Source organism: Flavobacterium salilacus subsp. salilacus, assembly GCF_004634195.1.
In the GTDB taxonomy this organism is placed as follows: domain Bacteria; phylum Bacteroidota; class Bacteroidia; order Flavobacteriales; family Flavobacteriaceae; genus Flavobacterium; species Flavobacterium salilacus.
In genome coordinates, this window is sequence record NZ_SKBP01000003.1 from 229,364 (window position 1) to 287,034 (window position 57,671).

56 protein-coding genes (1 of these 56 cut by a window edge) are annotated in these 57,671 nt (G+C 37.7%); 20 read left to right on the top strand and 36 right to left on the bottom strand.

The features are described 5' to 3' along the window. The first annotated feature begins 61 nt into the window (after positions 1 to 61). Positions 62 to 2,701, top strand: a complete 2,640-nt coding sequence (locus tag E0W68_RS05775) for a DNA gyrase/topoisomerase IV subunit A (RefSeq protein ID WP_135218463.1) — start codon at positions 62 to 64, stop codon at positions 2,699 to 2,701. Positions 2,702 to 2,844: 143 nt separating this feature from the next. Here the strand turns inward: E0W68_RS05775 and E0W68_RS05780 are convergent, their stop codons facing one another. The 11 genes from E0W68_RS05780 to E0W68_RS05830 form a co-directional block, all read right to left on the bottom strand. Beyond that, on the bottom strand, positions 2,845 to 4,527 hold the full coding sequence (locus tag E0W68_RS05780; RefSeq protein ID WP_162845805.1) for a T9SS type A sorting domain-containing protein: 1,683 nt from the start codon (positions 4,525 to 4,527) through the stop codon (positions 2,845 to 2,847). Between the two features lie 245 nt (positions 4,528 to 4,772). Continuing rightward, complete coding sequence (locus tag E0W68_RS05785; protein ID WP_135218465.1) at positions 4,773 to 5,543, bottom strand: TerC family protein; 771 nt, start codon at positions 5,541 to 5,543, stop codon at positions 4,773 to 4,775. Positions 5,544 to 5,551: 8 nt separating this feature from the next. After that, the gene (locus tag E0W68_RS05790; protein ID WP_135218466.1) at positions 5,552 to 5,932 is read right to left on the bottom strand and encodes a DNA topoisomerase IV; all 381 of its coding nucleotides are present in this window, start codon (positions 5,930 to 5,932) and stop codon (positions 5,552 to 5,554) included. Then, the gene (locus tag E0W68_RS05795) at positions 5,922 to 6,149 is read right to left on the bottom strand and encodes a DUF6095 family protein (protein ID WP_135218467.1); all 228 of its coding nucleotides are present in this window, start codon (positions 6,147 to 6,149) and stop codon (positions 5,922 to 5,924) included. Before E0W68_RS05795 ends, E0W68_RS05790 begins: the two co-directional genes overlap by 11 nt. Next, positions 6,136 to 6,951, bottom strand: a complete 816-nt coding sequence (gene murQ / locus E0W68_RS05800; protein ID WP_135218468.1) for an N-acetylmuramic acid 6-phosphate etherase — start codon at positions 6,949 to 6,951, stop codon at positions 6,136 to 6,138. Before murQ ends, E0W68_RS05795 begins: the two co-directional genes overlap by 14 nt. A 24-nt stretch (positions 6,952 to 6,975) precedes the next feature. Then, positions 6,976 to 7,698, bottom strand: coding sequence for a ZIP family metal transporter (locus E0W68_RS05805; RefSeq protein ID WP_135218522.1), 723 nt, complete (start codon positions 7,696 to 7,698; stop codon positions 6,976 to 6,978). 2 nt (positions 7,699 to 7,700) lie between these two features. Then, the gene (locus tag E0W68_RS05810) at positions 7,701 to 8,432 is read right to left on the bottom strand and encodes a class I SAM-dependent methyltransferase (RefSeq protein ID WP_135218469.1); all 732 of its coding nucleotides are present in this window, start codon (positions 8,430 to 8,432) and stop codon (positions 7,701 to 7,703) included. A 92-nt stretch (positions 8,433 to 8,524) separates the two neighbouring features. Continuing rightward, entirely contained in the window at positions 8,525 to 9,982 is a 1,458-nt protein-coding gene (gene nhaC / locus E0W68_RS05815; RefSeq protein ID WP_135218470.1) for a Na+/H+ antiporter NhaC, read from the bottom strand. 94 nt (positions 9,983 to 10,076) lie between these two features. Continuing rightward, positions 10,077 to 10,841, bottom strand: coding sequence for a TIGR02757 family protein (locus tag E0W68_RS05820; protein WP_162845811.1), 765 nt, complete (start codon positions 10,839 to 10,841; stop codon positions 10,077 to 10,079). 40 nt (positions 10,842 to 10,881) lie between these two features. Continuing rightward, positions 10,882 to 12,525 (bottom strand): LIC_10190 family membrane protein, encoded by a 1,644-nt coding sequence (locus tag E0W68_RS05825; protein ID WP_135218472.1) that lies wholly within the window; start codon positions 12,523 to 12,525, stop codon positions 10,882 to 10,884. Beyond that, complete coding sequence (locus E0W68_RS05830; protein ID WP_135218523.1) at positions 12,522 to 13,190, bottom strand: ABC transporter ATP-binding protein; 669 nt, start codon at positions 13,188 to 13,190, stop codon at positions 12,522 to 12,524. Before E0W68_RS05830 ends, E0W68_RS05825 begins: the two co-directional genes overlap by 4 nt. A 254-nt stretch (positions 13,191 to 13,444) precedes the next feature. On the opposite strand from E0W68_RS05830, the gene msrA reads away from it, so the two are divergent. Next, on the top strand, positions 13,445 to 13,990 hold the full coding sequence (gene msrA, locus E0W68_RS05835) for a peptide-methionine (S)-S-oxide reductase MsrA (RefSeq protein ID WP_135218524.1): 546 nt from the start codon (positions 13,445 to 13,447) through the stop codon (positions 13,988 to 13,990). Positions 13,991 to 14,020: 30 nt separating this feature from the next. Here the strand turns inward: msrA and E0W68_RS05840 are convergent, their stop codons facing one another. From E0W68_RS05840 to E0W68_RS05855, 4 genes are all read right to left on the bottom strand, one after another. Further along, complete coding sequence (locus E0W68_RS05840) at positions 14,021 to 14,326, bottom strand: DUF6787 family protein (RefSeq protein ID WP_135218473.1); 306 nt, start codon at positions 14,324 to 14,326, stop codon at positions 14,021 to 14,023. A gap of 30 nt (positions 14,327 to 14,356) precedes the next feature. Then, entirely contained in the window at positions 14,357 to 14,800 is a 444-nt protein-coding gene (locus E0W68_RS05845) for a DUF6146 family protein (protein WP_135218474.1), read from the bottom strand. Positions 14,801 to 14,886: 86 nt separating this feature from the next. Continuing rightward, complete coding sequence (locus tag E0W68_RS05850) at positions 14,887 to 15,132, bottom strand: hypothetical protein (protein ID WP_135218475.1); 246 nt, start codon at positions 15,130 to 15,132, stop codon at positions 14,887 to 14,889. A 276-nt stretch (positions 15,133 to 15,408) separates the two neighbouring features. Continuing rightward, positions 15,409 to 15,603, bottom strand: a complete 195-nt coding sequence (locus tag E0W68_RS05855) for a hypothetical protein (protein ID WP_135218476.1) — start codon at positions 15,601 to 15,603, stop codon at positions 15,409 to 15,411. A 104-nt stretch (positions 15,604 to 15,707) separates the two neighbouring features. Here E0W68_RS05855 and E0W68_RS05860 point away from each other — a divergent pair, with 104 nt between their 5' ends. Further along, positions 15,708 to 16,082 (top strand): helix-turn-helix domain-containing protein, encoded by a 375-nt coding sequence (locus E0W68_RS05860; RefSeq protein ID WP_135218477.1) that lies wholly within the window; start codon positions 15,708 to 15,710, stop codon positions 16,080 to 16,082. A gap of 258 nt (positions 16,083 to 16,340) precedes the next feature. Further along, a complete protein-coding gene (locus E0W68_RS13830; RefSeq protein ID WP_162845806.1) occupies positions 16,341 to 16,586 on the top strand; it encodes a hypothetical protein in 246 nt (81 codons plus the stop codon). Positions 16,587 to 16,623: 37 nt separating this feature from the next. On the opposite strand, the gene E0W68_RS05865 is transcribed toward E0W68_RS13830, so the two are convergent. The 5 genes from E0W68_RS05865 to E0W68_RS05885 all read right to left on the bottom strand — a co-directional run bounded on the left by E0W68_RS05865 (position 16,624) and on the right by E0W68_RS05885 (position 20,658). Next, the gene (locus tag E0W68_RS05865; protein WP_135218478.1) at positions 16,624 to 17,652 is read right to left on the bottom strand and encodes a M28 family metallopeptidase; all 1,029 of its coding nucleotides are present in this window, start codon (positions 17,650 to 17,652) and stop codon (positions 16,624 to 16,626) included. Positions 17,653 to 17,663: 11 nt separating this feature from the next. Next, the gene (locus tag E0W68_RS05870) at positions 17,664 to 18,620 is read right to left on the bottom strand and encodes a DUF3667 domain-containing protein (protein ID WP_135218479.1); all 957 of its coding nucleotides are present in this window, start codon (positions 18,618 to 18,620) and stop codon (positions 17,664 to 17,666) included. A 107-nt stretch (positions 18,621 to 18,727) separates the two neighbouring features. Then, complete coding sequence (locus E0W68_RS05875; protein ID WP_135218480.1) at positions 18,728 to 19,216, bottom strand: hypothetical protein; 489 nt, start codon at positions 19,214 to 19,216, stop codon at positions 18,728 to 18,730. 28 nt (positions 19,217 to 19,244) lie between these two features. After that, on the bottom strand, positions 19,245 to 20,018 hold the full coding sequence (locus E0W68_RS05880; RefSeq protein WP_205435318.1) for a dienelactone hydrolase family protein: 774 nt from the start codon (positions 20,016 to 20,018) through the stop codon (positions 19,245 to 19,247). Positions 20,019 to 20,109: 91 nt separating this feature from the next. Further along, positions 20,110 to 20,658: a type 1 glutamine amidotransferase domain-containing protein gene (locus tag E0W68_RS05885; protein WP_135218481.1), complete on the bottom strand. Its 549-nt coding sequence runs from the start codon at positions 20,656 to 20,658 to the stop codon at positions 20,110 to 20,112. A 362-nt stretch (positions 20,659 to 21,020) separates the two neighbouring features. Here E0W68_RS05885 and E0W68_RS05890 point away from each other — a divergent pair, with 362 nt between their 5' ends. Next, positions 21,021 to 21,506 carry a DUF421 domain-containing protein gene (locus E0W68_RS05890; protein ID WP_225990291.1) on the top strand — a complete coding sequence of 162 codons (486 nt, stop codon included), beginning with the start codon at positions 21,021 to 21,023 and terminating at the stop codon, positions 21,504 to 21,506. A 66-nt stretch (positions 21,507 to 21,572) separates the two neighbouring features. On the opposite strand, the gene E0W68_RS05895 is transcribed toward E0W68_RS05890, so the two are convergent. Next, the gene (locus tag E0W68_RS05895) at positions 21,573 to 22,727 is read right to left on the bottom strand and encodes a hypothetical protein (RefSeq protein ID WP_135218482.1); all 1,155 of its coding nucleotides are present in this window, start codon (positions 22,725 to 22,727) and stop codon (positions 21,573 to 21,575) included. 141 nt (positions 22,728 to 22,868) lie between these two features. On the opposite strand from E0W68_RS05895, the gene E0W68_RS05900 reads away from it, so the two are divergent. The 3 genes from E0W68_RS05900 to E0W68_RS05910 all read left to right on the top strand — a co-directional run bounded on the left by E0W68_RS05900 (position 22,869) and on the right by E0W68_RS05910 (position 26,354). Then, complete coding sequence (locus tag E0W68_RS05900; protein ID WP_135218483.1) at positions 22,869 to 23,363, top strand: GNAT family N-acetyltransferase; 495 nt, start codon at positions 22,869 to 22,871, stop codon at positions 23,361 to 23,363. Positions 23,364 to 23,390: 27 nt separating this feature from the next. Beyond that, a complete protein-coding gene (nudK, locus tag E0W68_RS05905; RefSeq protein WP_135218484.1) occupies positions 23,391 to 23,981 on the top strand; it encodes a GDP-mannose pyrophosphatase NudK in 591 nt (196 codons plus the stop codon). Between the two features lie 66 nt (positions 23,982 to 24,047). Then, positions 24,048 to 26,354 carry an acyl-CoA dehydrogenase family protein gene (locus E0W68_RS05910; protein ID WP_135218485.1) on the top strand — a complete coding sequence of 769 codons (2,307 nt, stop codon included), beginning with the start codon at positions 24,048 to 24,050 and terminating at the stop codon, positions 26,352 to 26,354. Positions 26,355 to 26,569: 215 nt separating this feature from the next. On the opposite strand, the gene E0W68_RS05915 is transcribed toward E0W68_RS05910, so the two are convergent. Beyond that, positions 26,570 to 28,126 carry a DEAD/DEAH box helicase gene (locus E0W68_RS05915; RefSeq protein WP_135218486.1) on the bottom strand — a complete coding sequence of 519 codons (1,557 nt, stop codon included), beginning with the start codon at positions 28,124 to 28,126 and terminating at the stop codon, positions 26,570 to 26,572. 193 nt (positions 28,127 to 28,319) lie between these two features. On the opposite strand from E0W68_RS05915, the gene aroC reads away from it, so the two are divergent. From aroC to E0W68_RS05930, 3 genes are all read left to right on the top strand, one after another. Continuing rightward, positions 28,320 to 29,384 carry a chorismate synthase gene (gene aroC / locus E0W68_RS05920; protein ID WP_135218487.1) on the top strand — a complete coding sequence of 355 codons (1,065 nt, stop codon included), beginning with the start codon at positions 28,320 to 28,322 and terminating at the stop codon, positions 29,382 to 29,384. A gap of 152 nt (positions 29,385 to 29,536) precedes the next feature. Continuing rightward, the gene (locus E0W68_RS05925; RefSeq protein ID WP_135218488.1) at positions 29,537 to 30,469 is read left to right on the top strand and encodes a T9SS type A sorting domain-containing protein; all 933 of its coding nucleotides are present in this window, start codon (positions 29,537 to 29,539) and stop codon (positions 30,467 to 30,469) included. A 123-nt stretch (positions 30,470 to 30,592) separates the two neighbouring features. Then, positions 30,593 to 32,122, top strand: a complete 1,530-nt coding sequence (locus E0W68_RS05930; RefSeq protein ID WP_135218489.1) for a T9SS-dependent choice-of-anchor J family protein — start codon at positions 30,593 to 30,595, stop codon at positions 32,120 to 32,122. 64 nt (positions 32,123 to 32,186) lie between these two features. Here the strand turns inward: E0W68_RS05930 and E0W68_RS05935 are convergent, their stop codons facing one another. Both E0W68_RS05935 and E0W68_RS05940 read right to left on the bottom strand, forming a co-directional pair. Then, entirely contained in the window at positions 32,187 to 32,606 is a 420-nt protein-coding gene (locus tag E0W68_RS05935) for a thiol-disulfide oxidoreductase DCC family protein (protein ID WP_135218490.1), read from the bottom strand. A 9-nt stretch (positions 32,607 to 32,615) separates the two neighbouring features. After that, a complete protein-coding gene (locus tag E0W68_RS05940; RefSeq protein ID WP_135218491.1) occupies positions 32,616 to 34,784 on the bottom strand; it encodes an endonuclease MutS2 in 2,169 nt (722 codons plus the stop codon). 133 nt (positions 34,785 to 34,917) lie between these two features. Here E0W68_RS05940 and ung point away from each other — a divergent pair, with 133 nt between their 5' ends. Beyond that, positions 34,918 to 35,583, top strand: coding sequence for a uracil-DNA glycosylase (gene ung / locus E0W68_RS05945; protein WP_135218526.1), 666 nt, complete (start codon positions 34,918 to 34,920; stop codon positions 35,581 to 35,583). Between the two features lie 71 nt (positions 35,584 to 35,654). On the opposite strand, the gene E0W68_RS05950 is transcribed toward ung, so the two are convergent. The 5 genes from E0W68_RS05950 to E0W68_RS05970 form a co-directional block, all read right to left on the bottom strand. Next, positions 35,655 to 36,587, bottom strand: a complete 933-nt coding sequence (locus tag E0W68_RS05950; protein WP_135218492.1) for a transglutaminase domain-containing protein — start codon at positions 36,585 to 36,587, stop codon at positions 35,655 to 35,657. A gap of 26 nt (positions 36,588 to 36,613) precedes the next feature. Beyond that, positions 36,614 to 37,459, bottom strand: a complete 846-nt coding sequence (locus E0W68_RS05955) for a substrate-binding domain-containing protein (protein ID WP_135218493.1) — start codon at positions 37,457 to 37,459, stop codon at positions 36,614 to 36,616. A 5-nt stretch (positions 37,460 to 37,464) separates the two neighbouring features. Beyond that, positions 37,465 to 38,337 (bottom strand): nucleoside phosphorylase, encoded by an 873-nt coding sequence (locus tag E0W68_RS05960; RefSeq protein ID WP_135218494.1) that lies wholly within the window; start codon positions 38,335 to 38,337, stop codon positions 37,465 to 37,467. A 25-nt stretch (positions 38,338 to 38,362) separates the two neighbouring features. Beyond that, positions 38,363 to 38,713 carry a translation initiation factor gene (locus E0W68_RS05965; protein WP_135218495.1) on the bottom strand — a complete coding sequence of 117 codons (351 nt, stop codon included), beginning with the start codon at positions 38,711 to 38,713 and terminating at the stop codon, positions 38,363 to 38,365. 201 nt (positions 38,714 to 38,914) lie between these two features. Next, positions 38,915 to 39,865, bottom strand: a complete 951-nt coding sequence (locus E0W68_RS05970) for an isopenicillin N synthase family dioxygenase (RefSeq protein ID WP_135218496.1) — start codon at positions 39,863 to 39,865, stop codon at positions 38,915 to 38,917. A 246-nt stretch (positions 39,866 to 40,111) separates the two neighbouring features. Between E0W68_RS05970 and E0W68_RS05975 the strand changes: the two genes are divergently transcribed. From E0W68_RS05975 to E0W68_RS05985, 3 genes are all read left to right on the top strand, one after another. Continuing rightward, positions 40,112 to 41,668, top strand: a complete 1,557-nt coding sequence (locus E0W68_RS05975; RefSeq protein WP_162845807.1) for a BspA family leucine-rich repeat surface protein — start codon at positions 40,112 to 40,114, stop codon at positions 41,666 to 41,668. A gap of 129 nt (positions 41,669 to 41,797) precedes the next feature. Continuing rightward, the gene (locus E0W68_RS05980) at positions 41,798 to 43,774 is read left to right on the top strand and encodes an alpha-ketoacid dehydrogenase subunit alpha/beta (RefSeq protein WP_135218498.1); all 1,977 of its coding nucleotides are present in this window, start codon (positions 41,798 to 41,800) and stop codon (positions 43,772 to 43,774) included. Between the two features lie 227 nt (positions 43,775 to 44,001). After that, positions 44,002 to 44,394 carry an acyl-CoA thioesterase gene (locus tag E0W68_RS05985; RefSeq protein ID WP_135218499.1) on the top strand — a complete coding sequence of 131 codons (393 nt, stop codon included), beginning with the start codon at positions 44,002 to 44,004 and terminating at the stop codon, positions 44,392 to 44,394. Here the strand turns inward: E0W68_RS05985 and E0W68_RS05990 are convergent. The 3 genes from E0W68_RS05990 to E0W68_RS06000 form a co-directional block, all read right to left on the bottom strand. Beyond that, positions 44,391 to 45,641 carry a mechanosensitive ion channel family protein gene (locus tag E0W68_RS05990; protein WP_135218500.1) on the bottom strand — a complete coding sequence of 417 codons (1,251 nt, stop codon included), beginning with the start codon at positions 45,639 to 45,641 and terminating at the stop codon, positions 44,391 to 44,393. The two genes, E0W68_RS05985 and E0W68_RS05990, sit on opposite strands and share 4 nt — an antisense overlap. Positions 45,642 to 45,650: 9 nt before the next feature. Further along, the gene (locus tag E0W68_RS05995) at positions 45,651 to 45,932 is read right to left on the bottom strand and encodes a DUF3817 domain-containing protein (RefSeq protein ID WP_135218501.1); all 282 of its coding nucleotides are present in this window, start codon (positions 45,930 to 45,932) and stop codon (positions 45,651 to 45,653) included. Positions 45,933 to 46,049: 117 nt separating this feature from the next. After that, the gene (locus E0W68_RS06000) at positions 46,050 to 46,427 is read right to left on the bottom strand and encodes a hypothetical protein (RefSeq protein ID WP_135218502.1); all 378 of its coding nucleotides are present in this window, start codon (positions 46,425 to 46,427) and stop codon (positions 46,050 to 46,052) included. A 133-nt stretch (positions 46,428 to 46,560) separates the two neighbouring features. Here E0W68_RS06000 and E0W68_RS06005 point away from each other — a divergent pair, with 133 nt between their 5' ends. Beyond that, positions 46,561 to 47,073: a DUF6155 family protein gene (locus E0W68_RS06005; protein ID WP_135218503.1), complete on the top strand. Its 513-nt coding sequence runs from the start codon at positions 46,561 to 46,563 to the stop codon at positions 47,071 to 47,073. Between the two features lie 2 nt (positions 47,074 to 47,075). Here E0W68_RS06005 and nfi read toward each other — a convergent pair whose 3' ends face one another. After that, complete coding sequence (nfi, locus tag E0W68_RS06010) at positions 47,076 to 47,783, bottom strand: deoxyribonuclease V (RefSeq protein ID WP_135218504.1); 708 nt, start codon at positions 47,781 to 47,783, stop codon at positions 47,076 to 47,078. Positions 47,784 to 48,057: 274 nt separating this feature from the next. Here nfi and E0W68_RS06015 point away from each other — a divergent pair, with 274 nt between their 5' ends. Further along, the gene (locus E0W68_RS06015; protein WP_135218505.1) at positions 48,058 to 49,347 is read left to right on the top strand and encodes an NAD(P)/FAD-dependent oxidoreductase; all 1,290 of its coding nucleotides are present in this window, start codon (positions 48,058 to 48,060) and stop codon (positions 49,345 to 49,347) included. 92 nt (positions 49,348 to 49,439) lie between these two features. Then, positions 49,440 to 51,443 carry a polyphosphate kinase 1 gene (gene ppk1 / locus E0W68_RS06020; protein ID WP_135218506.1) on the top strand — a complete coding sequence of 668 codons (2,004 nt, stop codon included), beginning with the start codon at positions 49,440 to 49,442 and terminating at the stop codon, positions 51,441 to 51,443. Between the two features lie 6 nt (positions 51,444 to 51,449). Here ppk1 and E0W68_RS06025 read toward each other — a convergent pair whose 3' ends face one another. Further along, positions 51,450 to 52,016 carry a pseudouridine synthase gene (locus tag E0W68_RS06025; RefSeq protein ID WP_135218507.1) on the bottom strand — a complete coding sequence of 189 codons (567 nt, stop codon included), beginning with the start codon at positions 52,014 to 52,016 and terminating at the stop codon, positions 51,450 to 51,452. Between the two features lie 107 nt (positions 52,017 to 52,123). Between E0W68_RS06025 and E0W68_RS06030 the strand changes: the two genes are divergently transcribed. Next, positions 52,124 to 52,432 (top strand): ArsR/SmtB family transcription factor, encoded by a 309-nt coding sequence (locus E0W68_RS06030; RefSeq protein WP_135218508.1) that lies wholly within the window; start codon positions 52,124 to 52,126, stop codon positions 52,430 to 52,432. Between the two features lie 22 nt (positions 52,433 to 52,454). Further along, complete coding sequence (locus E0W68_RS06035) at positions 52,455 to 52,895, top strand: SRPBCC family protein (RefSeq protein ID WP_135218509.1); 441 nt, start codon at positions 52,455 to 52,457, stop codon at positions 52,893 to 52,895. Between the two features lie 81 nt (positions 52,896 to 52,976). Here E0W68_RS06035 and E0W68_RS06040 read toward each other — a convergent pair whose 3' ends face one another. Then, a complete protein-coding gene (locus E0W68_RS06040; RefSeq protein WP_135218510.1) occupies positions 52,977 to 57,206 on the bottom strand; it encodes a lamin tail domain-containing protein in 4,230 nt (1,409 codons plus the stop codon). A 310-nt stretch (positions 57,207 to 57,516) separates the two neighbouring features. Next, a protein-coding gene (locus E0W68_RS06045) for a T9SS sorting signal type C domain-containing protein (RefSeq protein WP_162845808.1) crosses the window boundary here: on the bottom strand, positions 57,517 to 57,671 show its 3' portion. Its footprint extends 6,775 nt past the window's final position; the window shows 155 of its 6,930 coding nt (coding positions 6,776-6,930); its start codon lies beyond the right edge, outside the window; the stop codon is at positions 57,517 to 57,519.

The following is a 57,671-nucleotide window of genomic DNA, read 5'->3' on the forward strand; positions in this document are numbered from 1 at the left end:
AGGCAAAGTGAAGAATCTAAAAAAACATAGAATTTTCAAATTAAGAATTTGAAGGCAATACATGAGCGAAGATAATTTTGAACCTTTAGAAGGAGAACATTTTTACGACAAACAGGAAGATCCTGACCAGAAAGATACTATTACTAAGGTAACCGGTATGTATAAAGATTGGTTTCTGGATTATGCTTCCTATGTTATCTTAGAGCGTGCCGTGCCTGCCATTGAAGATGGTTTTAAGCCCGTGCAACGTCGTATAATGCACTCGCTCAAGGAGCTTGACGACGGTCGTTACAACAAAGTTGCCAACGTAGTAGGGCACACCATGCAGTACCACCCGCATGGCGATGCCAGTATTGGCGATGCAATGGTACAGATAGGGCAAAAAGAACTGCTTATAGACACACAGGGTAACTGGGGTAACATCCTTACGGGCGATGGGGCTGCGGCTTCCCGTTATATAGAGGCTCGATTATCTAAATTCGCTTTGGATGTATTGTACAGCCCTAAAATTACGCCTTGGCAATCGTCTTATGACGGCAGGCGTAACGAACCCATAAATCTTCCCGTAAAATTTCCGTTGCTGTTAGCACAAGGAGCAGAGGGTATTGCCGTAGGACTATCTACTAAGGTACTTCCGCATAACTTTAATGAGCTTATCGATGCTTCGATAAAAATATTAAAAAACAAACCTTTTACACTTTTTCCTGATTTCCCAACGGCAGGTATTGCCGATGTTTCAGCATATAACGAAGGTATGCGCGGTGGGCGTGTGCGTGTGCGTGCCAGAATATCTCAGGTAGATAAAAGTACACTTGCCATAACACAAATACCTTTCAGCACTAATACTACTACGCTTATAGACAGTATTTTAAAAGCTAACGAAAAAGGTAAAATCAAGATAAAGAAAATAGAAGATAACACTGCTGCTGAGGTAGAGATAGTAATACACCTGCCTCCTGGAGTTTCGCCTGATAAGTCGATAGATGCATTGTATGCTTTTACGGCTTGCGAAACCTCAGTTGCGCCACTGGGCTGTGTTATCGAAAACCATAAACCGCTGTTCATTGGGGTAAATGATATGCTTAAAATATCGACCCATCGTACGGTTGACCTTTTAAAACGCGAACTTGAAATTCAGCTTGATGAACTGGAAGAACAATGGCATTTCCAGTCGTTAGAGCGTATTTTTATTGAAAATAGGATATACCGCCTTATTGAGGAAGAAGAAACATGGGAAGGTGTTATTAAAGCTATTGATGAAGGGTTAAAACCGTTTACGCAACACCTGAAACGGGCGGTAACGGAAGAGGATATCGTGAGGCTGACAGAAATACGCATTAAGCGTATCTCTAAATTTGATATTGACAAAGCACAACAAAAAATTGAAGCGCTGGAAGGCGATATAGAAAAGGTAAAATATGATTTAGAGCATCTTACTGATTTTGCCATTGCTTATTTTCAGAACCTTAAAGACAAATACGGTAAAGGCAGGGAACGCAAAACGGAGTTGAGAAGTTTTGATAACATTGAGGCTACAAAAGTGGTACTGCGCAATACCAAGCTATATGTAAACCGAGAGGAAGGCTTTGTAGGTACCGGATTAAAGAAAGATGAATATGTAGCTGATTGCAGTGATATTGATGATGTTATTGTTTTCCTGCGTGATGGCAGTATGATGGTAACTAAAGTGGATGTTAAAACCTTTGTGGGAAAAGACATCATTCATGTGGCTATTTTTGATAAGAGCGATAAGCGTACTATATACAATATGATTTACCGCGATGGCAGGACAGGACCATCATTTGTAAAACGATTTAATGTTACAGGCGTAACCCGCGATAAACTGTACGATTTAACTATAGGCACAAAAGGCTCTCAGGTACTTTATTTTTCTGATAATCCTAACGGAGAAGCTGAGGTGGTAACCATATTGTTGCGCCAAGTGGGCAGTATTAAAAGATTGAAATTTGAAATTGACTTCGCTGCCATAGGTATAAAAGGTCGCGCCTCGCGCGGAAATACGGTTACAAAATATCCTATCAGGAAAATAGAATTGAAAGAAAAAGGTATATCTACACTCAAGCCAAGACGCATTTGGTTTGACGATACCGTGCAACGCCTGAATGTAGAAGGCAGAGGAGAATTGTTAGGCGAGTTCCGACCTAATGACAGGTTACTGATTATTAATCAGTCAGGTAAAGTAAAGACTATTATTCCTGAACTTACAACACATTTTGAGGATGGTATGATAGTACTGGAAAAATGGATTCCTAAAAAGCCTATATCGGCAATATATTATGATGGCGAAAAGGAGCGTTACTATGTGAAGCGTTTTCTTATCGAAAATGAGAATAAAGAAGAAATATTTATTACAGAGCATCCTAACTCACAACTCGAAATAGTTTCTACAGATTACCGACCTGTTGCCGAGATTGTATTCCCTAAAATAAAAGGTGTACAAAAAGATACCCTTACTGTAGATCTTGAAGATTTTATTGCTGTAAAAGGTATAAAAGCATTGGGTAATCAAATAACGACAGATAAGGTAAGGCAGGTAAATTTATTAGAACCATTACCGTTTGAAGCCCCTGAGGAAGAAATACCCGAAGAAATTGAGGTAAAAGATGAAGATACTATATCTGATACAGAGGATAAAAGCGCACCGGATGAAGACGGTCAGATAACATTAAGCCTGGACTAATTGTTATTATTACTTTAAAAATATAAAAGGGGAGCATAGCTCCCCTTTTATATTTCATAATTTCATAGCGATTATCAAAAAAAACTGTCCTGATTTTTTTTCAGGACAGTTCCAAAACACTCACACATTAAAAAAAACAATTATTATTTTTTAATCACAATTTTATGTTGTGATTGTATTCCGTTTGCATTCAGTTGCAGCATATACATTCCGTTTTGAAGACCGGATACATCTACATCATTTGTTGTAGAAGAAGTTATTATATTTCTGCCTGACACATCATAAATACTGTAATTTACAGTCGTAGCAAATGGAGTATTTATTGTTATTGTTGATGATGCCGGATTAGGGTAAATAACTAATTCATTACGTTCAAAATTTGTATTATTAAGCGTAGCAGCCGGCAGCTCTATAAGTTCTTCACCATCTCCTGTAACAACCCACAAACCAAATTCAGGCCCATCGCTGTTTGCACCGGGGTTAAGGAAACCACTTGCAAGTACAGTTAATGCTTCACCTTCCAGTTCTAACAGCTCCAGCGGTGCCTGGTAAGAAGCTACAACCGTATTACCATCGGCAGTTGTTACATCAAGCACATAGTCGTCTGTGGCAAGCTCAAGGTATCCGTTAAAATCACCATAAGCTATATTATCCACAATAGTACCTGCACCTTGCGCTACTACATCTACAGTTGGTGCATCGGTAGCACCATGAAATACAAGTATATCGGTATTGCCATCTTCATTGGCTTCTTCTCTGGCCATGGCATAAACATAAAGGTCGAACTCCTGATTAGGCTCATATCCTTCCTGGCTTATTATACCATTAGCTATCAATATATAGCTTTCATCAGCTTCTAGTGTTGTAGTAAGGTTATAGAGTGATTCACTTGCTGATTCACTATCGCCCGGAGCTATGTCTATTGATATTTCCTGTCCTGCAGGTGCATCAATAAATGGCGTAGCTGTCCTGAAAGCGAAATTATCTATAAGTATTTCACCGTTAAGGTAAACATCTACCTCCTGTGCAGCCAGGTCGGCAGCGTTATGTATTACTTTTACTCTTGCTGTCTGGTTAGCCAGTGGCAGCTCAATAAGTTCTTCGCCGTCTCCCGTAACAGCCCAAAGGCCAAATGCAGGCCCGTCACTGTTAGCTGCAGGGTTAAGAAAACCGCTTGCAAGCACTGTAAGAGCTTGCCCTTCAAGTTCTAATGATTGTAAAGGAGCTAAATATGAAGCTACTACAGTAGTACCAGAAGCGTCGGTAATATCAATTGTATAGTCTCCCGGAATCAGCTCTAAGTATTCATCTCCAAATTCAGGATATGAAATGTCGTTGATTATTGTACCAACAGGCACGCTTGTTTCAACAACATCTACTGTAGGCGCGTCAGGAGAACCATGCATAACCAGCATATCTACTGCATCTGTTTCAGAGGCATTTTCTCTTGCACCGCTAAATACGGTTAGCTCAAAAGGTTGTAGCGGAGAATAGCCGGTAGTACTAACAATGCCGTTTGCTACTATAATGTAAGTTTCATTAGCCGTAAGGGTTGTTGTTAGTGTGTATAAATCATCATCAGCAGAACTACTGGTACCGGGAGCTACTACAAGTGTTATGGGTGTTCCCGCAGGCGCATCTATAAATTGTGTAGCAGTCCTGAAAGCAAAATTATCAAGTAAAATACCTCCGTTAAGATAAACGTCAACTTCTTCTGCCGCAAGATCCGGCGAATTGTGAATCACTTTCACTCTTGCCGTTTGGGCATAAACTGGTAGTGTTAACGAGAATAAAAATAATAATAATGGTAAAGTAAGTTTTTTCATTGTACTGATTTTTTTGTTTAACATATATCAAAATTAATTAAACAAAATTGTTTCTATTTGCTTTAAGGGTAATTATAGTAAATAATTAACTCTTGTTTAAAATATAAAATATTTATTTCCTTTCTCTTTTTATATACTTTTATTAGCAATTATTAAGGTTTACGGTATTTTAACTATAAATAATATAATTAAACAAAAAGCAGCTAAATAAGCTGCTTTTTTATAATATTGTATCTTGACTGCTATTATTTCTTCTTTCTCATTTTCATATTTAAAAACTCTACCGCAAGCGAAAAGGCAATCGCAAAGTATAGGTAGCCTTTTGGTACTGCCCCAACATGCTGACCTCCAAGCTGTGCATCCGATAAGTGCATACTCTCTGTAATAAGCATAAAGCCAATAAGTATCAGAAAAGCGAGTCCGAGTATTTGTAACGATGGGTTGGCATTTACAAAGTTGCCGACAGGTACGGCAAAAAGCATCATAATACCTACTGATATTACTACGGCGGTAATCATAATATACAGTGCTCCGGGTAGTCCGTTAGTCATACCAACAGCCGTAAGGATAGAATCTACAGAAAAGATAAGGTCAATAAGCAGTATTTGCACAATAACATTACTAAATGATTTTTTGGCAGCACTGCCTAACGATTTTTCCTCTTCTCCTTTATGATCTACTTTTTCATGAATTTCTTTTGTGCTTTTGTATATTAGGAATATACCTCCTGAAAAGAGCACGACCGCTTGCCCGGTAAAACTGGCGCTGAACCACCCCCAGTCAACATTAAACCAAGGCTTTTTCATGGCTATAAGCAGGGTAATACCAAACAGCAGCCCTATACGCATAAACATAGCAAGGAATAAACCTATTTTAGTAGCACGTTTTCTGTTTTCTGGAGGGAGTTTTCCTGTTACAATAGAAATAAAAATGATATTGTCTATACCCAGTACAATTTCTAAAAAGGTTAATGTTAATAATGCTATCCATGTATCGGGGTTGCTTAAAAATTCCATAGTTATGTTTAGTTTATTTTGGTAACGGTTCCTTTTTGTTTATTGCTGTCGCCTACAATAGAGAATTCAAAAGTATAAGAATCATTGTTTGTGGTTAAAATTTTCATGTGTACGGCTTTCTGTTCCTGCATATTTTTAGGATGTATTTTTTCCAGTATGTACTCGCAGTCATTTATCCAGCGAATGGAAGCGGTATCAGTTTTACCCTCAAAAGTTTCAATCTCTATTTCTTCATTACGCTCAAAATACGTAACTTTTTTTTCGCCGTCAATTTCGTGCTCAAATTTAAATTTCCCCGTTTTAAAATCAGTACAATTGCGTTCCTGATTGTAACATGAGGCTAAAAGAAATATGCTGAAAAAAAGTATATAATTAAATTTATGATTCATTTTCAAAAAGGCTTTTCATTATTGTTTTTAACCCTATGGCAACCATAAAAATAGCCAACAGGCAAAATATGATACCCAACCCCAGTACAGGTATATATAGCGGATGCTCCTGGTTTTTGAAAGAACTGTGTATTACGGAAGGACCTATAAAGAATAACGGAAGTGCCCAGCCCATATATTTAAGTCCTTTTACCAATATTTTTTTATCTGTTGCCATACTGTTCTATTGCGGTTCTTACATTTTTATGTTCATTCAATAAGGCAGTAGCTTCCTCTTCAGAGATGTTCAATTCATCGATTAACATCCTGATACCACGATTTACCAACTTATGGTTACTAAGCTGCATATCTACCATTTTATTACCTTTAACGCGACCGAGTTGTATCATTGCTGTTGTAGATATCATATTCAGTACCAGTTTTTGCGCCGTTCCCGCCTTCATGCGCGAACTGCCTGTTACAAACTCCGCACCCGTTACTGCCTCTACAGGATATTGTGCTGCCTTTGCCAATGGGCTGCCGCTGTTACAGGTAATGCAACCTGTAGTAATGCCATTTTTGTTACACATTTCCAGTCCGCCTATAACATAAGGCGTTGTACCCGATGCAGCAATACCAATAACAATATCATTACTATTTATGTTATAACTGCTAAGATCTTTCCAAGCTTGTTCTCTATCATCTTCGGCAAACTCTACCGCTTTGCGTATCGCCGTATCGCCACCGGCAATAATACCAATAACAAGGTCGAAAGGTACGCCAAAAGTAGGAGGGCACTCCGAAGCATCTACAATACCCAAACGCCCGCTTGTGCCTGCGCCGATGTAAAAAAGCCTGCCACCCAGTTTTAATTGTGCAGTTACCTTTTCAGTCAGCTTTTCTATTTGCGGTAACGCCTTTTCTACGGCAAGCGGAACGGTTTTATCTTCGGTGTTAATGTTACGTAACAATTCGGCTACCGACATTTTTTCTAAATGTTCATATTTCGAGCTTTGTTCTGTAGTTCTTGTAAAAGCCATGAGTGAAATTACTTTAGCGTAAAATTATAGAAAATATGCCATAATAACCCCCAGTATGATAGCTAAAAGTTTTGCCATATTAAATTTATGCCCTTCGCTGCTCTCAAAAATGATTGTAGATGAAATATGGAATAATATGCCTACTACAATAGCCGAAATTTCGGTATAATAATTTCCTATAAATGCTAATTGTCCTGATAATAATGTTCCTAAAGGTGTCATTACTGCGAATGCCATCATAAACAGCAGTATAATAGTTTTATTTAGCCCTGAGTTTACAAAAAAGGCGGTAAGTATAATAGCGATAGGGAAGTGGTGTATGGCTATGCCCCATGCCAAATCATGATGATGGCTTACAGGCATACCCTCCAGTAACGCATGGGTACATAAACTGATGAACAGCAGCCAGGGCATACTGTTGCTATGCTCGTGCCCTTGCCCGTGCACATGCCCGTGTTCTGCACCTTTAGAAAAATATTCCAGTATAATTTGGAATATTATACCGGCCATAATGTACAGCCCTATAGGGTTATTACCATGTTCGTGCGCATGGTTATGCCCATGCTCCGCATGTCCCATCATTACACTTTTGTACACATCGGGCAACAGGTGCATTACCGTAAGCGACAGTAGAAAAGAGCCACTAAAGGCAAGCAGTAATTTAAGGTTTTGACGGTTAGTAGGTTTTAAAATCAGTGCTATTGCATAGCCCAAAACAACAGATAATAACGGGAGTATGTATATCATCATTATTTAAAAATCATAATTAAACGTTCTGACTCGTTTTTATAAAACTTATGCAGCTTATAATCGCCAAAAACATCAAGCAGGTCAATACCCGCTTTTTCCATCATAGCTTCAAAATCTTCAAGCGTTAATGCTTTTACACTTTCGGTATAATTGAAAGTTTTGCCTTGGTGTTCAAAACTTATTTCTTTAACGATATGGTCGTCTTTCAGGTATTTTTTTATATGAAATTCGATACCTTCTACTGTTTTTGTTTGTTCTGCGACAAGATTTTTCAATACATAATGCACATTCATAAAATCAATTACGGCAAAGCCATATTCGCTGAGGCTGTTGTGTATTGCTTTTAGGGTGGTAAAGTTATCTTCGTCATTTTCGAAGTAGCCAAAACTGGTAAACAGGTTAAATATGGCATCAAATTTTTCTTCAAATGGCTCACGCATATCGTGTACCTTAAAATGCAGTTTTTCATTACTGAATTTTGAAGCCGCTGCAATACTGTTTTCAGAGAGGTCGGCCCCTGTAACATCATACCCTAACTCATTCAGATATATGGAGTGCCTGCCTTTGCCACATGCCAAGTCGAGTATTTTAGCATTTTCAGGTAAGTTCAGGTAATTGGTAAGCGTGTCCATAAAGGCTCGCGCTTCGGTATAATCACGATCTTTATATAAAATATGGTAGTAAGGTGTATCGAACCACGATGCAAACCAGTTACATTTTTCTTCTTGCATGGAAATTATTTGTAACCGCAAATTTATTAATAATTATGGTATGTAAAGCATAATTATTTAAATAAATGCAATATTGTTGCAATAGTGTAATATTACTGTTTTATCAGCCTTCTTATTTTGATGCTAAAGGCAGCAAAAATAAGTGTCATTATCGGGCTGAGTATATTAAAGAAGGCATAAGGCAAGTAGGCAAATGTACTAACCCCTAATACGCCTGACTGGTAAGCCCCGCAGGTATTCCAAGGGACAAGTACAGAGGTTACTGTACCCGAATCTTCCAGTGTACGGCTCAGGTTTTCGGGAGCAAGCCCTTTTTCTCTGTAGGCATCGGCAAACATTTTTCCCGGTACTACAATAGCAAGGTACTGGTCGGATGCTGTAACGTTTAATACTACACAACTTGCTACAGTACTGGCAAAAAGTCCGAAGATACCTTTAGCCACTTTCAACAATGCATCACTAATGGTTCGCAATGCACCTATAGCCTCCATAACACCGCCAAATACCATAGCACAAAGTATAAGCCATATAGTACCCATCATTTTTTGCATTCCGCCCGATGTGAATAAGTCTTTCAACATTTCGTTATCGGTTGGTACGGTAGTTTCTACTGTTATGGCATTCATCACGCCTTTATAGCCCGAAGCAAAGTTTAATGTATCAGCACCGCCTATTTTTGCTACAAGTTCGGGCTGAAATATAAGGGCAAACAATCCGCCTAAAAGTGTACCCAGCATCAGGGCAATAAGCGGTTCGGTTTTCTTTACAATGAGTACTATAACAATAACCGGAACAAGAAACAGCCATCCGTTTATGTTAAAGCTTTCCTTTATCGCAAGCAATGTCTCCGGAGCATCGGCAGTACCCGATGTAGTTTGCGTAAGCCCCAGTATGATGAAAAGTATCAGTGTTATGGCATAGGTAGGCACGGTAGTGAGTGCCATATAGCGTATGTGCGTAAACAAATCAGTACCCGCCATAGCAGGGGCAAGGTTGGTAGTATCAGACAACGGTGACATTTTATCGCCAAAATAAGCTCCTGATATTACGGCACCGGCTACCATACCGGAATTCATGCCCATAGCATTGCCAATACCTATCAGGGCTATACCTACCGTAGCCGAAGTTGTCCATGAACTGCCTGTAGCGATAGATATGATAGAGCATATTACTACACAGGCGGGCAGGAAAACATCAGGGTTTAATATTTGCAGCCCATAATATATCATAGCAGGGATAATACCGCTTAACAGCCAAGTACCCGATAATGCACCTACGAGTAGTAATATTAATATAGCACCCGCAGTCGATTTTATATTTTTAGATACCTTTTCGAGCATCTTATGATAGGGCACTTTATTAGCAAAGCCCACTATGGCAGCAATAGCACCACCTATAAGCAGTACAAACTGGTTAGAGCCACTAAGGGCATCATCGCCGTAGATATATACATTATAGGCTAAAATGATAACAAGTAAAATAACGGGTATAAGTGCCTGAAAAAGGCTTATTGATTTTTTAGTATCGGTAGTACCGGAAGTATTGTCCATGTAAAATTTTCGGGTATTAAAGGATGCAATTTAGTAAAATTCTACGAATGCTAATTTAATATGCCGATTTAATAGTAAAAATGGAATATAGCTGTTAAAACTTCTCAAACACGCCCAACCCGAATAAAGCAAAGTCATACTTTACAGGGTCGGTGGCATCCATGAGGCGAAGTTGTGCGTCCAGCTCCGCTAAGGCTTTGGCATCGTTTTGCTTACGGGTAAGAATGCCCAGTTTTCGCGCTACGTTACCACTATGTATATCAAGCGGACAGGAGAGGGCAGCGGGCGGGATGCTTTTCCAAATTCCCAAATCTACACCCGTAGTATCGTTACGTACCATCCAGCGCAGGAACATATTAATACGTTTTGCTGCCGAACCATTCAACGGGTCAGATACGTGTTTTTGTGTACGAGGCTGGTGTACTATTTCAAAAAATACTTTTTTAAACTCGTGTATGCTTTTTTGCAGGCTGTTGTTTTCGATATTCTTAGCAAAAACAGCTTCCAGTCCGTTGTGTTGGGTGTAGATGTTTTGCAATGCTTTTATGAAAGTGGTAAAGTCTGCACCGTTAAACGTGCGGTGTACAAAGCCCTCAAGCGATTCCAAATGATGTTCTTTGTGGTTCATCACAAAGTCGTAGGGGCTGTTGCCCATCAGTTCCATCATTTTATGGGCGTTGTTAATAATCATTTTTCTATTACCCCAAGCGATGGTTGCAGCCAGAAAGCCCGCTATTTCTATATCCTTTTTTTGCGTAAATAAATGCGGTATTTGTATCGGGTCAGATTCTATAAAATCGGATTTATTGTATAGTAGTACTTTTTCGTTAAGAAAGTCTTTTAGCTCTGTTGCATTCAGCGTTATTTCCATAAAGGCAAAGATACTAAAGCCCTAAAAATTATTCTCTTAAAGTTTTTTCCGAAATAAAGCCATCTTCTAATGACTCTCCTCTTAATTGTGGAATGTATCCTGTTTTTCGCTCAAAATAATTAATCTGTGCTTCATTAATGCAGGGTAACGAACCATCGGCAGTACCAAAAATAAAGAAATTGGTTTCAGGAGAGTAATACTCAAGGTTTCCCATTTGTTTTTGAATGAATTTCATTTCAGGATAGCGGGTAACAGGCTCAGGGCGATAAAGCTGTGATAATTGAAATCCTGATCGCGACTGATGAAATTTATTTGGAGTAATGGAGATAAAACTGAAATTGAAAAACAGGACAAAAGCAGCCAATGCCCCGCCAAGCATAACTATTTTATTGAAAACCCTCGACTGTACATAGCTCATTATTTCATTGCCGATAAACAGCAGGAAGAATATCATTTCCGGCAGGAAAAATCGATACTGTGGCGAAGTAAATAATAAAATAACGAAATGTACTAAGAATACTATATATACAGCGCGATAGCTTTTATTACGGCGTATTATCCTGAAATTTGGTAGTAATAAAAATAAAATCACGATTAGTTTATTCAATATTCCTTTAATTCCCTCCATCTGTAACCAGCTTGCTATCTTTTGTATAAAAGGGGCATCTGTGCCTACACCATATACATCTTTATGGGCTATTGCGCCCATGCTGTCTGTTATAGCTTGAGGTACAACCCAGTCGTTATCAGCAGCTATATTTGTAAAAGGATATAACGGATAGCCCGAAACGATAGTATTCTTTACCATCCATATTACTGCGAAAACAACTGCTGTTTTTATAAAGAAGAATCGTTTTTTTTGAGTAGATAGTTTAAACAGGAATAGCAGCGCCAACGGTGCAATGGTAACTTTTATAAAAGCTATAAATGCGAGCAGCAGCAAGCTGACCTTAAAATCATCCTCAGATTTTTTTTCGGTGTACAAATAGAGTATAACAGGGATAATTATCAAAACAGGCAGGTCAGGCGAGGGGGCGTCGAGGAAGAGGAAGTACACTGTTGAAAATACAGGCAGCAGACTGAACCAACCGTCTTTGTTTTTACTCTCTGTAATGCAGTATAGCATACAGATGATGAATAGGAATCCGTTGAGGTCGTTAAACGTAATGCCTAAAAAATTCAGGTTTAAACCTGCATGCAGTATATGCCAGGGCGATGTTTGTGCCAGGTAAATATGGAGGTTGCCCAAGCCCTTTACCAGTCCGTATTGGTTTATCCATTTTATGGTTTGGATGTAGTAGCTTTCGTTATCAATAACAAAAGGGAGTTGTGCGCTTTTTAAAGCTGCACCCAAAAGCAGTAAAATGATTATTGACTTATGAAACAGTGTAAGGCTTTGTAAGTCTTTATAAAATGTGCTTAGTATTTCGTTTAACTCTTTTCGGTAAAAGAAATAGAGCAAAACACTCAAAAAAATATAACATAAAAAACTATTAGCCCCAAGCGGAACAAAAAGAGCAGTTATCGTAAAACTTACTGTGAGAAACAGCAGCCCCAATAGTACTGTAATACAAGCACGCGTTGTTTTTAGCTTAATTCCCTTTTGCAGTACTACGCCAAAAGGCAGTATCAGGAAAAACAAAAACAGCCAATATGCCAGTATCAGTATCATACATGCTGTACTATTTGCCCGTCGCTCATTATCAGTTTTCGGTCAGCCATATTAGCAAGTTCTTCGTTATGGGTAACAATAACAAAAGTTTGCCCCATTTCGTCGCGCAGTTTAAAAAACAGTTTGTGCAGGTTTTCGGCAGAAGCCGTATCGAGGTTACCCGAAGGTTCATCGGCAAAAATTACGGCAGGGTTATTAATTAAGGCTCTTGCTACCGCCACCCGTTGCTGTTCGCCCCCCGAAAGTTCTCCCGGTTTGTGGTCTATGCGGTGCGATAACCCTAAATAGTCCAATAACCTTTTAGCTTCGGCTTCCACTTCTTTTTTAGGTCTGTCGGCAATAAAGCCGGGAATACAAACATTTTCAAGCGCCGAAAATTCAGGTAATAACTGGTGAAACTGAAATATAAAACCCAGTTGCAGGTTGCGAAAGCGAGACAATGCTTTGTCCTTCATGTTTAGTATGTCCTCGTTGTTTATTACTAACGAGGTGCCATTTTCTTTAGTAGGCTTGTCAAGTGTGCCCAGTAATTGCAGCAGGGTAGTTTTACCTGCTCCCGAAGCTCCTACTATCGAAACTATTTCACTTTTTTTAATATGCAGGCTTACTCCTTTTAACACATGGAGGTCGCCATAGTATTTGTGTATATTTTGTGCCTGTATCATTCGTGCAGTTTTCACAAAGAAACAAACATTTTAAAAAAGAATACATCTTTTTTGGCACAATATTTCGTATATGATATTTGTAAAGTTTCGTTAAGTATACTTTGCACAGCGTACTAATCATTAATTTTGGAAAACTTATGAATAAGGCAATAGCAATAGTATTGGCTATGGTTTCATTTTCGTGCCAGTCGAAGGGAAAAAGCCCAATGACAAGCAATGAGAATGTAACCGAAGCAAAAGAAAAAACAAATAACATGGATAACACAAAAACAGAAACAGCCATTTTTGCAGGAGGGTGCTTTTGGTGCACCGAAGCTTTTTTTATAGATTTGAAAGGGGTAGAGAAAGTAGTATCGGGTTACATAGGCGGAAAAACCGAGAACCCGACTTATAAAGAGGTTTGCAGTGGTTATACCGGTCATGCCGAAGCCATTAAAATAACCTTTAATCCGGATGAGGTGGCGTATGAGGATTTACTGGAAATATTTTTTGCTACGCACGACCCAACTACGCTGAACAGGCAGGGTGCAGATGTGGGCACACAGTACAGGAGTGAAATATTTTATACTACTGAAGCCCAGAAAACGACTGCCGAAAACTTTATTAAACTGCTTACCGGGCAAAATATATTTGATAAAAAAATAGTGACTAAGGTATCTAAGGCTACAACTTTTTATCCTGCCGAAGATTATCATCAGGACTATTATGCACAAAATGAAAATCAGCCTTATTGCCAAGCGGTAATAACACCCAAACTGGAAAAGCTGAAAAAGAATTATAAATCGAAACTTAAAGAATAATAATTGAAAGCCCTGCCAAGCGGGGCTTTTTTATTTTTTGAAGAGAAAGCCGAGCCCTACCATTTTCAGCATTCGTTTTTCGAAAGTCCAAAAGAAACGGAACTGCCCCGAAATAAAGCCAAAAAATACAAGTAATACCTGATATATAGGGAAGATGAGTATTAAATACAGCGGGATGTAAAAGTATAGTGGCAGGGTTTCTTTAGTAACGCCCATCCATGTTAGTACGGGTTTAGACAAATAGGCGGATGTTGACCCTGTAACAGCAAACACTATAAAGATTACTACAAGCTGAAAATTGCTTGTTATGCCCCAACGTTTTTTTAATTTTTCCATAATAAAAGCCTGACGGCAAATATACCTGTTTTAATATTGCGGTACAACACCTCCCAGCTTTTGCCCGTTGGTTTGCTGAAAATATACAAGGTAATTGTAAAGTAGGAAGTTTACTTCGTAGCCATAATCAATTTGCGGTCTGTAGTCTATTTGCATTAAGTAAAGATTCCCATATTGCTGCGGATTCATAGCTCTTGTATTCCATTGGGCAACCCATTGCTGGTTTTTTACTTCCAGATATGCCTGGCTGTAATACCCTCTTTGGCGTGCCCTTGTTGCCAGCCATCCTGTAAAGCCCGGATCTATTATTATAACTTCATATTCCAATTCTTCATTGGCTATACGCACCGTGTCGCCTGCTATTGCTGCATTTTCAGATTTTACAATTTCCTTTGTATTATCGGGTTTACTTTGCGATTTGCAGCTAAAAATGAGCAGTGAGGCGATTGCTGTTATGTATAAATATTTTTTCATGCTTCCGTATTTTGTATAAAGTTAAAAAAAAGAAGCCTTTTCTTTAAAGAAAAGGCTTCTTAAAATAGCATCTTTTTTACGGTCTATTAAGCTTGCGCATCAATAGCTTTTTGGGTTTTATTGGCTATATCGTCACCTTTTTGTGCTACTTCATCAAACTTGTTTTTAGCGGATTCTTTTATGTTTTTAAAACGATCCTTAAGACTATGGGTTAAATCATCTACTTTTTCCGACAGTCCGTCAAGATGTCCCTTTCTTTTTAACAGTATTCCTACTATTGCTAAGGCTGCAACTCCGGCTGCAACGCCTACTATTACTTTTGTATTGCTCATAATGTTATTTGTTTAGATTATTAATAAAATGGGTTTGTGTAAACAGTTATTTTTTTATCACATTACTAAGTTAGCTATTGTGATAAGCTTACTGTATTAAGGTTATCTTAAAGTTTGTAAACACAAGTTTTATTTAACTTTTTGTTAGAGACTATTCTAAAAATAACAACCCATATGTTAAATTTTGCTCATAAAAAATAAAGCCCCGATATAAATCGAAGCCTTATCAATCCATCCAACTTATATTAAAAAACGATTTTGTATCCCTATAGGTATTTATTTTTTAGAAAATGGACTATTAGAATATTTCTTATTATATATAACCTGATCAATCGTAGATAAAGAAAGGTTATTAAACTCAGTACTGATAATTTTTTTAGCATCATTGCTTTTCATTTTTAGTTGTTTTAGTTGATGATAGCGCTCTAAAATTTTTTTGTTTCTCTCTTTTAATAAATCACTTACTGTCATAAATTATATTTTTGCAATAAATTTCTTTATATTTATAAAGATAAAGCTACGAAATTAAATTGTTAAAACAATTATTTATATACAAATATATTATTAATTTTGAGATGAAAAACTATATTGGATTAAATATCAAATATTTGTGCGAAAATAATTTTTTGTCACAAGACGAATTTGGCGCTAAGTTTGGGCTTAAAAAGAGCGTTGTAGGTACTTATATCAGGGGAATTTCGTACCCTAAAATAGAAATAATACAAAAAATATGCGATGAATTTAACCTTACTATTGACGAATTTATAAACGAAGATTTGTATATAAAATATAAAGGATATACAGGTGCAGGGGGTAACCCTGTTAAGGTAAACGAACCTGAAACCCCTGTATATGGAGCGGAAAAAGATGCTTTGCTGAAAACCATTGAAGCGCAACAGCAAACTATTGCAGCCATGAAAATTACTATTGATACCTTAAAACATAAATAAAAGCAGTAGAAAGCCCCGTATAATAGATACTTTAATAGCTTTTCCGTAAATTTAGCATATCAATGTCTAATAAAAAAACAGTTATTAACCGTTTTTATACTTAAATTTTTTTTACATTTGTTAAGTATGACTATGAGTGTGAAGTTACATTGCGAGGTAACTATGTAATAATAGGTGTGTATTTTAAAATAACAATTTTTAAACCTCCCCCTTTTGCTATAAAAAATGCTTATTGTTAACTAACAAAAGTAAAAGGCTATGAAACTATTTTCGCTACTATTATCCATATCAGTTTTTTTTGTATCACTCTATTTCTTTTTAGAAGGGGTTTCTGATATATATACTTTTAATGATGTAATTTATATATCGTTGCTCATAGTACTGATGATAATATGTATAACAGGAATAATAATTAACTGGGATTTTTTCCCGAAGAAAAAAAAAAACAAAATGATACTGTTTGTATCTAATAACTTCTCCAAAAAAGTAAAAAAACTCCGATAATTCGGAGTTTTTTTTGATATATTTTTAATAAGTATTACTATTTACCGTCTTTATCTACCACCGGGCGGTTTTCACGATTGGCAAGTTCCCAAGCCGTAACAAAAGCAAGTTGCGCACGTTTTGCCAAAATATCATACTCAATCTTGTCCGGTGTATCTGTAGGTTTATGATAATCAGCATGGACACCGTTAAAATAAAAAATAATAGGAATACCTTTTTTTGCAAAATTATAATGATCTGACCTGAAGTAAAACTGATTAGGGTCGTTCCTGTCGTTATACGTATAATCAAGCTCCAGGTTAGTATATTTCTTGTTCGCAGTTTCATTTATAGTATGCAAATCGGTACTTAACCTGTCCGAGCCAATAATATATACATAATTGCCATTAGCAGTATGCTCGTTATCCCTGCGTCCAATCATATCAATATTAAGATCGGCAATAGTGTTTTCTATCGGGAATAAAGGATTTTCGCTATAATAGCGCGAGCCGTGCAGCCCGTGTTCTTCGCCCGTAACGTGCAGGAAAAGTATAGAGCGTTTAGGAGCGTAACCGTCTTTTTTGGCAGCCATAAAAGCCTGTGCAATTTCTAACAGTGCCACGGTACCCGACCCGTCATCATCAGCGCCATTATATACCTGCCCGTTTTTCATGCCCACGTGGTCATAGTGTGCCGATATTACCAATATTTCATCAGGTTTTTCCGTACCCTTTATAAATGCCCAAATATTTTCAGAATCATTCAGCTTTGGGCTGAAAGGTCTTGCCATAAATTCCGAAGGTACTGTTTGATAAAAGCTATCCGCCCCTGTAGGGAAGGATATATCATTTGCTTCATACTGGCTTATTAAGTATTTACCGGCTTTTTTTTGTCCCGGAGTGCCTGTGTCACGCCCTTCCATTTCATCTGAGGCTACAATATATAAGTGTTTTTTCAGGTCGGCAGCAGTAATCGTGTTCATGTATTTGTTAACATTGGCTCTTGAGTAATCATTTTGCTTAGCTTGTTGCGCACTACCGCAAGCGAGTACAAATAATGACAGAGGGAAAAGGAGCAATTTTTTCATTGACGTTATTTTTAATGAAGATGCAATATAGTATAGAACATTGTGATAACTAATAAAATTAGTATAAATATTGAATTAATCAAGAACAATATTATCGATTTTAACCTCGATACCAGTCGGGATTCGCCATACATTCTTCTGTGCGAACGGAAAAAATAAAAAACAGCATATAAAAACGTTATAAAAATCAGTATGATATATGTGGAATAATAGGTATCAGACCCCACTCCCATAAGCCCCACAACGGTAGCAATTAATGAAGCGGTTAAAAATGAAAGCAGCAGAAACGAAAAATAATGAAGTGTGTAAATACCATGATCGAAAAAATACCATCGTTTTTTGCCATGAAACAGCCACAGCCAAAAAGCAAATATCGGCATATAGATAAAGAGTACTTTGGGTAAATTGTGAATGAAAGATTCGGCAAAATCCTCATAGTCAACTTCGTTATTAACAAACATTGCTACTGCTTTTATTACACTATATTCAATCCAGTGCATTCGCTGCGCCACAGGACCGGTTTGTATAGAGTCTAATTCTTCAACAGAGTTTATTTCTTCACCATTAGGTAATTCTATAGCTTTTTTAATTTCATTAGTATCCTCAATATTAGCTTCGGTATGTTGTGCATCATGCACAGGAGTTTCTTCAACACCGGGTAGCACAGCTATAATAAAAAACGTAATAAAACTGACAAAAATATAAAGTTTTACAGGAGCTACATAGGTTTGCCGTTTGCCCGACAGGTAAGCCTTTGTAAGTTTTGCAGGATTAAACAGCAGGTACTTTATGGTTTTCCAAAAAGCGCTGTCATAATGTACAAGATCTTCAATAAAATGGGTAATCAAGTGCCCAAAAGATTGCCGGGTTTCGGTATTTTTCTGTCCGCAGTTAGAACAGTAAGCAATTTCTACGATATGCCCGCAATTTTCGCAGGTTTTATCTTCGCGTAAATAATGTTTTCCCATACAGGCAAGGCTTGACGATTTGATTATAAAAATAGCGATTTAATTCAAATAAAAAAGCCGGAGATAAACTCCGGCATATTTTTTTTGATAGTAATAAAATTTATTTCCTAATCTTTTTTCAGTTGCCTTTTAAACTCGACAGGAAGCCCAAATTTTTCAGGGTTTTCCCTTCTAACGCTCATCAATACATCCGACGATATGGGAGCACCGTGTTTACTTATGGCTATCTTCAGAAAATCATAATATCCCTGGTTTTCTTCAATAGATTTTTTCTGTAATAGCTTTATGATGTCCCATTCAAATTCGGCTTCTGTAAAACTTTTAAAATCGGTTTGCTCTATATTATCTTTCACCCAGTTTATATAATCATCAGGATGTATAAGTACCGTCTTATCCTTTTTATTCATTTTTTGAAAAAATGATTTCATAAGTTTCGAACTTTCTTGATAAGAATCCGTATCCAGCATTTTTATATATAGTGCTTTTAGTTGCTCATAATCGGCTACATAGGCACTATCCTTTACAGTTTCCTGACTAAAAGAGTTTTGGGTTATAATACATACAAGCAGGGTAACAAGGAAAGAAATAATTTTCATGGTTGTTTAGTTGAATTGTTATACAAGATTATTCATTAAAAGTTTCTTCCAAAAACAATAAAAAGTGTTCCCAGCTCCTCCTGTTGGCTACATCGTTATAAGCAGCTCCTTTACTGTTATCGGTACCGGCTTCTTCCTCTGTAAAGGCATGCACGGCATTGCTGTAATATATCATTTGCCAGTCGGCATTACCGTCGCGCATTTCTTTCTGAAAAGCTTCTATATCCTTTTGCGAAACATAAGGGTCATCTGCGCCATTCAGTATTAAAACTTTCGATTTTATTTTCTTGTTTTCACGCGCAGGGTTTTTACCCAGCCCGCCATGAAAAGATACTACTCCTTTTACCGCCATTTGTGCCCTTACCGCCTCAAGAGCACCCGTACCGCCAAAACAATAGCCTATTACCACAATATTTTCGGCACTTGCGCCATATTTTATAAGCTCGCCCATAGCAAGGCTTATCCTTTTTTGATATTGTTCCGGGTTATTTTTATAATATCCTGCACGTTCGCCCGCTTCCTGAGTATTTTTTGGATAGTTGCCTTCGCCGTATATATCGGCTATAAAGGCATAATAGCCCAAATCGGCAAGCTGTTGTGCCACCCTTTTGGAGTGGTCGTTTATACCTTTCCATGCAGGGAGTATCAGCACGCCCGGTGTTTCGGGTGTTTGTTTTTCGGGAGCAATGGCATAACCGTTAAGTTTCTGATTGCCGTCTTTATAGCTCACAGCTTTTAGCTGCGCGTTGGTTTGTAATGCCATAGTTAAAAGTGTGATGCAGAATAATGATTTGAATTTCATGATATTGATTTTAAATGCTAAATATAACCAAGAAAGCTTTTATACACAATGTATAAAAGCTTTACTGTGAGTTAAAAAATGATAAATTTAACTATGCTTGTTGCAACTCGTGTTTACCCTCTTTTATTTCTTCTATCATTTTACTGTTAAAAGCATCCAGGTCTTCCGGGCTTCGGCTGGTAACAAATCCGTTATCTACCACCACTTCTTTATCTACCCATTTTGCTCCTGCATTTTCAAGGTCTTTTCTGATCGAGAAGAAAGAGGTGAGTTCTCTGCCTTCTACAACTTCGGCATCAATTAATATTTGAGGTCCGTGACATATCGCCGCTACAGGTTTTTTCTGTTCAAAAAAACTTTTTACAAAGCTTACAGCTTTTTTATCTCTTCTCAAAAGGTCGGGGTTAATTACACCTCCGGGAATTACAAGGGCATGATAATCAGAAGCCGAAACTTCGTCCAAGGTTTTATCTACAGTATAAAGTTTACCCCAGTCTTTTTCTGCCCACGATTTGATGCTGCCGCCCTCCGGGCTTACTATATGTGCTGTCCAGCCCTGTTTTTCGATTGCTTCTTTTGGCGATTTTAATTCGCTTTCTTCAAACCCGTGTGTTGCTAAAATTGCTACTCTTTTGCTCATAATATTCAAGTTTTTTATAGTTAGTAATTATTTTATGCTATCAAAATTACCCATTACAAACCCCAATATGTTATAATGCTGTACTAAAGTTGTGCTAATGTTTGTTAAGTATGTATGGGTTTGCAGTACTTTTAGTATAACAAATTTTAAAATGATGGATGAAATTTTTGAATGGAAGCGATTGCTGTTTAACAACTTGCCTGTATCATTTTTATTTGAGGTTATTTTCAGGACATTTATTATGTTCACTACAGTATTGCTTACCCTTAAGTTTGCTGGTAAAAGAGGTGTAAAACAACTTTCGGTATTCGAGGTAGTAATTATAATCTCTTTAGGTTCTGCCGCAGGCGACCCAATGTTTTATGAAAAATGTCGGCATTATACCTGCTATAACTGTTTTTGTGGCGGTACTTGCTTTTTACAGGCTGGTAACGTGGCTGCTGGGAAAAAGCAAACGATTTGAAAACTTTATAGAGGGGAAAGTACAAATCATTATAGAAGAAGGGAAATTTTCTTTACAAAATTTTGAAAAGGAAGACTTGGCACAAGATGAGTTTTTTGCTGAGTTACGCCTCAAATCTGTAGATCATTTAGGACAGGTAAGTAATGCTTATATTGAAACCAGCGGCGATATAAGTGTTTTTTTTTATGAAGATGCCGATGTTAAATATGGTTTACCTATCCGACCGCAGTTATTTGATTTAAAAAACAAAAACATACCCAAATCAGGTATATATGCTTGTACCTTTTGTGCTAATGTGCAGCATTTAGAGCCTACAAATGCTAAATGTAGCGTTTGTAACAGAGAGGAATGGCTGGAAGCCATAAACAGTAAGCGTGTAGTATAACGTAAAGAATATTCAAAAAAGAAAGCACTGCAATAGCGGTGCTTTTTTTTTTTGAATATATAATTATTAACCTCTTGTTCTTGAACTTGATGGAGTATTTGTTCTTGTTGGTGAAGATGATGGCCTACTGCTATTTTGAGACGGGCTACTGCTTCTTGTGCTTGAACCTGAACTCGACCTTGTTGTACTTGCAGGTGTGCTTGTACGGGTAGGAGCAGAGCTGGTTCTTGCAGGAGAGGAGCTTCTTGTACTTTGTCCGGACTCCCTTGATAAATTACTATCTCTTGAAGTTGAATTTGATCTTGATAATGAAGATGAATTTCGCGAATTAGTATCAGTATTTCTTACACTGCTTCTGTTTATATTAGTGTTTCTTACAGTGTTGCTGGTTGCAGGACGCGAATTTGATCTTGACGAATTACTATAGGAGCTTGAACCTCTTGAAGAACTACTGGTATTCCTTCCGCCCGTGCGGTATGTATTTCTGTTTTGTTCCAGTGCATACCTGTTGTTTAAATTAGTTCTGCTGGTAAAAGAGTTGTTGGGGTGCTGTCTTTCGTAAGCATTTGCTCTCCTTGAGTTGTGCAGAGCAACGGCTCGGCTGCTGTTTCGGGTATTTACATAGGTATAGGTATTTCGTGTGTTAATGTGTACATGTATATTATTTCTGTATCGATACACCGGGTACGGATTCCAATAACTGTAATAAGTAGGGTAGTAACCCCAATACCAAGGTGAGTAGTAAGGGCGGTAACTGCTTACCCAAAACACATCAAATATAAAAGGTCGTGATACATATACAGGCTCATAAATATAATTAGGACCGTACATATATACATCGCCCACTACCTGTACCTGTACATTGTTATACCTGTCTCTCTCTACCTCAATAGTAGCTACATCCTGAAAGGTATTTATGCCTAAAACAGACTGTAAGATAATAAGGTGTGTGTTATTTTCGGCTACTTCAATAACCCTCAAATAATCTACTCTGTTATCATTATTAAGGTCAAGGTTAGATATTTGTATATTCGGGTCGTTAAGCCTTCTTTCAAAGTCTTCCAAATCTCTCGATTCACCAAAGATAGAAGCTACAGCTCTTAAATCGAGATTGTCGCTAATATCATAACTGTTTGCCGTCACAGTAGTAACATTCTGTGCAAAAATTTGATTTACTAACAGTAAAGCAAATAAGGCAATATAGTTTATTCTCGTTCTCATAATCGTGTAATTTTAATGCCCTGTGTCAAGTTTTTGTTGTTTGATATGTAATATTCAATTACTGTGCCAGTATTTTTTTATTATCTTTATCCTCGCTTGTAATACTAATAAATACAAGGGTTTTCAGCCAAAAACAAGAATATGGAAATTGTTAAAGCCTCGTTAAAAGATGTTGCTCTTATAAACAAACTTGCCGGGCAGGTATGGGAGTCTACCTATCGCGATATACTCTCAGCAGCACAACTGGAGTATATGTTTAGCATGATGTACAGCCCAAAATCAATAACAGAACAACTTGAAATAAAAGGGCATCAGTATTTATTAATTAAAGATGAAACTTATTATTGCGGTTTTGCATCCTATGAAATTAATTATAAACCGGGCGTGACCAAAATACATAAGTTGTATGTGTTGCCACAAACCCAGGGTAAAGGTGTGGGTAGCCTGTTGCTCGGAGCTATAGAACGCGAAGCTCGAAATAACGGTAATAGTATAATAACGCTAAATGTAAACCGTTTTAATGTTGCTTTCCATTTCTATAATAAAAAAGGATTTATAAAAACAGGAACAGAAGATATTGATATAGGTAGCGGCTACCTGATGGAAGATTATATAATGGAAAAAGAAATACGCTAACCATAACCTCTTATACAATTAAAAAACATGCAGGACGCTAAGGGTAATGTGAAAATAATTTCGACAGAATTATTATCAGACAACTGGGGAAAACTCAATAAAGTAAAATACGAATATCGCCTTAAAGACGGCTCTGTACAAGTGCAGGAGCGCGAAGTGTATGACCGAGGAAACGGTGCCGTAATTTTGCTTTATAACAAAGAAAAACAAACGGTAGTACTAACCCGACAACTGCGCATACCCACATGGTTTAACGGTAATACCAACGGGCTTATGATTGAAGCCTGTGCAGGAATGCTGGACGACAAACACCCGGAGGAGCGCATAAAAATAGAAGTAGAGGAAGAAACCGGTTATACCCTTGCCGAAGTAAAAAAGATAATGGAAGTATATATGTCGCCCGGCTCGGTTACAGAGATACTATACTTTTTTGTGGCAGCCTATTCCGATACCATGAAAACAGGCGAAGGAGGCGGATCGGAACATGAACAGGAAAATATAGAAGTATTGGAAATGCCCTTTAAAGAAGCTATGGCAATGATAGAAAACGGCGAGATTAAGGATGCCAAAACTATAATGCTGTTGCAATATGCCGTGATTAATAATTTACTCGGATAAACGATATTAACTTTTTTTTAAATCCTAACTGTAAGGAATTGCTTATTTTTAAAATAAAAATAAACAATGTCTATTACATTTATAAACAATCCTAAACTAAGCATACTGTTACCTGTATTTTATGTAGTTTGGGAAGATGATATACTTACTAAACAAGAGTTTAAAACCTTAGATAGTTTTATCAACAATCAAAAATGGCTTACCAAAGCCGAAAAAGATTTTCTTAAATCAAAAATTGATGCACAATCCCCACCCGTGCGCTCGGAGTTATTCCGATGGAGAGAAACAATAGATAAAGCGGTACAGGAAACTCCCAAACCTGTAAACTTAACAGCGTTAGGCATACTGATAGCTAATGCCGAACGGACAGCTTTTACGATTGAGGATATTGAAAAAATTACCCCTGTTTTTACCAGGCTGGAAGCCGATCTTGGTATAATGAGCCGCGAAGTAATCTCAGGATTCCAAAAAAATCGCGATACTATTACCCACAACCATAAAACCATAGAGAGTTTTAATATCGCTAAAATGACTGCATTTTTGGATGGGCATCAGGCTGGTATTATAAATGAGGTTAAACAAATTATCAGCAGTCCCGAATTTGCTTTTGGAGACACTTCTGATATAATGGCTTTCAGGGAAAAAGTGTTGCAATGGTCTCAAATACTTGCAAACAAAGGTTTAGGGGCGTATGCTTACCCAAAAGCACAAGGCGGTAAGGATGATGTAGAGAGCTATTTTACCATTATGGAAACGCTTAGTTATCATGATCTTAGCCTTGTTATTAAATTTGGGGTACAGTTTGGGCTTTGGGGCATGAGCATACTCTCTCTGGGTACCGAAAAACATTATGAAAAATACCTGAAAGATATCGGCACGCTGCAATTGCCGGGATGCTTTGCCATGACCGAAACCCATCATGGGTCTAACGTAAAAGGTATAAATACAACAGCAACCTATAGTCATAAAGATAAAACCTTTACAATACATACCCCTGAAAAATATGACCGAAAAGAGTATATAGGAAATGCTGCAAACCATGGCGAAATGGCTACTGTATTCGCAAAACTTATTATAGATGGTAAGGATTATGGTGTAAATGCTTTTGTAGTACCCATACGCCAAAAAGATAAAACAATAGTAGAAGGTGTTACTATTGAAGATTGCGGGCACAAAATGGGGCTTAATGGTGTAGATAACGGTATTATATATTTTGATAACGTAGTTATCCCGAAAGAAGATATGCTTGACCGTTTTGCAAGTGTAAATGAGGATGGCGAGTTTGAAAGTCCTATACCCAGTGACAACCGCAGGTTTTTTACCATGTTGGGCACACTGGTTGGCGGACGAATCGGCATACCAAGATCTGCTTTGGCGGCTACTAAAACAGGCTTAACTATAGCTATTAAATACGGAGATAATCGCAGGCAGTTTGGTCCTAAAGGAGGGAATGAAGTACCCGTACTTAATTACAGAATGCACCAGCTAAGGCTTATACCCCATCTTGCCAAATCGTATGCATTACATTTCGGGTTGCAATACCTTACCCAGCGTTTTATAAACCGTTTGCCCGAAGAAATGCAGGAAATAGAGGCATTGGCAGCCGGTATGAAGGCTTACGTAACCTGGAATACGCGCGATGCCTTGCAGGAATGCCGCGAAGCCTGTGGAGGTAAAGGCTATATATCTGAAAATAGAATAGATGCCCTTAAAAATGATACGGAGATATATACCACCTTTGAAGGTGATAATACTGTATTGATGCAGTTGGTTTCAAAAAATCGGTTGGGAGAGTTCAGGAAAGAGTTTGGAGAAATGAATCTGGGCACTATTTTTAATTATGTACTGGAACAGGCAAAAACTACTATTACCGAAAAAAATCCTTTTGCTACCCGTAATACTGACGAAGGACATTTAAAAGACAGAAATTTCCATTTGCATGCTTTTCAATACAGGGAAAAAGAATTAGTAAGTTCTGCCGCACGTCGGTTTAAGAAATTAATAGATGATGGTTTAGATACTTTTGATGCTGCAAATGTAATGCACCCACATATGTTAAATCTTGCAGAAGCTTATTTAGAGCGCGTGTTTTTAGAACAGTTCATAATTCAGATAGATGCCTGCGACGATGAACCTTTGAAAGAAGTATTAACAAGGCTTTATAATCTTTTTGCACTACATACATTAGAAAAAAACAAAGCCTGGTATTTAGAACAAAATTATATGGAAGGTGTTAAAACAAAAGCCATCCGAAAGGCTGTAAGCCAGCTATGTTGGGAAATCAGGCAGGATGCAGTACCTTTAGTTGACGCTTTTAACATTCCTGAAAACTGTTTAGCCCCAATCGTGACATCCAGAAGAGCAGAAGCATAGCCTTTAGTATTGTTGTAATACAACACTCGATATTATCTAAATCTGAAAGCAGAATCAAAAAATCTGACTTTGCCGACTTTGTGCTGCAATGCGTAAAAGGGTTTTGTAACTAATAATAATTTTGATGCACTGATACAAAAAAAGCGTGATGAATCTTAAAGGGGGAAGGCACGCGATATTCGGAATGGTAAGACCTCCGAAAAAAATAACAACGATTAGTTAGAGCTTTTTAATGCAGAATTCTTTCCCTCTTCAGAATAATGGTCATAGTATAACTTACCTATTATTAAATTCAGGCGGTGCTTATAATCATCCATAAGCCACTGCCTGTAGTTTTTAGTGGTTTTTGCCAGTAGCTTTGCATACTGTTTTACACGATATTCTATATCATACTCCAGCTCTTTAGCCAGTTTTCTGGCTTCGGGAATACTTTCTGTATTTTCAATACACATTATTGCATGTTGGCGTATCGATTTTTCTATTACCGTTTTTGGCTTTAGTTTTCTGTCGGTTACCATAATAGTATATTGTTCTTCTATATCGAAATCAATATTTGGCGTGTTTTTAAACTTATTTCGCAGTTCATCAGGCATTACATATACATGATGGCTCTCTATATCAGAATCAGTGCGTATATTCTCTAAAAATTGTTCAGGATGTTTAAAAATATAATGCCAGTCCACAGGATCGCTCCATAGCCCGAAACGCTGTGCATTATTACCTAAATCAATAACTGTAAAGGTATCTTTGTTGGGCAGTTTTCGCGATCCGCGCCCTATCATCTGGAAGTACAGGGTTAATGAGCGCGTTGCCCTGTTTAGTATTATGGTCTCTACCGTAGGCTCATCAAAACCGGTAGTTAATATAGATACAGATGTAACAATGGCATCGGGAGTGTTTTTAAACCATGTCAGTATTTTTTTTCGTTCGTCTTCAGGAGTTTTATTATCCAAGTGCTTTATAGTATAGCCTGCTGCCTTAAACGTCTCATATACATACAATGAGGTATTGATACCGTTATTGAATATCAATGTTTTTTTTCCCTTAGCCCTGTTTTCATAGGATTGCAGTAATAAATCCTGCATGATGGAGCGCGAGTATAGCTCATCTGAAGAGCTTACGGTATAATCTCCGTTAATGCCCAGCTTTAGCGATGTTAGCTCAACATCATAGCCATACATTATGGCTTTGGCAAGATATCCTTTTTTGATTAATGCCTGTATGGGTTCGCCCACAATAAGCTCATTGTAGGTTTCATACATAGGCAAATCAATATTAGAGCTTAAAGGTGTTGCGGTAACTCCGAGAAAAAAAGAATCTTTAAAATAAGAAAATAACTTACGGAAAGAATTATAATGTGCTTCATCTACAATAACAAGCCCTACATAATCCATACGAAACTTTTTGTCTTTCAAACGGTTATTCAGTGTTTCCACCATAGCTACATAACATGAGTAATCGTCATGGTCGGGCAGGTCTTTAATATTACTGTCTATTACCTTATTTTTCACACCAAAGCCTTTCAGCATTTGCGATGTTTGCTTACTAAGTTCTATACGGTGCGTAAGTACCAGTACTTTTCGCTTATATTTTTCTATATATCGTCGGGCTATTTCAGAGAATATAACTGTCTTGCCTCCACCGGTGGGTAGCTGGTACAACAGGTGATAGTTATCAGGGCGCCCCTCAAACTTTTCAAAAATGGCATCTATGTCTTCCTTTTGGTAGTGGTACAGCTCTTTCCTGTCCTCGGTGTTGTCTTCTATATGCATAAAGAGATGTGATAATTTCCAAAAATATGTATTTAGATAGATATTTTTGTTTATAAAATCATAATTCTTGGATAAAACTTCGATTTTCTTCAGATGTTAATGGGTTTGCTAATATAATTAGCAATGTTTGCACCTTGTTTTATAAATACCTTATTAACGTATACCTTTGTGTAACTTCAAAAAAATAAATTTCATGGCAGGTAATACATTTGGCAATCTATTTAAAGTTACAACATTTGGCGAATCGCACGGAACGGCTATGGGCGGTATTATTGATGGTTGCCCGGCAGGTATTACCATTGATATGGAAGCAGTGCAAAAAGAACTGGACAGGCGTAAGCCCGGACAGTCGGCTATTGTAACCCAGCGTAAAGAATCGGACAAAGTACAATTTCTTTCAGGACTGTTTGAGGGTAAAACCACCGGCACGCCAATAGGTTTTATCATACCGAATGAAAACCAGAAAAGCGCCGATTACTCGCATATAAAAGATGTTTACCGCCCTTCGCATGCCGATTATGTATATGAACAGAAGTATGGCATAAGAGATTACAGGGGGGGCGGACGAAGTTCGGCACGCGAAACAGTGAGCAGGGTAGTGGGCGGAGCTATAGCAAAGCAACTGTTACCACAAATTACAATAAATGCCTTTGTATCATCCGTTGGAGAAATTTTTATTGATAAACCCTATCAGGCATTAGATTTTGACTTGACAGAGAGTAATGCAGTGCGATGCCCTGATAAGGAAACTGCCGAAAAAATGGAAGCCTATATTAAGGAAGTAAAAAAACAAGGCGATACTGTTGGCGGTACTATTACCTGTATATTGCAAAATGTACCGATGGGGCTGGGCGAACCTGTTTTTGATAAACTACATGCCGAGTTGGGTAAAGCCATGCTTTCTATCAATGCCGTAAAAGGTTTTGAGTATGGCAGCGGGTTTTGTGGTGCTAAAATGAAGGGAAGTGAGCATAACGACCTGTTTAATGAAAACGGTACTACCAAAACTAATTTATCAGGAGGTATTCAAGGCGGTATAAGCAATGGTATGGATATTTACTTTAGAGTTGCTTTTAAACCGGTAGCCACCTTGATGCAAAGCCAGCAGACTATAAATAAAGATGGAAAAATAGTAGAAATGCAGGGCAGAGGCAGGCACGATGCCTGCGTTGTACCTAGGGCAGTACCTATAGTTGAAGCGATGGCAGCACTGGTAATTGCCGATTTTTACCTTATGGCACGCCTGAATAAACAATAAAAGAGCTGTTTTTTGCTGAATTTTGACCATAACGGTCGATAGTTTTTAATTAACGATAGTGTATATCATGCCGTCCGTCAATAATTAAAGTTATTGAAATGTAGTAGTTGTGTTTTTTTATAATATTGAAAAAACTATTTTAAACTATTACCATGAAGAAACATTTACTACTTGGAGTGACTTTATTGACCTCCATATTTTCATTAAATGCCCAAACAACCTCCTTCGAAACATCAGAAGGTTTTACATTAGGAGCTATTAGCGGTCAGAACAATTGGAGTTTGTATGGCGATACACCATCAGCCAATGCCATAATATCAGATGACTATTCGATTAATGGCGATTACTCTTTAAAATTAGTCAGCACTAATTCACAACCCGAAGAAGATTTATATGGAGTTTTTAGTCCACTATATACTATTGACGGTGCTACCTACGAAATAACACAGGATGTGTATGTTGACGGTCTTGATACGGCTAATGGGACTAACCTTTATTTATACAACTTTTATTATGATACTGCTTCCGAAGATTTAACAGCAGTTTCTTCGGTTATCTTTAATTATGATGGCGGTATATATGCAGTAAGCGGATATGATGATGCCGGAGATTATGAGTATGTAGAGTTGGGAACTTTTACAGCAGATACATGGTATAATGTAAGGACACGCTTTAATGAGTCGGGCACTATTGACTATTACATTAATGATGTTGCCATAACTACAATTAATGCTTATGAAGGCACAGTTGTAAATGTATTAGGTTTCCTTTATGATGATTGGGCAACCTCTTATAACATAGATAATGTTATTATAAGTACTACACTTGATGCTAATAATGTAATTTCTTCATCATTTTCAGTATATCCTAATCCGGCAGACGAAATTGTGAACATTAGTAGTCCTGATAACACTTTTATAAACGGTTATGAAATTATGGATTATAATGGACGTGTAGTTAAGTCAGAAAGTGTAAATAATGTAATTGATTTACAGGTTAATATAGCTAATCTTGCATCTGGTATTTACATAATGAGGGTATCTTCTGACAAAGGAAACCTTATAAAAAAGATAGTTAAGAATTAACTTTTTTTTATGATATCGTAAAAAATAGACCTATTAGGTCTGTTTTTTTATTGATATTAACATAATAAAAATTGTAACAGTTTTTTTTTTTACTATTTTTGGGAAAAATTAAAAACTATTACCATGAAAAAACATTTACTTACGGGAGCTTTAATTTTAGGTTCCTTATTCACGGCAAACGCACAGGCTGATTGCGCTTCTGCAATTGCAATTACGGCAGACGGTACTTATACTTCGGCTGCAATTACAGGTACATACGGAAATAGCTGTTGGGGTGGTACTCAAAACCAACAACAAACTCCAGGTCCTTTAATGGCTAACTGGTATAGCTATACACCAAGTGCTAACGGTTTACTTACTATTACCACCGATATAGAGGCTAACCCAATAGCTTCTACAGATACAAGACTATCTGTATTTACAGGTACTTGTGATGCATTGCAGTGCTATAACGGTTCTGATGATGTTGATCCTTCGCAGGCAGTTCAAAATTTCAGAACTACACTTACAGTTCCTGTAGAAGCGGGTGTTACATATTATATCGCATGGGATAATAACTGGGTATCAACAGGTTTCGATTTCGAGATTGCTCTTGAAGCTAACGACTGTTTAAGCCCAAATGACCTTTCTATAGGTGATTTTACAAATATTGCGCTTAATTCAGCTTCTTTAACTTGGGATGCTGCTATAGGCGCTCCTGCTAATTATGATGTAGAAGTAGGTACAGTTGGTTTTACTCCAGGAACTGGAGCAGGTACAGCTTTCTCTACTGACACAAACTCTGTAGATCTTACAGACCTTTCACCTAGTAGTAATGATCCTTTAGCTGTTTACTTAAGGTCTAACTGTGGTGCTTCTCAAGGAGCATGGGTAGGTCCTTTCCCTCTATATCTTGCAGTAGCATCATATGCAGGAACTCCATATGCTAATGGTTTTGATGCAGCAGGTCTTGCTGGTTTTACATTAGGTACAGGATGGATTCGTAGCACTGATGCTGCACAAAACGCACAAATATCTCATGAAGCAAGTGGAGGATTTTTATTCTCAAACACAAGTACTACAGCTGCATCAGATGCTTGGATGTTTTCAAGAGCATTAAGTCTTGAAGCTGATCAAGAAGTAACATTAACATTCTTTACAAGATTAGCAAGTGGAACTAATACAGTTACTGCTTCTTTAGATGTAACTATAGGTGATGCTCCTTCAAGTGATGCACAAGGATCTGTTGTAGAAACAATTAATGAGACAGTAGGAGCTACTTATGTAGAGAGAACTGTTACTTATACTCCAACAGCGTCTGGTATATACTACTTTGGTTTCCACAACAATTCTGCAGCAACTGCAGCAGCAGCTTCACTTATTTTAGAGACTGTTACTATTACAGGTACTACTTTAGACATTCCTCAAGTTGCTACCTCTAACTTTGCAGTATATCCTAACCCTGCTAATGATGTAATCAACATTACAAATGCTGATAACGCTTTATTAAACAACGTTCAGATTGTAGATCTTAACGGTCGTACAGTAAAATCAGTAAAATTTGATGGTGCTACTGAAGCTCAAATCAACGTTTCTGATCTTGCTTCAGGACTTTATATCATGAACATCGCTTCTGATAAAGGTACTGTATCTAAGAAAATTGTTAAAAACTAAGTATTAAGTTTACATATAATTTATAAGCCCCGCTATTAGCGGGGCTTATTTTTTTTACTTATGATTATAAAAATTTAGCTTTCATCTCAGGGGTGGGTATCATGCATTCCTCTTTTTTACCATACCATTTGTAGCGATTTTTCGCTACATAATCATATACTTTATTGTTCAAGCCTTTAGGTAATATGTTGAAGATATTCATTAGTTTGTATATTCCTCCTAATGCAGAGGCTATTTTTATAGCCGCTTCCGCTTTATAATAATAAACTTTTCCGGGTTCATACAAAATTATAGAGTCCGTTTCAGTAGTATCTATACCAATATGTTCAATAATTTGTTTCCCGATTTCTGATTGTAACGCTACAAACCGAAATACATCTTTATTATCCCTTTTTATTAAATACTGCACAGTGCTGTCGCAAAGGTTGCATACACCATCAAACAGTATTATTTTCTTATCCTTCGGTACGTTTGCTAATTCCATAAATCCCGATTATTTCTTAACAGCTTCTACAAGTTCCAGAGATTCAATAGCTACTTTAGAGGTAAAAATACCATAATTTACGGTAGCTTTATTACGTTCTATAGCATCAAGCGTTCCTACTGCTTTGCCATCTATCATGCGCACCCTGTCGCCTATTTTTAATATAGCTTTGGGTTTTTCAACAGGTTTTTCTTTGAGTTTCTTTTCTTTTTTTACTTGTCGTATAACCTCCACTTTTTCTTTTACCTCGGCAACTATTTGTTTTTGCTGTACTTCTTTTACCTTTTGTTCTTTAGGTGTGAGCTTTTTGCGTTTGGAATTTTCAATCTCCACTATTTTCAGGAACTCACCTATAAGCTCTTTCTTATTTTTATTATTAAAATATTTTTCGCTTATATCGTCAAGCTTCTGCCCAATATAAATAAGGCGTTGGTTAGCATCATACAACTCCTGATAGCTTTCCAGTTTTTGCTGTATTTTGGTGTTAATGCTTTCCATCTTTTTACCTTCCTCACGTGCTTTGCTTTCTTCTTCTTTCAGCGTTTGCGATGTTTTTTCCAGCTTAGAACGCTCTTTTTGCAGCGTGGCAATGGTTTTATCAAAACGCACTTTACCTTTCTCTATTTTTTTCTTAGCTCTGTTTATAAGCCCATAAGGGATACCATTTTTCTGAGCTACTTCAAAGGTGAATGAGCTACCCGCTTGCCCAAGTATTAATTTATACATAGGTTCGAGCGATTTTTCGTCAAAAAGCATGTTGGCATTAGTTGCAAAAGGCAATTCGTTAGCCAGCATCTTTAGGTTGCTGTAATGTGTGGTAATAATACCGAAAGCCTCCCTGTGATAAAACTCTTCCAAAAATGTCTCAGCCAGTGCGCCACCCAGTTCAGGATCTGACCCTGTACCGAATTCATCAATAAGAAAAAGGGTTTTATCATTACACTTTTTCAAAAAGTAATTCATGTTTTTAAGGCGGTAGCTATACGTACTCAAATGATTTTCTATCGACTGATTATCGCCAATATCCGTCATAATGCGGTCAAACAAAAATGTTTCGCTGCGCTCATGTACCGGTATCAGTAAACCACATTGCAGCATGAGTTGCAATAAGCCAATGGTTTTCAAGGTAATGCTTTTACCTCCCGCATTAGGGCCGGATATTACAATAATCCTGTTTTCCTGTGTCAGTTCAATAGTCTGGGGGTAGGTAGGTTCTTGCTTTCGTTTATTATTCAGGTAAAGAATAGGGTGGAAGGCATCTCGGAAAAACAACCTTTTTTCGTTCGTTATAGTTGGCAATAACCCGTTAATGCGCCTTGCATATTTTGCTTTGCCCGAAACTACATCAATATCCGTAAGGAATTCCTGATAGTCTTTCAGCAGAGGTACATAAGGGCGTATGATATCACTAAGTTGTTTTAATATTTTCTTTATCTCTTCTTTCTCTTCATACTCATAATTACTCAACTCACGCGAATAACGTAATGTGGCTTCGGGTTCTATATAAGTAATACTGCCCGTTTTAGAACCGCCCAGTATAGAGCCTTTCACTTTGCGGCGATACATAGCCAGTACGGCAAGCACTCTGCGGTTTTCTACCACGCTTTCGCGTATATCATCAAGGTAGCCTAAACCGTTATAATGGGTTAATGCCGCTGCAAAGCTTTGGTTTATCTTGCCTTTTACCTCATTCATACCCCTACGGATAACTTGCAACTCCGGCGAAGCATCATCTTTTATCTCACCATATTTATCTACTGCCTTTTCAATGCTTTTTACAATTTCTTTGGTATATTCTACCTGTATGGCACGTTGGTAAAGGGTTGGGTAGTATTCTTCAAATTTTTCAAGAAATTTTATGAGCGTGTTAGTTGTATCTGACAGCGTAGCAATTTTTCGGAATGCTCCGGCTTCAAGGTAACTGTCCTCTATAGCCAAGAATTTTATTTCGTTGCTTATGGGCTCAAAACCATGATTCGGTAACGCATTGTTATTATCAAATGACGAAACGTACTCTGATGTTTGTAGTAACGACTGCATTAATAACTCCCTGTTTTTATGAGGAACTATTAAAAGTGCTTTTTCTTTACCGGGTTCGGTAGTACAACCTGCCGAAACCGTTTCGAGTACAGTGTTAAATTCTAAATCTTTTAATGTCTTTTCTGTAATGCTGATCATGCGGTAATTGTAAGCAAATTTTATGCAAAAATACTACATATTTATGCTGACTGCACATTTGGCAGTAAAGTTTAAGATAGCTTTATCGGTAGAAATGGTTGTAAAAATTATATTTGCAGTAAACCTGACTATTATGAATGTTACGATACACCCTTCGTGGAAGGAGATACTTAAAGACGAGTTTGAAAAACCTTATTTTGAGAACCTTATTGACTTTGTAAAGAAAGAGTATGCCGAAACTGTGTGTTACCCCAAAGGTAACCGTATTTTTGCCGCTTTCGACCATTGCCCTTTTGATAAAGTAGAAGTAGTTATAATAGGGCAAGACCCGTATCACGGTCCCAATCAGGCAAATGGTTTGTGTTTTTCGGTAAATGATGGCATACCCAAACCTCCTTCATTAGTAAATATTTTCAGGGAAATACAGGAGGATTTAGGAAAACCTGTACCCGAATCAGGTAATTTAGAGCGATGGGCAGATCAAGGGGTGCTGCTGCTTAATGCTACGCTTACTGTGAGGCAGGGGCTGGCAGGAAGCCATCAGGGCAAAGGATGGGAAACCTTTACGGATGCTGTTATCCAAAAAATATCTGATGAAAAGAAAGATATTGTTTTTATGCTTTGGGGTGGTTATGCCAAAAAGAAAGGTGCTAAGGTGGATAGGAGTAAGCATGATGTTTTAGAGTCCGGACACCCCTCACCGTTAAGTGCCAATAAAAGACATTGGTTTGGTAATAAGCATTTTAGTAAGGCTAACGAATTTCTTAATGCAAAAGGTAAAAAAACAATAGAGTGGTAGTGCTTTGGATTGCAGGATTTTTAGATTATTAGCGATTTAGATTAAATCTGATAACCTTAAATTATAAAATTCTAATTGAAAGTTAATGCTCCTAAAATTTCCTCTGACATAAAAGGACCTCCGGGATATCTGGCTGTATAATCCAGATTGAGCCATACCTGTCCGCGCTCGTCTATATGGTAATGAATTTCTTTACCTTTACTTTCATCCCTAAAAAGAACTTCTTTTATAAGGTAGTTAGCCATCTCAAGGTCGGCTTTGTTTCCTACCAGCATTTCGGGGTATAAATGCCCTCCTGTGTGAATGATTCTTGGTGTGCCGCCTATGGCTCTTATACATGCCGACATTAGAATGGCATGGTCATCGCAATCGCCCGAAAAGTGCTGTAAAGACTCGGTTGCATGTGCTATATATTCACGCCCTTTCGGGTCGTTTACATAATTCCATTTGTCTCTTATTGCTTTAAACACGGCAAAACACTGAATCATTTTTCGCTGTTCATGATATCCTTTTACTTCTTTAAAAAAATTGGTAGTAGCCGAAAGAGCAAAATTGCGAACTTTGGGATTGTCATATTCTACAGCATCGATAATCTCTGATTTATTAGGGAAAGGCAACAGTTTAGAGATAATTATATCTTGAGGGTTGGGGTCTTCGGACATGGTATATATCATAGCCTGATAATCTTCAAATACGGCTTTAAAGCCATATTTTCCAAAAAGCGTTCCGTATATAAGTGCTATCAGATAAAGGAATATACATATAATAATAACTGTTTTTAAGAGCCTTAAAGTTACTTGTATTACCACAACCAGTGCAATAAATATAAGTATCCTGTCAATATGAAAAGGCCACTCAGGGTCAATTAAGTTTTGATGGAGAATGATAAAAACAGGAATAGCAATAAGAATATTGAGTGCAAAAATGATAATGGAATCCCAGGGCTTCTTTACACTAAGCTTTTCTTTTATTTTTTTAAAAGTAATGGTGTCCGGTTTTATCATTTTTATATACCTGCAAAACTGTTATTTTACTTTGTTGCTGTTTCGAATGTAGTTTTTTGTGTAATAATATTCAGTTCGCTCAACTGGTTTTGTACTTTTTCAAATATAGTTTTACCTAACTTTTGCTGTGACCATTCTGTTAATGTAAGCCATTCGCGTATATCTTCAATTTTCTGATTATATCGTGTGGCTAAAATACTGTCTATATCCGGTATGTGTTTAAACTCTTTAGTGGCGGTATTTATTATATCTAAAACCGTTCCAATAGCTTCGTTGTCATTTTCCAAAACTTCATTACGTACCGCAATTACAAAACACGGCCATGGGGTAGGGCAGTCGCCCACACGCCTGAAGATGCCTTTATCAACTATAGGCTTTGTCATAAAGCGTTCCCACATAAAATAATCTGCCTTCCCTTCGGTAAGTGCTTCTATAGCACCCTCCAGTGTATTTATAACTTCAAAATCCAGTTTATCAATATCCCAGCTTTCATTCTTGGCGTTTACAATAGCCATTAAGTGCGAACCTGACCCGTATCTGCTTATCGCAATCCTACCCTCTTGTAAATCGCTTACTGTTTTATAGTCAGAACCTGCTGCTACGTGTATGCCCCATATTAAGGGCGATTGTACATATACCTGTACAATTTTGCTGTCGTTACCCGCTGCAATATCCTTTATAATGCCTTCGGTAAGTATTACCGCAATATCGGTTTCATTACTGCGAAGCATTTGGCATAGTTTGCCTGTACCTTCGGGCACATCTATCCATTGTGCATCTATATTTTTAGCTTTAAATGCTCCTTCTTCAAGGCATAAATGCCACGGGAGGTTAAAATGTTCGGGTACTCCTGCTATTTTTATAGTTTTCATTCAGTTTACATTTTGGCAATTTGTTCGAGCGTATAGGTAATAAGATTGTTTACAACCGCATAGGGATCTTTACTAAAATTACCTGTTGCTCTGTTGGCTATAATAGCGTTTAATGAAAGGGCATTATGCCCCAGTAAAGCCGAAAGCCCATATATGGCAGCCGTTTCCATCTCCAAGTTCGTAATTCGGTTACCGTTAAAGTTAAAGTTATCCATTTTACTGTTGAGTTCTCTATCTTGGATGTCAAGGCGCAAAATTCTGCCCTGCGCTCCATAAAACCCGCCTGCGGTAGCTGTTAGCCCTTTATATATTTTTTTACTGTCAAAAAACGGGATTAGTTTTTCGCTACCCTTTATTACATAAGGTCTGCCTTTTCGTAAGTCCCAATCAGTATGGCTTATAAATGCATCTTCAATATCTGTTTCCGAAACAGTATCGATATTATAAAAGCGCAGCATATTATCGATACCCAACCCGTATTGCGACATTACGAAGCTATCTACAGGTATATCTGCCTGTAGTGAGCCGGAAGTACCAACCCTTATGATAGTAAGCGATGTAAGCTCTTTTTTAGGCTGTCTGGTATTCAGGTCGATGTTTACCAGTGCATCCAACTCGTTCATAACAATATCAATATTATCAGGACCTATGCCGGTAGAGAGTACGGTTATTCTTTTACCCTTATAACTGCCTGTTTGGGTTTTAAACTCTCTTTTTTGAGTGCTGAATTCGATACTGTCGAAATGTTGTGTTATTTTCTCAACCCTGTCTTGGTCGCCTACAAAAATGATATTTTCAGCAATATTTTCGGGCTTTAGGTTAAGGTGGTAAACACTTCCGTCAGGGTTTAATATAAGTTCCGATTCCTGTATTTTCATAGCCGGTATGTTGTTAAGCAGGGTATTAGCTGCCTACGCGTTTTACTTTATACCCTTCTTTAGTTAAGTAATCCATTATTTTATCTCGAAAGTTACCTTGTATGATAATTTCATTGTCTTTTGCAGAACCGCCTACACCACAAAGGGTTTTAAGTTGTTTGGCAAGCGCTTTAAGGTCATCATCCGTACCCTCAAAACCTTTTATTATTGTTGCAATCTTACCGCCCCGATTTTTTTTATCAAGGTGGGCTTCGAGCTTCTGCTCGTTGTTGGGCAGGGTTTCCTGCTGTTCATCGTTATTGTCATATTCAAAGTCTTTATTGGTGGAAAACACAAATCCGCCAAGGTCTTCCAGACTATTTATTTTCTTTCCCATAATTATACTATTTTGTTATCAGAACGCGGATGAAGCGGATCAGGCAGATTTGCACGAATTTTTTTCTTAGCATTACTGAAAATTTTGCGTGTAAATCTGTTTAATCCGTGTTATCTGCGTTCCTTTGTTATATACTTATAAAAATAAAAAAGCATCAGGCTGTATAAACCCAATGCCTTTTTAAAGCTATAAAGTTAATTATTATTTTTTGATTAACCCCAAATCGACCAAGCGTTCATGAAGGAATTCGCCCGCCGTAATATCATCATACAGCTTAGGGTTCTCTTCGTCAATACAGTTTTCTAAACAATTTAGTTTCATTTCGCTTACAGGATGCATAAAGAAAGGTATCGAGTAGCGCGAAGTACCCCACAATTCCCTCGGCGGGTTTACTACCTGGTGTATCGTGCTTTTCAGCTTATTATTGGTATGTCGGCTCAGCATATCGCCTACGTTAATAACCAGCTCATCGGGCTGCGCTATGGCATCAATCCATTCACCTTTATGGTTTTGTACTTGTAGCCCTCGTCCTTGTGCGCCCATCAGCAGGGTAATAAGGTTTATATCGCCGTGAGCAGCAGCACGTACCGCGTTTTTAGGTTCTTCGGTAATAGGGGGGTAGTGTATCGGGCGAAGGATGCTATTGCCTTCGGCTACATAGTTGTCAAAATAAAATTCATCCAGCCCCAAGTATAGTGCTAAAGCACGCAGTACATAAACGCCTGTTTTTTCGAGCATTTGGTAGGCTTCTTTACCTACTTCATTAAATTTAGGTAGTTCTTTTACTTCTACATTCTCAGGATATTCCGCTGCATATTTAGACCCCTCCGGCAGGTACTGCCCAAAATGCCAAAACTCTTTAAGGTCGCCCTCTTTGCGTCCTTTGGCATGTTCTTTACCAAAAGATACATAACCACGTTGTCCGCCAATACCGGGAATTTCATACTGTTCTTTAACTGCTACAGGCAGATTGAAAAAGTTTTTAACCTCTGAGTAAAGGTCATCTACCAGTTGGTCATCAAGAAAATGCCCTTTTAATGCTACAAATCCTATATCTTCATAGGCTTTACCGATTTCATTTACAAATTTTTGTTTGCGTTCCGGGTCACCCGAAAGGAAATCACGCAGATCTACACTTGGAATGTTTTGCATAGCTGTGAAAAATTGTTAATAACTTAATAAGGCGTAAAGCCTTGTAAATACAAACATAAGGATATTTTTTTGGATAAAGGAATTGAAGTTGTTAACAATAATGTTTACTTGTTCTTAATATAGTTACTGCTATGTTGTTTTTCGTTATAGTAACAATTTAATTATATTAAATTTATTTTTTAGGTTTAAAGCATTATTATAAAAATGTATTTTTGCATTTCGTTTTATATAACCCATTCATTTATTATGAAAAAGAATTACTTATTATTTATTTTTTGTTTTATAACTTATTTTATCAACGCACAAGCTCCTTTTATTACTACTTGGGAGGTGTTTAGTGGAGATACTATAATTGTCCCAATAATTGAAGATGATGATGTACCTGATAGCTATACTATAGATTTTGGAGATGGTACGGTTTTAACAGGGCAATCGGGATCAGTTTCTCATACATATGCTAATTCAGGGATATATACTATAACAATATCAGGGAATTTTAGTAGAATAAGATTTATTGATAATGATGATGTAGTTAATGCTACCAAGTTATTAACAATAGAACAATGGGGAGATATTGAATGGACAAATATGGAAGCAGCTTTTGCAGGCTGCTCTAATCTAATTATAGAGGCTACAGATGTACCTGATTTAAATAATGTGGAAAACATGTCAAATATGTTCTCGAATTGTAGTTCTCTTAATCAACCTTTGGATAATTGGGATGTGTCTAATGTTACTAACATGGCTTTTATGTTTCTATACGCAAGTTCTTTTAATCAATCCTTGAGTAATTGGGATGTTTCAAATGTAGTAGGTATGGATGGTATGTTTTCAGGAGCAACATTATTTAACCAGCCTTTAAATAGTTGGAATGTGTCTAATGTATTGAATATGAGTTTCATGTTTAGTAGAGCAGATTCTTTTAATAAACCATTGGATAATTGGGATGTATCTAATGTTACACATATGGCTGGGATGTTTTCTGGCACAGACCTTTTTAACCAAGCTTTAGATTCTTGGGATGTATCTAATGTAGTTAATATGTCAGATATGTTTGATAATGCGATTTCTTTCAATCAATCTTTAAATAGTTGGGATGTTTCTAGTGTTACTAATATGAGTTGGATGTTTTGGTCTGCAATTTCTTTCAATCAATCATTAAACAATTGGAACGTATCTAATGTAACCAATATGGAAGGTCTTTTTAATAATGCATCTTCGTTTAATCAGCCTTTAGATAATTGGGATGTATCTAATGTAACTAACATGCGTATTATATTAGCTGTTGAATTGGGACAAACTTCAAGTTTCAATCAAGACATTTCTACTTGGAGTTTTAACAATGATGTTGATTTGGAACATTTCATAAGTAATAGTGATTTAAGTATTGCGAATTATGATGCTTTACTAAATCGATTTAAAGAGTTAGGATTAGAAAATAAAGCACCAGGTTGTGCAGGACTAGAATATTGTGATGTAGAAACAAGAGATTATTTGATTAATGAATTAGGATGGGTTATTTTATATGATAGCTTAGCAGAAGATTGTACAGCTAAAACAGAATTATTTTCTATAGACCAAGTATCTATATACCCTAACCCTGTAAATGACATACTTTATATAGAAACAAAATCAGGAGTTCAGCTTGAAGAAGTAACTGTATATAACTTACAGGGAAGCCAGTTGATACAACAGAGTCAAGACTTTGAAAATATCAATACCGAAAGTTTAAGTTCAGGTATTTATATACTAAACGTACAAACAGATAAAGGTTCAATTGAGTATAAACTGATTAAGAATTAGTAAATAAAATACTTTTTAAAATCCCGTCAACTGACGGGATTTTTTTGTTTAAATAAATTTCTATAACACCCTCGCACAATTCTGTTATTTTATTACATTTGGTCTATTAAAGATTATTCAAAAATCAATATGAATTTCGACAGAAAACAACTAACCAACGAACAATTACTCGATTTATATAAGAAATTAATAAAACCCCGCCTGATAGAGGAGAAGATGCTTATTCTTATTCGTCAGGGTAAAGTTTCCAAATGGTTTAGCGGAATAGGTCAAGAGGCTATCTCGGTAGGGCTTACCGCCGTACTCGATAAAGACGAATATATACTGCCTATGCACCGTAACTTAGGGGTGTTTACAGGGCGTGATATTCCGTTATATCGCTTGTTCTCGCAATGGCAGGGTAAAGCTAATGGTTTTACTAAAGGGCGCGACCGTTCTTTCCATTTTGGTACACAGGAGTTTAAAATTATAGGGATGATATCACACCTTGGCCCGCAGCTTGGGGTTGCCGATGGTATTGCACTTGCCAATAAACTCCGTAAAAACGGAAAGGTAACGGCGGTATTTACCGGTGAAGGTGCAACGAGCGAAGGCGATTTTCACGAAGCATTGAATATTGCTGCGGTGTGGGAACTTCCTGTACTGTTTGTAATCGAGAATAATGGCTATGGGCTAAGCACACCTACCAACGAGCAGTACCGCTGCGAAAACCTTGCCGATAAAGGTATTGGCTATGGTATGGAAAGCCATATTATAGATGGGAACAACATACTGGAGGTTTATACACAACTTACTGATTTGGTAGCTTCCATGCGCGAAAATCCGCGCCCTGTGCTGCTGGAGTTTAAAACTTTCCGTATGCGCGGGCATGAGGAGGCGAGCGGTACAAAATACGTTCCGCAGGAGCTTATGGATATGTGGGCTGAGAAAGATCCTGTAGATAACTACAGAAACTACCTGAAAGCCGAAGGTGTGCTAACGGACGAATATGACGAAACCCTGAGAGCGGAACTGAAAAAAGAGATTGACGAGAACTATAAAAAAGCCTCTGACGAGCCTGCTATTGAAGCCAATTTGGATGAGGAGCTGAACGATGTATATAAACCTTACACATTTGAAGAAATTGCTCCGAAAGAGGCAGCGGAAAATGTAAGGATGATTGATGCTATTTCGCAGGGCTTGAAGCAGAGTATGGAACGCCATGACAACCTTGTGATAATGGGGCAGGACATTGCCGAGTATGGCGGAGCGTTTAAAATTACCGATGGCTTTGTAAAAGCGTTTGGTAAAGAGCGTGTGCGCAATACACCAATATGCGAGTCGGCTATAGTGTCGGCAGGAATGGGCTTATCGATAAATGGTTATAAGTCGGTTATCGAAATGCAGTTTGCCGACTTTGTTTCTACAGGTTTTAACCCGATAGTAAACTACTTAGCCAAAGTACACTACCGTTGGCAGGAAAATGCCGATGTGGTAGTGCGTATGCCTTGCGGGGCAGGGGTACAGGCAGGACCTTTCCACTCGCAGACGAATGAGGCTTGGTTTACAAAAACTCCGGGGCTTAAAGTGGTATATCCTGCTTTCCCGTATGATGCTAAAGGGTTACTTGCCACAGCTATAAACGACCCAAACCCTGTAATGTTTTTTGAGCATAAGGCACTGTACCGCAGTATGTATCAGGATGTGCCGAAGGATTATTATACATTACCGTTTGGTAAAGCCGGTTTGTTGAGAGAAGGCGATGAGGTAACTGTGATATCGTTTGGTGCGGGTGTGCATTGGGCATTAGAAACATTAGACAAGCACCCTGATATTAAAGCTGACGTTCTTGACCTGAGAACTTTGCAACCCTTAGATACCGAATCGATATTTACATCGGTTAAAAAAACAGGAAAAGTTATTATTTTACAGGAAGATAGTCTTTTTGGCGGTATAGCCAGCGATATTTCGGCTATGATTATGGAGGAGTGTTTTGAGTACCTTGACGCTCCCGTAAAACGTGTGGGCAGCCTTGAGAGTGCCATACCCTTTACCAAAGCACTGGAAGACCAGTATTTGCCAAAGCAGCGTTTTGAAACAGCTTTGCAAGAGCTTATAGCATATTAATTACAACTATACTTTTTTTACAGACAACCCCGCCTTGCAAAAGGCAGGGTTTGTTTATTATGGTATAGATAAAACCATTTGGTTTTATTCGATTTTATTATAACATAGCTGTAATTTTGCAATATAAAAACAAGTAATTTACTACGAAATGGTTATAGGTTAAATATTGTTTTGTGTAACTGTTAACGCTACAGATCTAGTAAATTAGCTATATAAAATTATTGCAGATGAGATTTCACACCAGAAAATGGGTTAAACCCGAAGACCTGAACCCTAACGGAACGCTATTTGGCGGTAAGCTGCTTGCCTGGATAGACGAGGAGGCAGCCTTATACTCTATAGTACAGCTCGAAAATCAGAGGGTAGTAACCAAACATATGTCGGAAATTAACTTTATGAGCTCTGCAAAACAGGGCGATGTGGTAGAGATAGGTATTGATGTGGTGCATTTTGGTACAACTTCTTTAGTATTAAAATCGGAAGTACGTAACATTATGACTCGTGAAAAAATTATTACCGTAGATAATATTACAATGGTAAATCTCGATTCTTCGGGAAAGCCTTTGCCACATGGCAAAACTCAGATAGAGTATGTTAAAGACCGTTTAAAAGATTATTAATCTTCTACAAAAGGAGCATTGTTTTGTGAAGGCAGTTCGAAAATTTCGAGGTCAAAATATTTTACCGATGCAATGACATGGTCAAAAATATCAGCCATAATGTATTCATAGTTTGCCCAGCGTTTGTCTGATGTAAATGCGTATATCTCTACGGGGATACCTTTCTCTGTAGGTTGCAGGTGGCGGCACATCATAGTTAAATCCTTATTAATAGCAGGATGGTTCTCTACATATTCGCTTATGTATTTCCTGAACAATCCTAAATTAGTCAGGTTTCTGCCGTTTACCTGTATGGTTTTGTCTATGGCATTATTGGCATTATACTTTTCAATATCGGCTTGCCTGTGTTCTATATAGGATGACAGCAGTTGTATTTTTTTAAACTTTTCTATCTCATCATTATTTACAAAGCGTACACTGTTGGCTTTTATAAGTACGTGTCTTTTTATTCGCCTGCCTCCTGAATTTACCATCCCGCGCCAGTTTTTAAACGAGTCGGATATCAGGCTGTAGGTAGGTACTGTGGTAGTGGTATTATCAAAGTTACGTACCTTAACAGTAGCAAGGTTAATTTCGATAACATCTCCGTCAGCACCATATTTTTCCATAGTTATCCAGTCGCCAATACGCACCAAGTCATTAACGCTTACCTGTATGCTGGCTACAAAACCCAGTATAGTATCTTTAAATATTAATAGTATTATTGCTGATACGGCACCGAATGTACCTATTATACTTAAAAAATCGACACTAAACAGCAGCATTACCATAGCTGTTACGGCAAATATCCACAGTACTATCATTACTACTTGTATGTAGCTGTCTATGGGCTTGTCGCTATAATTGGGTTGTATTTTCAGGTAATCCCGTAACGCGTTCAAAATGCTTCTTACAATCCACAGTATCAGGAGAATCATGAATATGTTTATCCCTCTTTCAAATAATATTTCCCAGTTCAGGAAGTCTTTAAGTACTAACGGAATGATGTAATAGATAAACAAAAGCGGGATAAGATGGGCTATATGTTTTGATGCTTTGTTGGCTATCAGAAAATCATCAAAAGATGTTTTTGTTTTTTTTGCAAATGAATCAAAAGCTACTATCAGTATTTTTTTGGATAAAAAGTCGAGTACATAAGCTATTATAACAACAAAAACTAAATTTACCAATAAGCTGCCATAGCGTGCTGCTGTATCGCTAAAATCGAGATTTTTAAAAATAGGATATGACCAGTCTAATAATTCCATACGGATAAGTTATGCTTTGGTTTTGAAATACTTCGATTCAATGTAAAATGTGCCAAACGGTATTACGGATGCCGCACAGATGATAAGAAATTTTTTCCAAGCCCAACTTTCTTCTACTTTAAGCATTATAGCCAGTATAATATAGCCTATAAAAAGTAAACCATGCGCCATTCCCACTATACGCACGGCTTCGGGCATTTCCCATATATATTTTAACGGCATGGCAACAAAAAGTAACACCAGTAGCGAAACTCCTTCGAGCGTAGCTATTATTTTAAAAAATCGTATCATGTTTTATCAATTTGTGCAAAGGTAATAATCAATAACGTGTTTAAGAAAGAAAGATTACTATAAAAAAAGCTGCTTGAAACCAAACAGCTTTTATAAACAATAAATATTCAGTTTTGTTTAAAATGCTAAAAATGCCTTGTTATATTCTTTAAGGTCAAGCATGTTATTTTTGTTTTTAAGGTCGGTAAACAACGAAAGTAAGTAATCAAGACTTTCTAAATTGTTCTCACTACTCATCGTTTTTTCAGCACTTGTTCCATCACCTTGTTCATCTTCCAGCGGTTCATCCTCAGGAATCGGTATCAGGAAAGCCCCATTTTCTTCAAGGTGTTCATACGTTAATCGGATAGCTTTTGTTGCTATCGGATTTTGTTCATCCATTGCATAGGTACGCAATTTTTTAAGATCTTCAATTAACGTTTCGATATTAAAACCATTCTTGAATAAATCAAGTTGTATTTTATGTATTAATTTTTGTGCGCTTGGGTTTTCCACAGTATAAATTGATTTAGTTTTAGAACTTATAGGGATTGCAAAAATACTATTTTATATATTTTTCCAATATCATTTTACTGATTTTATTGCAGTAAATATAATAATCGTGTATTTTTGAGTACTACAATACATTATGAGTAAACGTGACCTTAAAAAATACCTTGTTTCCCTGCCCAAAGAAGAGCTTGAAGAACAGTTGATGGCACTGTATGAAAAGTTTGCAGATGTAAAAACCTATTACAATTTTATATTTAACCCCAAAGAGGATAAACTGGAGCAGGAGGCTAAGCTAAAAATATTACATGAATATTTTCCGGTAAGGGGTAAACGTCCGAAACTGCGTCGCTCCGTAGCGCAAAAATACATTAAACACTTTCTTTCGTTAGGTGTAGATGCTTATGTTGTTGCCGATGTGATGTTGTATAACATTGAAACCGCTCAAAAATATACTGCAAAGCGCGAAATACGCTATGGTACTTTTTATAAAAGTATGTACAACTCCTATAAGCAGGCTGTCGATTTTGTAGTGGCAAACGGTATGGTTGCCGAGTTTAAGCCTCGTATATTGGCAATACATGATAAAACTTTTGCCCAACAATGGGAGAACAGTAAAGAATTTGAAAGAGTGTATGATAACTTCGAATAACTTTAAAATAAACTCCCTTGTATATCAGCAACATGATACCCCGATGTTAATTTTCCTGTTCTAAACAGGTTTACTTTTTCATGAGCCATGCGCGTGGGTTCAGGTATCCTGTGTTTACCAATGCATTGCGTCATAACTGTAAGGCTGTCTTCAACCGAGATTTTATGTCCGGGCGAAATAAAAACAGGCTTTACAGTATCTTTTGTACGCAGTGCATAGCCTACAACATCATTATTAATGTAAATAGAGCTATTACTGAACTTTTTTGGAGATAACTCAGGATAATTACCAAACAGCATATTTTTAGCACAGCCAATAGCAGCACAATCGGCAAGCAACCCAAAGTGGCAGGCTATGCCCATACGCCTGGGATGGGTAATACCCTGTCCGTCCAGCACTACCACATCAGGTTTTTGGGGCAATTGCTCCCATGCCTGCAACAGTGCCGGTACTTCACGAAAAGCGAGATAGCCCGATATGTAAGGAAATTTTGTTTCAGCAGCAATCAGCGAATACGATTGTACCACCATTTCAGGAAAACGTAATACTACTATACCCGCATATACCGTATCACTGTACTTATTGTGCGATATATCAGCTCCGGCAATAGTAGTTATGGGAGTGTCATCACTTTTTAAAACAATACGATTTCGCATTTCATTCTGCATCGCAGTAGCTTCGGCAATCGATATACCATCATAATTAAGCATGTATATTTCTTTTTATGATAAATATATTAAAATATAACAGGTGTACCTAAAGCAGAGGGTTATCTGTTTTTATATTTATTATTACTCATAACGTGCAATAGGATGTAAAATTTTAAGTATTCGGCAGAAAAATAATAATACTGTTTTATAAATCCCAAATCTTTCATAAAATTAAGGATAGAGAGGTCTTACAATTGTTGTTTATCCTTAAAATACCTAACTTTATAGAGTATTATCCTTACAAAAAGGATAACTATTAAAAAAAATTATCTTCATGAAAATAGTAATAATAGGAGGTGGTTTTGCAGGTGTAAACCTGGCAGAGAACCTAGCGGGAAATAAAAATTTTTCTATAACACTCGTAGATAAAAATAACTATAATTTTTTTCCTCCGCTAATATATCAAGTAGCTACAGCCTACTTAGAGCCTTCCAGTATAAGTTACCCTTTCAGGAAACTGTTTCGAGGCAAAAAAAATGTACAGTTTCGTTTTGGCGAACTACTTTCGGTGCGACCCGAAACCAATACAGTAGTATTGCATAACGGGGAGTTGGAATATGATAAACTGGTTTTTGCAACAGGGGCAGAGACCAATTATTTTGGTATGGAAAATGTAATGAATAACGCCATACCCATGAAAACCCTTAATGATGCCATAGAAATGCGAAACAGGTTGTTGCAACGCATGGAAAAAGCAACTATTTGTACGAACAGCAGGGAACGCAGAAAATATCTTAACATAGTTGTAGCCGGTGGAGGTCCTACCGGAGTTGAAGTATCAGGCATGTTTGCCGAAATGCGTAACGGGGTATTACGAAAGGAATATCCTGAGCTTGCCACAAGTGCCAGTAATATTTACCTTGTAGATGGCAGTTCGGAACTTTTAGGACCTATGAGTAAAAAATCGCAGGAAGCCACCTATAATGCTCTGAAAAAAATGGGTGTTATTATTAAGCTCAATGCTCGTGTTACTGATTTTACTGACGATACCGTTTTCCTTTCTACAGGAGAGACGATAAGCTCTAAAAACCTGATATGGGCAGCAGGCGTATCGGCAAAAGTTTTTGATGGCATACCACAGGAAAGTTACGGCAGAGGCAGACGAATGATAACAGATGAGTTTAACAAGGTTATCAATACTGCTAACATATATGCCATTGGCGATACCTCTATACAAACTACTGATAAAAATTTCCCGGACGGACACCCGCAGGTAGCTCAGGTGGCTATACAACAAGGCATTCAACTGGCTAAAAATTTTAAACGAATGGTAGAGGGTGAAGCCTTACAGTCTTTTAAATACAATGACAAAGGCTCTATGGCTATTATCGGTAAAAATAAGGCAGTGGTAGATATCCCTAAGCCCAAAATGCACTTTAACGGCTTTATCGCATGGCTGGCATGGCTTTTCATCCACCTTATGTCTTTAATTAGTTACCGCAACAGGATTGTTACTTTCTGGAACTGGATGGTTGCCTATTTTTCTCAAGATCAACCGTTGCGAATGATAATACGCCCCGAAAAGCGGTATAATAAAAAAACAGAAGAAGTACAGCAACAGTAATTAAAACGCTGCTAACTACTTTACTATAAAATAATTAAAAATTAACATTCATTAACCTGCAAATTGATATTTTTAGTGATTATAAAGCATAAATGGAGGAAAAAACACTAAAACAGGAAGTCGATACAAATTATATTGACAGAGACCTTAGTTGGCTCATATTCAACGAAAGAGTACTACTCGAAGCTACCAATGAAAATGTACCGATTTTTGAACGCCTGAAATTTATTTCTATATACTCTTCCAACCTCGATGAGTTTTACAGAGTCAGGATTCCCGCTTTAACCGTTTTAAAGAAGATAGCTAAGAAAGAAGAAAAAAACCAAAAGAAGTATAAAGATATTCTTTCAAAAATTAATAAACTGGTACATATCCAACAGCAAATGTTCGGGAAGATTTTAAGAGAAAAAATTCTACCTGGACTTAAAGAACAAAATATTCATTTGCTTTATGATGTGGCGCTGCCCCAAGAAGTGCTGAAAGAAGCTGAAAACTATTTCTTTACACACGTACTGGCTTTTTTAAAACCTGTTTTATTAAATGGTGATACAGATTATTTTACAGAGAATCACAAACTTTTCTTTTTAGTACCCGTTACAGATAAACATGGCGGTGCAAAACAGTATATGTTAAATATACCTTCGGAAGAACTCTCTCGTTTTTATACTGTTACTGTAAATAACAAACAGTATATCCTTTTTCTGGATGATATTATAAAGTATCACTTGCAGTATATTTTTGCTGATTGCAATGTAGAGGGAACATACAGTTTTAAAATTACCCGAGATGCCGCGCTTGAGTTTGATGATGAGTATAGTGAAGACCTTGCCGAACGAATGGAAAAGAAAATAGCCAATCGCGATTTCGGATTAGCAACCCGCTTTTTGTATGATGCTAAAATGCCTGAAGTATATCTCCATATACTCATAGATGCATTAAAACTGAAAAGCGCGAACCTTGTAGCGGGAAGCTGTTATCATAATCTAAAAGATTTTGCCTCTTTGCCTATAAATAAACCATCGCTCGAATATGCCAAATGGATCCCGGTAAACCAAGAGTTTAGTTCAAAACTACTGTTAGACCATATTACAATGAATGATATGATTATACATACACCCTATCATTCATACGATACAATACTCCGATTTTTTAATGAAGCTGCAATACATAAAGATGTCGAAGAAATTTATGTTACGGTTTACAGGGTTGCTAACGATTCCCGAATTGCAAATGCACTTATCAGTGCTGCTCGTAACGGAAAAAAAGTAACCGTAGTGGTAGAGCTGAAAGCCCGATTTGATGAATCGAACAACATAAAATGGGCTAAAAAACTAAGTGATGCAGGGGTGAAGATAGTTTATAGCGTACCATCATTAAAAATACATGCCAAAACAGCTTTGATAAAGTTTAATACAGCCTATAAGCTGGATTATTTAGGATTGCTGGCTACAGGCAACCTTAATGAGAGTACGGCACGGTTTTATACTGATCATATTTTGCTTACTTCGCATCAGGAAATGCTGAAAGAGCTTGAAAATACCTTTCATTTCCTGTGCAAGGCGCAAAAACCTGCACCTGATGATAATCAGGACTATAACCATCTTTTGGTGGCGCAGTTTAACCTGCTTGACACCTTTGTAACACTTATTAATAACGAAATTGTCAATAGTAACAGCGGGCTGCCTGCCGCTATAACTATAAAACTGAACAATCTTGAAGAACGGCTGCTTATTAATAAGCTCTATGAAGCATCCTGTGCAGGTGTGAAAATAAAACTTATTGTGAGAGGAATATGCTGCCTTGTACCCGGTATAGAAGGGCTTAGCGAAAATATAACCGTAAAAAGAATAGTGGACAGGTATTTAGAGCACGGCAGGGTATTTATTTTTCATAATAACGGTGACGAAAAAATATACATGGGCTCTTCCGACTGGATGAACAGAAACATCTACAGGCGTATAGAAGTTTGTTTCCCTATTTATGATGAGGTTATCAAGCAACAAATAAAGGATATTATTACATTACAATTACAGGATAATGGCACTGCTATAAGATCTCAGGAAAATATATACCGCTTTCTCTCCGGTAAGCTATAGTCATTACTAAAGCGTAAATCCTTCCACTTCACGAACCTCACCCGGTTGCATATCGTTTAGATATATATTACCCACACGCACTCTGATTAGTCGTAAAGTGGGAAATCCCACCGCCGATGTCATTTTACGTACCTGCCTGAACTTACCTTCGGTTACCGTTATCGATACCCACGAGGTAGGACCGTGCCGCTCATCCCGTATCTTTTTACCTCTCTCAGGAAAGGAAGGAGGCTGTTGCAGTATAGCAGCGTTGCAGGGCAGGGTAGTATAACGTGTTCCTTTAAAACCTATTTCTACGCCTTCCTGTAGCTGTTGTGCCGCTTCAGGGGTTATAAGCCCGTCCACTTGGGCATAATATTCCTTTTCTACTTTTTTACTGCGCACAGTTTCACTCATCATCCCATCGGTAGTAAGCAGTAATAAACCTTCCGAGTCCTCATCCAGCCTGCCTATCGCCATAGTGCCCTCAGGAAAGTTATATAATTCTCCCAACAGCTTTTTATTCCGCTTCAGGTTATAGATAAACTGGCTGAGGTAACCATAAGGCTTATAGATGATGAAATGATGTTGCATAGCGTTAATTAAGTGGTTGCAAAGATAAATTTTAAAATTTGTTTAAAGATATATTTGTGTAACCAAATGGTTCCTTATATTTGTAACCGAATAGTTACATAAATAAAATGAGAAGAGATGTATTTCAGGCGATAGCCGACCCGAACCGCAGAGCCATTATAAACCTATTATCCCAACAGGAACTAAACCTGAATGCTGTGGCAGATAATTTTAAGATTAGTCGCCCGGCAGTATCCAAACATATAAAGATACTTGCAGAGTGCGGTTTAGTAACCATAAAGCAGGAGGGAAGGGAGCGTTACTGCCATGCGGAACTATCCAAACTTAGGGAAGTTGCCGAATGGACGAATCGATATAAGGAGTTTTGGAATGATAAACTGGATGCACTGGGCGCTTTCTTGGAAGATGAAAAATAAGTAAACAATAAACATTTATATTATGGAAACAAGTCCTTTAGTCGTTACGCGTACTTATAACGCTCCTGTTCACCGTGTATGGCAGGCATTAACTGATGTTGAGAAAATGAGGCAATGGTATTTTAACCTTGAAGCTTTTAAACCCGAAGTAGGTTTTAAGTTTAATTTTCTTGTTGTTGATGCCGATTGCAATAATTTTCTTCACGTATGTGAAGTAACCGAAGTTATACCTGAAAATAAATTGACCTATAGTTGGAAGTATGATGGGTATGACGGTATATCGTATGTTACGTTTGAACTTTTTGCAGAAGATGATATAACCAAACTTGTGCTTACTCATACAGGTTTGGATACCTTCCCTCCAACAGAGGAACTTAAAAGAGAGAAATTTGAAAAAGGATGGAATCAAATATTGGGAACTTCATTAAAAGAGTATGTGGAGAATAATAATTACAAAAAATAATATCTAAAAAATAAAATCGCCTGAAAATATTTTTCAGGCGATTTACCAATCAAAAATTAATATAAACTATTTCCCGAATATTTAGAACACAATTTTCTTGGACACCGTTCCCTTATCCGTTGTTACCTTCACGATAAGCATTTGCTGTTGCGATTGCAAAGAGTCAATAACCACTTCCGAAGCATTAATACCCGACTGCGTAAACAACAACCTGCCCCGCACATCATAGATAGCAACATCCGCCATCTCCAAGTTTCCGGAAGTAACGGTAATCACTTCATCCTTAGCAAACACCATCACATTATTATTGTTCAGCTCAAATTCAGGATTACTAAGCGGAGCAAGACGATATGTAATAACAAATCGATCCTCAAACGTACCTGCTTCAGAAGCAAACACATAATCAATATACCCAAGGTTCACCGTTTCCTCCGCAACATTATCCGTAAGAAAAATATCCTGCCCCTCCAAGAACAAACCATCCGTATGATCCAAGCTAAGCGTATAACTGCCCGCCTCCGTCACACTGTAGCCCAAAGTCACCGCATCCGTATCCGCAAACGATGCCCTTGCCTGTATCGCCAGTCTATTCTCCTCTAGCGTAGAATACACCTTCACAAGCCCGTCATTCGTCAACGCCTTACCATCCCAGCCATAATCCAGCCCATCCGTAGTCACATCACTATACGCCACCGCCATTTGGCTAAACTCCCCCGAATTACCCGTAAGATTCAACCACCATCTTGAAATATCAAGCTCATTATCCTGCGGACTCATTCGGAAAAACTGTTCATTATTCACATCTGCCCTCATACTATTATTAAAAGTAAGCGTACTTCCTACAGCCTGAACAAAGAACCCCTGTCCGGGATTAATTACCCATGCAGAAGGATCCCCCACAAAAGTATCCGAACCCGTATCACCCCAACCACCGGTTTGCTGATTAGCCGTATAAGCCGCCATGGTTATCGTACAATATGTAGTAGCATCCGGATCATTACGCTTTCTCCAGAAATACAGGGCAGAAGACCCATTTAAAATACCGGTATTAGCCTCATAAAAATCATGAATATTAATAGGCGACGGATAAGGATTCCCCACAAGGTTATACCCGTTGAAAGCCGTTTCCATAGGCACAGTAACCGTACCATTATAAGGCACCCCCACAAAAGTCCCCATCCAAGCCGTACCCGGAGTACCCGCATCCACAAAAGCAGGATGATCATTCGGCATACGAATAAGATAGCCTAAACCCTCTTCAAAATCATTTGCATCAGGATCAATAGCCCCAAACAGGTCAGTCGCTTCATCATAATCATAAAAACGATTAGCCAGCGTCTCCGGAGAAAACCCTTGCAGATTCTGACCGCGCACCGGCGAAGACCAAAGCGTATAATCCAGTCGGTACAACGGAGAGCTCATTTTTTGTACAGTAATCTCCCCCACATTAGTAGCCTCGTTAAGCTGAATCACATTCGCATTATTCTCCACAATAAAATTCTCAGCCCCGTTATTATTCACAATCTCATCGGCTACGGTAATCGAAGTCCCCTCAGCCACCACGACAAGACCACTGTTCACCGTCAGAGTTTTCACCTCAAAAGAACCATCGGTAGCCGTATTATAATCCCCTTCAATAAAAGCATCAATAGTCGTATCAATAACAATAGGAGTAGTATCGGGATATTGCGAAGGAGTCCATTGCGTACCATTCCAAACAATACTTGCCGGTTTAGTAGTAACCGAAGTAGTATTGGAGTTGGTCGATGTACTGTTGGTACTGTAGGCTCTTACTCTGTAATAATAAGTGGTGAACTCGTTAAGACCTGTCACCTCATAAGAGGTTATATTGCCTACATCAAGACCGTTATAGCCGGTTACGAAATAAGGTTGTATTCCACCGTTATACGTATGAGAACCTAAAGTACTAAGGTTAAGACTGCCACTAATCCATTCATTTGAATTATAGGTAGCTGAAGGACCTGTAACAGCCGGATTTCTTCTTACTGTTACATCAACCGCAAAGTTTGATGAATTACCTATTGTACCAAAAATATCGATGAGCACACCATTTTTAAATAATGCAATAGCATCGTTACCGTTAAAATTGATTGCAGCGTTAGTAGTTGTTGCACCTGTATATTGGGTGGCAGAAGCGTTTTTAAGTACTATGGTGCTTCCGTTTGCCAGTGTACCGCTTAGTCCTGCTGATGTAGTAGGGCTTGTACTTCCGTTAGAATATAAAACAAGCTGATAACTGGATAAGTTAACAGCTGCTCCTGTATCGTTGAAAATTTCTAAATATTTATTACTCCCTGTATTTCCTTCATAATATTCTGAAATGATAAGGTCGGGCGCATAAGAACCTTGTGAAAAGTTTTCATCTTCACTTACATCCAGATAATACCCTTCAGCACCTTCTACGGCCGTCCAGTTGGCAATGAATGAACTAGATGTAATTGTTGTAGCGGGAGTAGTTACAGGAGCATCCAGACCACTTGTTGTAAATGATGCCTGGTTTCCGTAGGTTGTTCCCGATCCGTCTGTGGCATAGGCTCTGTAATAATAAGTAGTACCTGCCATAAGCTCTGAAAGAGAAACGGTATAACCTGTACCTGAAATATTATTGCTTGTTTCCTGTGTACCTGCTCCGGGAACAAAATTATTAGTAATGCTGTATTCTATTCCGTAAGCGGTAACGGCGGTGCATCCACCCTCGGCAGCATCTCCTGCAAGGGTTGCTGTTGTTACCGTTATACCCGACGAGCCTCCTGTTGTTACTGTTGCAGGGGTATTTATACCTTCGCCTGTAACTATAACATCAAGTGTAGCCTCAGCATCTGCTCCTGTACCTGAAAGGTTGATTGTATTATCATATACTTGTACTACTGTAGGCGAAAATCGTACCCAAACAGTAACCTGCCCGCCGTTGTAGTTTGTAACAGATAATGTATTTGTATAACCCGTTCCTTCGGTTAGAGAATAACTGAACCCTGTTTGTGCACCCACATTTATTGTTGCGTTTGTACTGAAGTTTTCACCACTAAATATTAAATAGCCATCAGAAGTATTGTTTATACATACCGTATCAAAATTAAGTGACGATTCATCAAGAGTGAAAAAAGGCGCTGCTGCCGAAATTGTAGTCCCTTCTGCTGCAGTGCTATAGGCTGTCTCCACGTTTGCACTGTTACGGGCTTTAACATCAAAACTGTAAGTAGTTTCTTCATCAAGTCCGTTAATTGTTACAGTACTCCACGCTGCTGCTGTTTGCCACACTTCGGTAGCACTTATATTGCCTGATGCGTCAATAAAATTAGTACCGTCTATCCTTATAGCATATTGGGTTGCTGCATTATTTCCATTTACGTCTAATGTTACATCCAGGCTGTTAAAAGTAGCATTGGTAACCAATGGAGTGCCGGGAGTAACGGAATGGGTATAAAAGCTGTATTGAGTACCATAAGATGTACCTGCGCTATTCGTGGCATAAGCCCTGTAGTAATAAAGAGTGTTTGACGACAGTCCTGTTATATTACTGCTAAATGCTCCTGTAGAGGTGCTGGTACCGTTGTTTGTTTTTGTAGATAGCGCAATAGTGGGATTTGAAGAGGTATTCCATACTACACCGCGTGTTGTGCTTGCACCGCCAACGTTGGTTACATTACCCCCGCTTATGGCGGAATTAGTTGTAATATTGGTAGTAAGTATTTGTGTAGTGGTAACAGCAGGGGCAGAAGCAGCCGCTACAACGGTTCCGTTAAAAGTGAAATCGTTTATACTGTATGTACCCGATGCGCCTGATGCGCCCCACCCGTAAAAACGAAATGTAATTGCCGTAGTTATATTTTGATAAGCAGCAGCAGAAAGGCTTATTGTAGTTCCTGTTGCTGAAGGTGAGCCAATATTTGCTGTATAGCCATCAAGACTGCTTCTAACAGCAAAAGAACTTGGTCCTGTGCCTGATTTTTGACCTGTATATACAAAACTCACAAAATTTATTTTGTATCCTGCATTTGGAGTTATGGTAAATTGAAAATAAGCAGTAGCATCTAAACTGCTCGTGTTCCAAGAGTTTGCATTATACCTGCCACTTCCTGCGTTTGCACCTATGCCGGAACCTCTGCCGATACCGCTTGCGGTTATATTAGCATTTACTACTTGCCCGGAAGTATAGGGGTTACTTGCGCTGGGATTACTATCTGTAATGGAGTTAGTAAAAATTGATTGTCCCCATGAGACACTGAACATTATACAGAATAACAGCGTTGCTATTACCTGAAATAAATTTTTGGGTGATTTTTTTTTCATAAATTAGTTACTATTTTTTGTTTAAATACTGAATGCCAAATACATACAAAGTATATAATTATATATTAACTAATTATTCATTGGAGGTAAAGCTGTTGTTATTTTAATTTTGTAGTTTAACTATTTATAAAATAGCGTTTTAGTTTAAATAAATCGCCTGTTTAGATTAATTTTAAGTTAAGTGGTATCAAAATATTTAATTTTAACATATTGATTATCAATATGTAATTATTTATTAAATAATCATCCCCTTGCAGCACGCTGCAAGGGGATGATACTATGTAGATAAAAATAAATTAATCTCTAATATTTAGAACACAATTTTCTTGGACACCGTTCCCTTATCCGTTGTTACCTTCACGATAAGCATTTGCTGTTGCGATTGCAAAGAGTCAATAACCACTTCCGAAGCATTAATACCCGACTGCGTAAACAACAACCTGCCCCGCACATCATAGATAGCAA

Bases quoted from the DNA above. Each gene is read 5' to 3' on its own strand.
- E0W68_RS05775 (WP_135218463.1), top strand. From the start codon at position 62: ATGAGCGAAGATAATTTTGAACCTTTAGAAGGAGAACATTTTTACGAC.
- E0W68_RS05780 (WP_162845805.1), bottom strand. From the start codon at position 4,527: ATGAAAAAACTTACTTTACCATTATTATTATTTTTATTCTCGTTAACA.
- E0W68_RS05785 (WP_135218465.1), bottom strand. From the start codon at position 5,543: ATGGAATTTTTAAGCAACCCCGATACATGGATAGCATTATTAACATTA.
- E0W68_RS05790 (WP_135218466.1), bottom strand. From the start codon at position 5,932: ATGAATCATAAATTTAATTATATACTTTTTTTCAGCATATTTCTTTTA.
- E0W68_RS05795 (WP_135218467.1), bottom strand. From the start codon at position 6,149: ATGGCAACAGATAAAAAAATATTGGTAAAAGGACTTAAATATATGGGC.
- murQ (WP_135218468.1), bottom strand. From the start codon at position 6,951: ATGGCTTTTACAAGAACTACAGAACAAAGCTCGAAATATGAACATTTA.
- E0W68_RS05805 (WP_135218522.1), bottom strand. From the start codon at position 7,698: ATGATATACATACTCCCGTTATTATCTGTTGTTTTGGGCTATGCAATA.
- E0W68_RS05810 (WP_135218469.1), bottom strand. From the start codon at position 8,432: ATGCAAGAAGAAAAATGTAACTGGTTTGCATCGTGGTTCGATACACCT.
- nhaC (WP_135218470.1), bottom strand. From the start codon at position 9,982: ATGGACAATACTTCCGGTACTACCGATACTAAAAAATCAATAAGCCTT.
- E0W68_RS05825 (WP_135218472.1), bottom strand. From the start codon at position 12,525: ATGATACTGATACTGGCATATTGGCTGTTTTTGTTTTTCCTGATACTG.
- E0W68_RS05830 (WP_135218523.1), bottom strand. From the start codon at position 13,190: ATGATACAGGCACAAAATATACACAAATACTATGGCGACCTCCATGTG.
- msrA (WP_135218524.1), top strand. From the start codon at position 13,445: ATGGATAACACAAAAACAGAAACAGCCATTTTTGCAGGAGGGTGCTTT.
- E0W68_RS05840 (WP_135218473.1), bottom strand. From the start codon at position 14,326: ATGGAAAAATTAAAAAAACGTTGGGGCATAACAAGCAATTTTCAGCTT.
- E0W68_RS05845 (WP_135218474.1), bottom strand. From the start codon at position 14,800: ATGAAAAAATATTTATACATAACAGCAATCGCCTCACTGCTCATTTTT.
- E0W68_RS05850 (WP_135218475.1), bottom strand. From the start codon at position 15,132: ATGAGCAATACAAAAGTAATAGTAGGCGTTGCAGCCGGAGTTGCAGCC.
- E0W68_RS05855 (WP_135218476.1), bottom strand. From the start codon at position 15,603: ATGACAGTAAGTGATTTATTAAAAGAGAGAAACAAAAAAATTTTAGAG.
- E0W68_RS05860 (WP_135218477.1), top strand. From the start codon at position 15,708: ATGAAAAACTATATTGGATTAAATATCAAATATTTGTGCGAAAATAAT.
- E0W68_RS13830 (WP_162845806.1), top strand. From the start codon at position 16,341: ATGAAACTATTTTCGCTACTATTATCCATATCAGTTTTTTTTGTATCA.
- E0W68_RS05865 (WP_135218478.1), bottom strand. From the start codon at position 17,652: ATGAAAAAATTGCTCCTTTTCCCTCTGTCATTATTTGTACTCGCTTGC.
- E0W68_RS05870 (WP_135218479.1), bottom strand. From the start codon at position 18,620: ATGGGAAAACATTATTTACGCGAAGATAAAACCTGCGAAAATTGCGGG.
- E0W68_RS05875 (WP_135218480.1), bottom strand. From the start codon at position 19,216: ATGAAAATTATTTCTTTCCTTGTTACCCTGCTTGTATGTATTATAACC.
- E0W68_RS05880 (WP_205435318.1), bottom strand. From the start codon at position 20,018: ATGAAATTCAAATCATTATTCTGCATCACACTTTTAACTATGGCATTA.
- E0W68_RS05885 (WP_135218481.1), bottom strand. From the start codon at position 20,658: ATGAGCAAAAGAGTAGCAATTTTAGCAACACACGGGTTTGAAGAAAGC.
- E0W68_RS05890 (WP_225990291.1), top strand. From the start codon at position 21,021: ATGAAAAATGTCGGCATTATACCTGCTATAACTGTTTTTGTGGCGGTA.
- E0W68_RS05895 (WP_135218482.1), bottom strand. From the start codon at position 22,727: ATGAGAACGAGAATAAACTATATTGCCTTATTTGCTTTACTGTTAGTA.
- E0W68_RS05900 (WP_135218483.1), top strand. From the start codon at position 22,869: ATGGAAATTGTTAAAGCCTCGTTAAAAGATGTTGCTCTTATAAACAAA.
- nudK (WP_135218484.1), top strand. From the start codon at position 23,391: ATGCAGGACGCTAAGGGTAATGTGAAAATAATTTCGACAGAATTATTA.
- E0W68_RS05910 (WP_135218485.1), top strand. From the start codon at position 24,048: ATGTCTATTACATTTATAAACAATCCTAAACTAAGCATACTGTTACCT.
- E0W68_RS05915 (WP_135218486.1), bottom strand. From the start codon at position 28,126: ATGCATATAGAAGACAACACCGAGGACAGGAAAGAGCTGTACCACTAC.
- aroC (WP_135218487.1), top strand. From the start codon at position 28,320: ATGGCAGGTAATACATTTGGCAATCTATTTAAAGTTACAACATTTGGC.
- E0W68_RS05925 (WP_135218488.1), top strand. From the start codon at position 29,537: ATGAAGAAACATTTACTACTTGGAGTGACTTTATTGACCTCCATATTT.
- E0W68_RS05930 (WP_135218489.1), top strand. From the start codon at position 30,593: ATGAAAAAACATTTACTTACGGGAGCTTTAATTTTAGGTTCCTTATTC.
- E0W68_RS05935 (WP_135218490.1), bottom strand. From the start codon at position 32,606: ATGGAATTAGCAAACGTACCGAAGGATAAGAAAATAATACTGTTTGAT.
- E0W68_RS05940 (WP_135218491.1), bottom strand. From the start codon at position 34,784: ATGATCAGCATTACAGAAAAGACATTAAAAGATTTAGAATTTAACACT.
- ung (WP_135218526.1), top strand. From the start codon at position 34,918: ATGAATGTTACGATACACCCTTCGTGGAAGGAGATACTTAAAGACGAG.
- E0W68_RS05950 (WP_135218492.1), bottom strand. From the start codon at position 36,587: ATGATAAAACCGGACACCATTACTTTTAAAAAAATAAAAGAAAAGCTT.
- E0W68_RS05955 (WP_135218493.1), bottom strand. From the start codon at position 37,459: ATGAAAACTATAAAAATAGCAGGAGTACCCGAACATTTTAACCTCCCG.
- E0W68_RS05960 (WP_135218494.1), bottom strand. From the start codon at position 38,337: ATGAAAATACAGGAATCGGAACTTATATTAAACCCTGACGGAAGTGTT.
- E0W68_RS05965 (WP_135218495.1), bottom strand. From the start codon at position 38,713: ATGGGAAAGAAAATAAATAGTCTGGAAGACCTTGGCGGATTTGTGTTT.
- E0W68_RS05970 (WP_135218496.1), bottom strand. From the start codon at position 39,865: ATGCAAAACATTCCAAGTGTAGATCTGCGTGATTTCCTTTCGGGTGAC.
- E0W68_RS05975 (WP_162845807.1), top strand. From the start codon at position 40,112: ATGAAAAAGAATTACTTATTATTTATTTTTTGTTTTATAACTTATTTT.
- E0W68_RS05980 (WP_135218498.1), top strand. From the start codon at position 41,798: ATGAATTTCGACAGAAAACAACTAACCAACGAACAATTACTCGATTTA.
- E0W68_RS05985 (WP_135218499.1), top strand. From the start codon at position 44,002: ATGAGATTTCACACCAGAAAATGGGTTAAACCCGAAGACCTGAACCCT.
- E0W68_RS05990 (WP_135218500.1), bottom strand. From the start codon at position 45,641: ATGGAATTATTAGACTGGTCATATCCTATTTTTAAAAATCTCGATTTT.
- E0W68_RS05995 (WP_135218501.1), bottom strand. From the start codon at position 45,932: ATGATACGATTTTTTAAAATAATAGCTACGCTCGAAGGAGTTTCGCTA.
- E0W68_RS06005 (WP_135218503.1), top strand. From the start codon at position 46,561: ATGAGTAAACGTGACCTTAAAAAATACCTTGTTTCCCTGCCCAAAGAA.
- nfi (WP_135218504.1), bottom strand. From the start codon at position 47,783: ATGCTTAATTATGATGGTATATCGATTGCCGAAGCTACTGCGATGCAG.
- E0W68_RS06015 (WP_135218505.1), top strand. From the start codon at position 48,058: ATGAAAATAGTAATAATAGGAGGTGGTTTTGCAGGTGTAAACCTGGCA.
- ppk1 (WP_135218506.1), top strand. From the start codon at position 49,440: ATGGAGGAAAAAACACTAAAACAGGAAGTCGATACAAATTATATTGAC.
- E0W68_RS06025 (WP_135218507.1), bottom strand. From the start codon at position 52,016: ATGCAACATCATTTCATCATCTATAAGCCTTATGGTTACCTCAGCCAG.
- E0W68_RS06030 (WP_135218508.1), top strand. From the start codon at position 52,124: ATGAGAAGAGATGTATTTCAGGCGATAGCCGACCCGAACCGCAGAGCC.
- E0W68_RS06035 (WP_135218509.1), top strand. From the start codon at position 52,455: ATGGAAACAAGTCCTTTAGTCGTTACGCGTACTTATAACGCTCCTGTT.
- E0W68_RS06040 (WP_135218510.1), bottom strand. From the start codon at position 57,206: ATGAAAAAAAAATCACCCAAAAATTTATTTCAGGTAATAGCAACGCTG.